Raw genomic sequence first — 56,138 nt, 5'->3', positions numbered from 1 at the left:
GCGGCTGTCGCCGTACCCATCGGACTGCTGGTCGGTCATACGGGCAGGGGACGGATCTTCATCGTTTCCGGGGTGGGCATCCTGCGTGCGCTGCCCACGCTCGGCGTCCTCATCCTGTTCGTACTGCTGGCCGGCCTCGGCCTGATGCCGCCGATCTGGGCGTTGGTGCTCCTCGCGGTGCCTCCCATCCTTGCAGGGGTCTACGCCGGTATTTCGTCGGTGAATCCTGCGGTGGTGGACGCCGCCCGCAGCATGGGGATGAGTGAACTCCAGGTGCTGTTCCGGGTCGAGTTGCCCAACGGGTTGCAGGTGATTCTCGGCGGGTTCCGGGCAGCCGTGCTGCAGGTGGTTGCAACGGCCGCCGTCGTCGCGTTCATCAACCTCGGCGGCCTGGGAGTGTTCCTGATCGAAGGGACCCAGTTGCGGGACAACGGCCGCCTCTTCGGCGGCGCAGTGGTGATCGCCGTCGTCGCCATCGCCGTTGACGGCGTGATGGCGCTGCTTCAACGATTTGCTGTGTCGCCGGGGCTGCGGACATCCCGCATTCCGGTGGAGCCATCAAAGACCGGTGGGCAGGAAGCCCATGCCAGTTCACAAGGAGGAACAACATGATCACAACATCCACGCGCAACTTCCGACGCGGCCTGCTCGGGCTGACGGGATTGACTGCGGCGCTTGCCATGACAGCCTGCGGAGTCAATTCGGATCCGCAGGGAGGAACTGAAAGTGAGGGAGCGGAGGGCGCAAGCGGGCCGGTGACCGTTGGTTCGGCGGACTTCCCCGAGAGCCAGATCCTCGCGGAAATCTATGCCGGCGCACTCAACGCCGCGGGCATCGAAGCCGACACCCAGCTCAATATCGGATCGCGTGAAATCTACTTCCAGGCGCTCGTTGACGGGTCCGTAGACGTCATCCCCGACTACAGCGGAAACCTGCTGCTCTTCCTCGACTCCGCGGCCACAGCGGAATCTGCGGAAGATATCGTTACGGCACTGCCCGAGGCGCTGGAGGCGGAAACCCCTGACATGAACCTGGGCATCCTTGAGCCGGCCGAAGCCGAGAACAAGGACGCCATGGTGGTCACCGCCGCCACGGCCGAGGAATACGGCCTGACCTCGATCGAGGACATGGCCGAGGTCTGTGACGAACTGGTCATCGGTGCGCCGAGCACCTTCACGGAACGTGCCTACGGGCTGCCCGGGCTCGAAGAAAACTACGGGTGCGTCCCGAAGTCGTTCGAAGCCATCAACGACGGCGGTGGAGCCGTGACGCTCGAAGCCCTGCTGAATGACACCATTCAGGCTGCTGACATCTACACCACCACGCCGTCCATCGCCGACAACGATCTGGTGGTGCTTGAAGACCCCGCCAACAACTTCATCGCCCAGCAGGTCATCCCGCTGGTGAACCTTGACACCGTCGGCGAGGATGCACAGGCAGTCCTCAACGAGGTCTCCAGCATGCTCACCACGGATGACCTGATTGCCCTGAACCGTGAAGTGAGCGGCGACGAGAAGCGTAATCCCGCGGACGCTGCTGCCGACTGGCTGGAGGAGAAGGGTCTGGCAGGCTAGCACCTCCATCAACCCGGGTCCGCCCAGTTGCCTTGATCACAATGCGGAAGGGCGGGCCCGGGCTATGGCATTCTTTGTTAATGGCCGAAATCAAGCAATCCGACAAGCTGCACAACGTCCTCTACGACATCCGGGGGCCGCTGCTTGAGCACGCCAAGCGGATGGAGGCGGAGGGCCACCGGATCCTCAAGCTGAACATCGGCAACCCCGCGCCGTTCGGATTCGAGGCGCCGGACGCGATCCTCGTGGACATGATCCGCCACCTCCCCAAGGCACAGGGGTACAGCGATTCCCGCGGAATTTTCTCTGCCAGAACCGCAGTGGTGCAGTACTACCAAAGCCGCGGCATCCAGACCATCGATGTTGATGACGTTTACCTCGGCAACGGGGTCAGCGAGCTCATCACCCTGTCGCTGCAGGCGCTTCTCAACAACGGTGAAGAAATCCTCGTGCCCACGCCTGACTATCCGCTATGGACTGCGTCGGTCAGCCTGGCAGGCGGAACCGCCGTCCATTACCTCTGCGACGAAAGCAATTCCTGGTGGCCTGACGTCGAGGACCTCGAGTCGAAGATCACCCCGCAGACCCGGGGCATCGTGCTGATCAACCCGAACAACCCCACGGGCGCGGTTTACCCACGGTCAGTGATCCAGCAGATTGTGGACCTTGCCCGCCGCCATGACCTGATCATTTTCGCTGACGAGATCTACGAGAAGATCCTGTATGACGACGCCGTCCACGTGAATGCTGCGTCAGTCACCGGCGACGATGTGCTTTGCCTGACCTTCAGCGGTCTGTCCAAGGCGTACCGCATCGCAGGCTTCCGCAGCGGCTGGATGGCCATTTCCGGGCCGAAGCACCGCGCCGCGGACTACATCGAGGGCATCAACCTCCTGGCGAACATGCGGTTGTGCGCCAATGTGCCGGCGCAGCACGCCATCCAGACTGCACTCGGTGGGTACCAGAGCATCAATGACCTGATACTTCCGGGCGGTCGGCTCCGCGAGCAGCGTGACAAAGCCTATGAACTGTTGAACGCCATTCCGGGGGTGTCCTGCGAACTCGCAAAGGGCGCACTGTATCTGTTCCCGCGGCTGGACCCCGAGGTCTATCCGATCAAGAATGATGAGCAGTTTGCGCTGGACCTGCTGAAGCAGCAGAAGATCCTGATCTCGCACGGCACCGCGTTCAACTGGGTCAACCCTGACCACTTCCGCATGGTTACGCTGCCGAACGTCAAGGACATTGAAGACGCCATCGGACGTCTGGCGGAGTTCCTCAGCACCTACAAGCCCTGATCCACGCCCCGCGCCTCAATGAGGAGGATTCATGCCCGTTGTTCCTGATTTCAGTGTTTCCCCTACGCAGTCCCTCCTCGCTGGCCCCGATGTGGACCTCCGGCAGATTGATCCGTCGTCCACCCCGGGATTCGAGGGCGGGAAGGAGGCCGGGAAAGCCAGGCTCGCGGCGGGCAAGGAAGTGCTTTCAGAGCTGCAGGAGAAGCTCTTCGCGGAGAGCCGGTTTGGCAGCGACATTTCCGTCCTGCTGATTCTGCAGGCGATGGATACCGCGGGTAAGGGCGGCATTGTGCGGCACGTGGTGGGGGCTGTGGACCCGCAGGGCGTGCAGCATCATGCCTTCAAGGCGCCCACGGAGGAGGAGAAGCGGCACGATTTCCTGTGGCGCGTCCGCCGGGAGCTTCCCGGGCCGGGGATGATCGGCGTTTTTGACCGGTCGCACTATGAGGACGTGCTCATTCACCGGGTGCGCAAGCTTACCGAACCGGAAGTGATTGAAGAACGGTACGGTGCAATCCGGGAGTTTGAGGCGGGGCTCGCAGGTGCCGGGACACGGGTAGTCAAGGTCATGCTGCACCTGAGCAAGGAAGAGCAGAAGAACCGTCTGACCGAACGGCTGGAACGCAAGGACAAACACTGGAAGTACAACCCCGGGGATCTGGCCGAGCGAGCCCTGTGGGACGAGTACCAGCAGGCTTACCAGATCGCCATCGAGCGGACGAGCACTCCGGACGCCCCATGGTTTGTGGTTCCGGCGGACCGTAAGTGGTACGCCCGGATTGCGGTCCAGCAGCTCCTGACGGACGCACTCGCTGCGATGCAGCTGAGCTGGCCCAAAGCGGACTTCGATGTCGAGGCAGAGAAGGAGAGGCTTGCCGCCAGCTGATGCTAGCCCTGGGGCGCATCCTGCGCGTCGGTGTGTGAGCGCGCCGCGGCGAGGCGTTTCCGGGCGCCCTCAAGCCACTGTTCGCAATGGTCGGCCAGGGCTTCGCCGCGTTCCCAGAGCGCAAGCGACTGCTCAAGGCTCACTCCGCCTGCCTCAAGCTGGCTGACCACCTTCACCAGTTGCTCGCGGGCTTCCTCGTAGCTGAGTCCGGATACGTCTCCGGGGGCGGGGGCGGGCTGACTGGTCATAGCTGGTCCTTACTGGAAGATGGTTCGATGCCGGACAGGGAGCGGGCTGAGATTTTTCCTCCCGACACCCTGATGGAGAGCAGTGTCTCCGGCGGCGCCTGGTCAGGGGTTCTCACAACCTCGCGGTTTTCGTTCTGGACTACCGCATATCCCCGGTCGAGGGTGCTTTGGGGGGAGAGCGACCGCACATGAGCGCGAAGGTGGCTGACGCGGTCTGCCTCGCGCGCCACGGCGCTTTCGATCGCCATGGTGCTCCGGTTGCGGAGCCGCACAAGGTCCTCCTCACGGACGCTCACCATTCCGGCCGGCTGGGCCAGAACAGGACGGGACCGCAAGTGCGCCAGGCGCTCTGTTTCCCGGGACATCAGCTGGTCCACGCTGCGGGAGATCTGTGCACGCGCCTGACGGATCCGCTGCAGTTCCTCGCTGACGTCGGGAACCACCCGCTTTGCTGCGTCCGTGGGGGTGGACGCCCGCAGGTCCGCCACGTCGTCGAGCAACGGATGGTCTGCTTCGTGGCCGATAGCACTCACCACGGGGGTGGCGGCCGCGGACACTGCGCGTACGAGGTCCTCACTGCTGAACGCGAGGAGGTCCTCAAGGGACCCGCCGCCGCGGGCAATGATGATCACGTCGACTTCCGGCATCCGGTCCAGTTCCACCAGCGCGGACCGTATCTGTGAAACGGCATTCACGCCCTGAACGGCGACCTGGCGCACCTCGAACTCCACGGCCGGCCACCGGAGGCGCGCGTTTCGGAGGACGTCTTTTTCAGCGTCCGAATCACGGCCGGTGATGAGGCCGATCCGGTGTGGAAGGGCAGGAAGCGGGCGCTTGCGGGAAGCGGCGAAGAGCCCCTCAGCCGTGAGAGCCTGGCGGAGGCGTTCGATTCTCGCGAGCAGGTCCCCGAGACCCACCGGCCGGATATCCCACGCCTGCATTGAGACGCGTCCCGTTTTGACCCAGAAGTCCGCCTTGAGCCGTGCCACTACCCGTGAGCCACGCTCCAGGGGGACGGCCAGCCGATCCATGACTGTTCCCCAGACGGTGAGCGAGAGGGAGATCTCGGCATCGACATCCCGCAGGGTGACGAAGCACATTGATCCGCGTTTGTTGAGCTCAATCACCTGCCCTTCCACCCAGGCAGCCGGAGCCCGCTCGATGTGGGCTTTCAACTTTTCCGACAGGACATGAAGCGGCCAGGGGCGCTCAGCGGAGGTTTCCGCCGCGGTCTCCGGAAGGGTGGAAGGATCCGCAGGAACGGCCGGATCAGCTGCCACCACGGTGCCCAGCGGCGCGCCGTCCTGGTTCATGAGCATCCTCCCGATACAACCTGCAATGAATTTCTGTCCGCTACTTCTGATGTTCCCGCTCCGGCCGGAGTGCGGGCGCGGACCCGCATGGTTAATGTTTATCAGGTGCCCCTGACATCGGCGGCACCGGAGCAGGCGATGTGCAGGACCAGAGCGGCTTCCTTCGGGTCTCTTACCGCCGGAACTCCCAGCGGACGGTTGGCTCTCAGCGGACAGGCCCGTGTAGGGGGACGGGACCGTCTACCCGGCCCGTTAGCATGGAGATATGTCCTCTACAGCTGTTTCGGTAGCCATGCCCACAGTGCCCCGAAAGCGCCGTTCGCCGGACGAGGTGCACGCCGCTGCGCCGGTCGAGGGGCCGCGCAGAGTGCTGCTGGCAGCGCCTCGCGGATACTGCGCAGGAGTCGACCGCGCCGTCATTGCTGTTGAGAAGGCCCTGGCCCACTATGGCCCGCCCGTCTATGTGCGGAAGCAGATTGTTCATAACCTTCATGTGGTCTCCACCCTGGAGGAAAAGGGGGCGATCTTCGTCGAAGAGAATGACGAAGTGCCCGAGGGTGCGCTTGTGGTGTTTTCCGCGCACGGCGTCTCGCCGGCAGTAATCCGTTCCGCCGAGGAACGGAACCTGCGCACCATTGACGCGACCTGCCCGCTGGTAACAAAGGTCCACCGCGAAGCTGTGCGCTTCGCGAGGGATGATTTCGATATTCTGCTGATCGGCCACGACGGACATGAAGAAGTCGAGGGGACAGCAGGCGAGGCGCCTGACCACATCCAGATTGTCAACGGTCCCGAGGATGTGGACTCTGTGACTGTCCGCGATCCTGACAGGGTGATCTGGCTTTCGCAGACCACCCTCAGCGTGGACGAGACCATGGAGACCGTTGCCCTTCTGAAGCAACGATTCCCGACGTTGCAGGATCCTCCGAGCGACGATATCTGTTATGCCACGTCCAACCGGCAGGCTGCGATCAAGAAGATTGCACCGGATGCCGACCTCGTGATTGTGGTGGGTTCTGCAAACTCGTCCAACTCGGTGCGCCTGGTCGAGGTGGCGCTGGAATACGGTGCAAAGGCGTCCCACCGGGTGGATTTTGCCAATGAGGTGGATGAGTCCTGGTTCGAAGGAGTGTCAACCGTCGGCGTCACTTCCGGCGCCTCGGTGCCGGAAAACCTGGTGCAGGATGTCCTTCGCCTGCTGGCGGAGTACGGATACGCCGACGTGGAGGAAGTCGTCACAGCCGAGGAAGACATCATCTTCTCGCTGCCCAAGGAGATCCGTGCTGCGCTGAAGGCCATGGGAGATCCATCGAGCGGGCTCGGCGGACGCGGCCAGCGGCCTACCTCCTGACGTCGCCTGCCTGACGCCCACCTTCCGGTGCCGGCATCGGACGCGGCACCGCCTCCGGGGAGCGGCTCCCTATGCCGATCGATTGACCTGTTCCGTTCGAGGTTCGGTGGTTTCGCCGCTGTCTATCAGTTCCGGAGCGCTCAACAGGCGGGGCGTCGCTTCCACCGCGCCGGTTGCCAGATCGGAATCATTCCCGGCGCCCTCGAACGCGTTGATCCGCCGGGCGGTGGGAAGCACCCGGGACTCCAAAGTCCCCACGAAGGAGTTGTACTTCTCCACCGAACTCTTGAGCGAACTGCCCAGTCGGGTGATATGCGAGCCCATGGTGCCCAGGCGCTCGTAGAGTTCCCGGGACAGGTCATAAAGCTCCTTGGCGTTTTCCGTCAGGACGTCCTGACGCCAGCTGAACGCGACACCCTTGAGGATTGCAAGCAGCGACACCGGGGAGGCGAGCACCACATTCCGGGTGAATGCGTAATCGAGTAGCGCGGGATCCGTCTGGAGCGCACTGGACAACACCGACTCCAGCGGGAGGAAACACACCACCAGGTCCGGCGAATTGTCCGCGCCTTCCCAGTACTTCTTCCGTGCCAGCGCGTCCACATGCGCACGGACAGCCTTGACGTGCTGCGCCAGAAGCTCCCGGCGGCGCGCTTCCTCCGCGCCGCCTTCCTGGTCCTCCCGGGCCGGAACGGCCTGTGCTTCCAGATAGGCGTCGAGTGGGACCTTCGAATCGACGACGATCTGCTTGTTGCCGGGCAGCTGGATCACCATGTCCGGGCGTGCGGTGTTTGTGCCTTCGCGGGAGGCGATGGTGAGGGTGGCCTGTTCGACGAAGTCCACGCGGGGGAGCATGCCCGCGGCTTCGACGATCCGCCTGAGCTGCACCTCACCCCATTGCCCGCGTGCTGTGGTGCTGCGCAGGGCAGAAGCCAGGGAATGCGTCGTGGACAGCAGCTTCGAGTCCGAGAGCTGAGCCTCATGGAGTTGCTGGGCCAGCTGCCCGAACTGGTGCGCGCGCTCCCGCTCGAGCTGCCCGACATGCGCCTGGACCTGCCCGAGCTTGTCGGCAAGCGGTGCGATGGCGCGAAGGACCGACTGGTCCTGCCCCGATTGTTCGAGCAGTTGCCGGTTCTGCGCGTGCAGCAGCCGGTTCTCCGCTTCTGCTGCGGCACGGGCGGACACGGCCGCACCCAGCCGGGTTCCGGCGTCGTCCACTTCATTCCGCAGCCCGGCGAGAACCGGGCGGAGGCGCATGACCGCGATGCCCGCGCCGGTGATCAGGGCCAGGACCGCGGTGAGCACCAAAAGGAGAAGTGTGTATCCGTCCATGAATCAACCATGGCAGGCGGCACTGACAATTCCGCCGAACAACGGCCTACCGCCTGCGCGCGCCCCGGTCAGGAGCCTGCAACGGTAGACTGTTTTCCCGTGGCTCTTACTATTGGCATCGTCGGACTGCCCAACGTCGGCAAATCAACCCTCTTCAACGCTCTCACCAGGAACACTGTCCTGGCAGCGAACTACCCGTTCGCCACGATCGAGCCCAACATCGGTGTTGTGAATCTGCCGGACCCGCGTCTCGGGAAGTTGGCTGAAGTGTTCAGCTCGCAGCGGGTACTGCCCGCCACGGTGTCCTTCGTCGACATCGCGGGCATCGTGAAGGGGGCCTCCGAGGGCGAGGGGCTTGGCAACCAGTTCCTGGCGAACATCCGCGAAGCTGAAGCGATCGCCCAGGTGGTGCGTGTCTTCGATGACCCGGATGTAGTGCACGTTGACGGCGCAGTGAATCCCGTGTCCGACATGGAAACGATCAACACCGAGCTGATCCTGGCCGATCTGCAGACGCTGGAGAAGGCCATTCCGCGCGTGGAGAAGGAAGTGAAGATCAAGAAGCGCGAAGCCGCGCAGCTCTCCGCCATGCAGGCGGCACAGTCGGTTCTCGAACGAGGTGACACGATCTTCTCCTCGGTCGCGAGCGACAAGCTGGAGATGGAGCACCTGCGGGAGCTCAGCCTGCTCACCGCCAAGCCCTTCATCTACGTCTTCAACGCCGATGACTCGGTGCTCGGCAATCCTGAGCGCCAGCAGGAACTGCGGGCTCTCGTGGAGCCGGCAGACTGCATCTTCCTCGACGCCAAACTGGAAGCCGACCTCGTGGAGCTGGACCCCGAGGAAGCGCGGGAGATGCTGGAGATGAACGGCCAGGATGAATCCGGCCTTGACCAGCTTGCCCGCGTCGGTTTCCACACGCTGGGCTTGCAGACGTACCTGACTGCAGGGCCGAAGGAGGCCCGGGCCTGGACCATCCGCAAGGGCGCAACCGCTCCTGAGGCTGCCGGAGTGATCCATTCGGACTTCCAGCGCGGCTTCATCAAGGCGGAAGTTGTGTCCTTCGAGGACCTGGTGGCTGCCGGATCGATGGCTGAAGCGAAGTCCCGCGGCAAGGTCCGCATCGAAGGCAAGGAATACGTCATGGCGGACGGCGACGTAGTGGAGTTCCGCTTCAACGTCTAGACCCGCCTGAGTGGGCCGGCGCGTCGTGGTTCATGGGGAAGTCGTCGCTTCCTGTGCCGGATGGGAAATTTTGGTTGCATCTCGGTAACAACTTCACCACGCTTCCTTTTTGATACCTACCGGTAACAAATAACACCTAAGCTTTCTGCATGTGAGGCACGCCACTTTGAACATCAGAGTGCGTGTCAGTCCTTTGTAAAACCATGAAGGACATCTTCCACAACAGAAACAAGGAGGCGGAATGCGTTTCGGACGTACTTCCAAAGCCGTAGGTGTAGCTGCAATCGCTGCACTTGCACTGACTGCCTGCGCTGAAAGCGGCGGCGGCGAAGATCCCGGCACAGGGGGCGAAGGCGAGGCATCGGGCGGTGCGGTAACCGTAGCCGAGGTCAACCCATTCACTTCGTTCAACTCCGACAGTGCCACCGGCAATGTCGACATCAATGGCAAGGTCAGCTATCTGACCAAGGGCAGCTTCTACTATGTGGACGACGCGCTTGAGGTCGTCCGCAACGAAGAATTCGGCACCTATGAGGTGACTTCCGAGGATCCGCTGACAGTCGCCTACACGGTCAACGAGGGCGTGGCCTGGTCTGATGGCGAGCCCATCGACGCCGGTGACCTCCTCCTCTCCTGGGCTATCCAGTCGGGACACTTCGATGATGAAGATTCCGAAGCGGAGACGGGCACCACCTACTTTGCCTACGCCGGAGACACCAGTGGTCTTGGACTGACCTCCCTGCCGGAAGTCAGCGAAGACGGCCGCACAATGACGCTGGAGTACTCGGAGCCCTACGCGGACTTCGAGATCGCCTTCGACATTCTTGACACGCCGGCGCACGTCGTCGCAACCGGTGGCGGACTGGCGGATGAGGACGCGCTTGTCGAACTGATCCAGACCGCTCCGGAAGGAAATCCGGAGAGCCCTGAGGACCGGCCGGAACTTCAGGCAGTAGCTGAGTACTGGAACACGGCATTCGATTCCACCACGCTCCCATCCGACCCCGCGCTGTACCTCTCCAGCGGGCCCTACATCGTTCAGGACATGGTCCCCGACCAGTCCATGACGCTTGTCCGCAACGAGGACTACGCCTGGGGCCCGGAGCCGGCGCTGGATGAAATCACCATCCGGTACATCGGCGACGCCAACGCACAGGTCCAGGCACTGCAGAACGGCGAGGTTGACATCATTCAGCCTCAGGCCTCCGCTGACACGCTGGCATCGCTTGAGGCAATCGATGGAGTCCAGATCCTCGAGGGCGAGGAACTTTCCTTCGACCACATCGACCTGAACTACTCCGGTGTCTTCGAAGACGAGGACGTGCGGCGTGCATTCATGTACACCATCCCGCGCGATTCCATCGTCGAGTCCGTCATCGGTCCGCTCGATCCGGAAGCGGAGCCCCGCAACTCCCAGATCTTCGACATCGGAACCGAAGGTTACGACGCCGCCATAGAGTCCAACGGCTCTGGGGAATTCGCCGAGCCCGACATCGAGAAGGCCAAGGAGCTGCTCGCCGGGGAAACCCCTGAGGTCCGCATCATGTACAACGCGGACAACCCCAACCGCGTTGACGCCTACACGCTGATCGCAGAGAGCGCCACACAGGCGGGCTTCAAGATCGTCGACGGCGGTCTGCCCGGCAACGAGTGGGGATCCGCGCTCGGCGGCGGAACCTACGACGCCACGATCTTCGGCTGGGTCAGCCCGGGCGTTGGTGTGAGCGGTGTGCCGCAGCTGTACGGCTGTGGATCGGCGTCGAACTTCAACGGATTCTGCGACGAAAAAGCTCAGGCCGCCATGGATGAGCTGATCATCACCACCGATCCCGCTGCACAGCAGGAGCTGATGATCACGGTTGACACCCGTCTCTTCGAGACCGGCTACGGCCTGCCGTTCTTCCAGTCCATCGGCATCAACGCAGCTGATGAGGCAGTCCAGGGCCTGACGTTCAACCCTGGCCTGGTAGGAATCTGGTGGAACTTCTGGGAGTGGTCGGTAGCCTGATAGCTTCCGCACTGCCCACCTTCACTAGCTGATCGAAAGCGCTGGGGCCGCACCATTGGCCCCAGCGCTTTCGGGCGCTCACGGCACCTGCACAGTGATTGGCAATTACCAAATTCTGACGAAACGTAACGTGGATTACACTCAATCCGACATGTCGGGCACAACCCGCTTCCTAAACCCCTGAGGCCAAAAAGACTATGTTGACGTACATTGTCAGGCGGCTGATCGCCGCCGTACTCATTCTTTTTGGCGCTTCGTTCCTCGTGTACATCCTGACTGCATATTCAGGAGATCCACTCGCGGATCTGCGCCAAAGCAACGCACCCAATCGAGAGCAGCTCATCCAGCAGCGCATCGATCTACTCGACCTCGACGTCCCGCCCATCCTGCGGTACTTCTCCTGGCTCTCCGGCGCAATCCGCTGTGTCGTTCCGTTCGCACTCACCTGCGACCTCGGCAACAGCGTGACCGGCATCGAAGTGACACAGCTGCTCGGCCGTGCAATGGGGCAGACCATCATGCTTGTCACAGCCGCCACCATCCTCGCGATTGTCATCGGTATCACCCTCGGCATTGTGACCGCACTTCGCCAGTACAGCGGTCTGGACTACGGGGTGACGTTCATGGCCTTCCTGTTCTTCTCCCTCCCGGTCTTCTGGGTTGCGGTGCTCCTCAAGGAGTTCGGCGCAATCGGCTTCAACAACTTCCTCAGCGATCCAGATATCAGCTTCTTCACCATGATGACGTGTGGGCTGCTCAGCGCTTTCCTCTTCTATCTGAGCACGGCGGGAGCGCTCAAGCACCGGCTCATGTGGGCAGCGATCGGGTTCGCCTTTGCCTTCGCTCTCACCTGGTTCCTCGACTTCACCGGGTGGTTCCTGACCCCCGGGTTCGGACCGATCGTGGTTGCCCTGCTCTCAGTGGGCATCGCGTACGGCGTCACCCTCCTCACGGCCGGCCTGAAGAACCGCAAGGCGCTCTACAGCGCACTGGCCGTCGTCGGTATCGGCATGATCGCCTATTTCGCGGTCCAACCGCTGCTGGATCGCGCCACCCTGCTGATGGTGGTCCTGCTGGGAATTGCCACCGTCCTCATCGGGCTGGCGGTCGGCTACTTCATGGGGGGCTACGACAAGCGCCAGAACATGAACGCTGCCGGTCTCACCGCCTTCCTGATGGGTTTCCTGATTCTGCTGGACCGCTTCATGCAGGCCTGGCCGGCATACTTCAACAACAACCGGGTCAACGGACGGCCCATCGCTACCATCGGAGCATCCACTCCAAACCTGAGCGGAGATTTCTGGGTTCGCGGCCTCGACACCTATACGCACCTGCTGCTCCCCACGATTGCGCTGATGCTGATCTCGCTGGCCGGCTACAGCCGCTACTCGCGCGCCTCGATGCTTGAAATCATGAACCAGGACTACATCCGCACCGCCCGGGCAAAGGGCCTCGGGGAACGCACCGTGGTGATGCGCCATGCCTTCCGCAACGCACTGATTCCCCTGGCCACTCTCGTTGCCTTCGATATCGGTGCACTGATCGGCGGCGCAATCATCACTGAGCAGGTCTTCGCGTTCAGCGGCATGGGACAACTGTTTGTCCAGGCGCTGCAGAGGCAGGATCTCAACCCGGTCATGGGCGTCTTCCTGATTACCGGAATCGTGGCCCTGGTTTTCAACCTGGTGGCCGATCTCGTCTACTCCGTTCTTGACCCGCGCGTAAGGGTGAAAGCATGAGCACTACAGCACAGGAAACAACGCAGACCAAACCTGAGGATTCCAGAGGCCTCAGCCAGGGCCAGATCGTCCGCAAGCGGTTCTTCGGACACACCGCCGCCGTGGCCAGCCTGGTGATCTTCTTCGGCGTGGTCATTCTCGCCTTCACTTCCGTCGGCTACGCAGGCATCCCCGGCTGGTGGAAATGGAACTACATCGAGACACCTCCGCTGGCGAACCCCACCGGCGCGCCCACCTGGAAGCTGCCGTTCGACTTCGGGGATCACCCCTTCGGACAGGACCGGGTGGGACGTGACCTTTTTGCCATGACCATGCGGGGCGCACAGCTCTCCCTGATCGTGATGTTCCTCATCGGCCTCGTCGGCGGCATCATCGGCGTGGTGATCGGCGGCGTGTCCGGGTACTTCCGCGGCTGGGTCGAGGCCGTGCTGATGCGTCTCACCGACATCATCATCATCATTCCCCTGGTCATCATTGCCGCTGTCCTTGGTACTTTCGGCAACTCCATCTCCGGGCCGGGAACCTTCTTCGGCGCAATCTTCGGCGGCAGCGCAGGCGTCATCCTCCTGGGTGTATTCGTCGGATTCATCATCTGGACAGGGCTTGCACGCCTCGTCCGCGGTGAATTCCTCAGCCTCCGGGAGCGGGAGTTCGTCGATGCGGCGCGCGTCGCCGGCGCCTCGAACACAAGGATCATCTTCAAGCACATCGTGCCGAACGCCGTGGGTGTCATCATCGTCAACACCACGCTGGTCATGGCGTCCGCAATTCTCCTGGAGACGGCGCTGTCCTTCCTGGGTCTCGGCGTCCGGGCGCCGGACATTTCGCTGGGCAGCCTCATCAGCGCCAACCAGGCTGCATTCAGCACGCGTCCCTGGCTGTTCTGGTGGCCCGGCCTCTTCATTGTGATCATCTGCCTGTCGATCAACTTCATCGGCGACGGACTGCGCGATGCATTTGATCCTCGACAGAAGAAGTTCAACGCCAAGAAGGCCGCCGAGCCGAGGAAGCCGGCCTGATGACCGGCAGCACCGCCCCGACGCTGACCGGCCGCACCGCCCGGATGCTGACCGGCAGCACCGCCCCGGGGCTGACCGGCAGCGGAGGCATCCGCGGCGCCGGCCGGTTACTGCAGGGCGAAAGTGAGCACGCTCAGCAGGAGCAGGCCGGCAACCACGCCAAGCGGCCGCCAATTGATCCTGCGTTCAACGCGCACGGAATCCGTGGCGTCGACGTCGATCAGACCGTTGTCGATCCGGCGTTCCCATTCGGACCGGACCAGCAGGGCTGCGAGCCCGGAATCGGTGTTGCTCAAGTCGCCCGGACGAACGCTGCCGCCCGCACCATAACTGGTGCCCGGCAGGTTCTGCATGTTCTCCGGCTTACCGGCATGGGTGCCGCGGACACCGGGGGCAGGCGCGGCCCACGCGGTGTAGCTGCCGCCGGGGGTGACCAGCTTCAGCGCGTACTTCGTATCCACCTGGATCAGACCGCCCCAGGGAACATCGATGGTGAGTACAGGATTGCGAAGCTCCACTCCCACCGGGCCGACGACAACCGCCGGGTACCAGAACAGCCACCAGGCAATCGCAGCCACGGCGAGCAGGGGAGCAGCGGTGGCCAGGGCCTGCGGCCCGGACGTGACCACGGATGCCACCAGTCCCACCACCACGATCGCCGCGGCAACCCCCAGGATCCAGCGACCGCTTCGGGGACGGAAAACGGTGAACTGGTCGGGTCCGCTAGGCGTATTCATACCCCCATATTTCCAACATTTGGGCCCGGCGCAGTAATCAGCGGGCAAACAGCCCGTACAGCTGCCGCCGGCGCACGGTCAGACAGTGGAAGGACAGCACTATGACCCACGACATTATTGACGGCAACAGGAGCGACGAACCCAGGGGAGCGGCCCGCGGACCGGTGCTCGAGGTTCGAAACCTCAGCGTGGACTTCGGTGTGGAGAAGGAGTGGGTTCCCGCTGCCATCGACCTGAACTACCACGTCAACGCGGGCGAGGTGCTGGCCATCGTGGGAGAGTCCGGTTCCGGGAAGAGCGCCAGCTCGATGGCCCTTCTCGGTCTGCTGCCCAGCAACAGCCGGGTCACCGGAGAGGTGATCCTCAATGGGAAGTCCATCCTCAACCTGTCGCCCGGCAGGCTGCGTGAGGTCCGCGGCAATGACGTCGCCGTGATCTTCCAGGAACCGATGACGGCACTCAACCCCGTTTATACGGTCGGCTTCCAGATTGTGGAGACTCTCCGGCTGCATAACGCGATCTCTCCGGACGAGGCGCGTGAGCGTGCAATCCGGCTTCTGGAAATGGTGGAGCTTCCAGACCCCGAAAAGGCCTTCCGTTCCTATCCGCACCAGCTTTCCGGGGGGCAGCGGCAGCGTGCCATGATCGCCCAGTCGCTCTCCTGTGACCCCAAACTCCTCATCGCTGACGAGCCAACGACGGCGCTCGACGTGACGGTCCAGGCCGAAATCCTCGACCTGATGCGCAACCTCCGCAACAAGCTGGACAGCGCCATTGTGCTGATCACCCATGACATGGGCGTGGTTGCCGACCTTGCGGACCGGATCGCGGTCATGCGGAAGGGCATCATCGTCGAAACCGGCACAGCTGAGAAAATCTTCAGCCGCCCGGAGCACCCTTACACCCAGGACCTGCTGGCCGCCGTGCCGCATCTGGGCCAGGGCTCCGAGGGCAGGGGCGACGACGTCGACATCACGGCAGCGCTGGCGGCCGCTACCAAATCGGAGCTTGCGGGGGTGGACGCGGTGGAGCTCGAGCGGCGGGAACGCGCCGTGCTTGCCGGTCTGGAAGAGGAGATTCAGGCCGAACGTGAGAGCCGGGGCGAGGCGGTCCTCGAACTGGTGGATGTAGCCATCGAGTATCCGAAGCAGGGCAGGGTTCCGGCATTCCGTGCAGTGGAGAAGGCGACACTGAGCATTCGTCCGGGCGAGGTCATGGGCCTGGTAGGCGAGTCCGGTTCCGGCAAGACCACCATCGGCCGGGCGGCCGTCGGGCTGCTTCCGGTGGCGGAAGGGTCACTGCGGGTGGTCGGCACGGACATCTCCGGCTTCAAGCCCACCTCGCGTGAACTGGGAGCGGTACGGCGCAACGTGGGGATGGTCTTCCAGGACCCGTCCTCGTCGCTGAACCCGCGGTTGCCCATCGGTGAAAGCATCGGCGAACCGATGTACCTCGCCGGAGTTGCGAAGGGCGGTCAGCTCCAGAAGCGGATCGAGACGCTGCTCGACCAGGTGGAACTGCCGCGCTCCTACCGCAACCGCTATCCGCATGAACTCTCCGGAGGTCAGAAGCAGCGCGTCGGCATTGCCCGCGCCCTGTCGCTGAAACCCAAACTCATGGTCGCCGACGAGCCGACGTCTGCCCTGGACGTTTCGGTGCAGGCCAAGGTCCTGGAGCTGTTCCAGAACCTGCAGCAGGAAATGGGATTCGCGTGCCTGTTCGTGACCCACGACCTCGCGGTGGTTGACGTCCTCGCCGACCACATCTGCGTGATGCGCCGCGGCAGGATCGTAGAACAGGGCACCCGGGACCAGATCCTGCGAAACCCGCAGGACCCCTATACCCAGCGGCTGCTCGCGGCCGTGCCGCTGCCGGATCCGGAAAAGCAGCGGGAACGGCGGGAACTCCGGGCGCGCCTGCTCGCCGCGGCGGAGTAGTTCCACTCACAGAACGACGGCGATGCCCCGGCGATCACCACGCAGGCGGGCATCGCCGTCGTTTCCTTGCAAAGACTCCTACGCCGTCGCGCCGTATCAAAGGCCCACGACGGAAGCGCGCGGTCCTTGCTTTCAGGGGTTCGTGACCGGGGTTCGAGGGGGTTCACCGGCCAGGGATCAACGGTCCCGTTAGGCCATCTTTTGCGGAGAGCTTAGACTGGTCATAGTGCGCGCTGTGCTGCCCGCTTCCATTTTTCCTGACACTCACGTGTTTCCCCTAAGAATCGAGTTCTCCCGCATGTCTGTTTCCACGAGCAACACTGCAATCCGCAGTGACCTCCGCAACGTTGCCATCGTGGCGCACGTCGACCATGGCAAGACGACGCTCGTCGACGCGATGCTGCGGCAGACCAACTCCTTCGCCAGCCACGGCGAGGTTGCTGACAGGGTCATGGACTCCGGCGATCTGGAGCGGGAGAAGGGCATCACCATCCTCGCCAAGAACACCACGGTGTTCTACGAGGGCCCCTCGGCCAAGGGCGAGCGCATCACCATCAACGTGATCGACACCCCGGGCCACGCCGACTTCGGCGGCGAGGTGGAGCGCGGCCTGTCCATGGTGGACGGCGTGGTGCTGCTGGTGGATGCTTCGGAAGGTCCTCTCCCGCAGACGCGCTTTGTGCTGCGCAAGGCCCTTGCCGCGAAGCTGCCGGTTGTGCTGCTGGTCAACAAGACCGACCGTCCGGACTCGCGCATCGACGAGGTTGTTTCCGAGTCGATGGACCTGCTCCTCGGCCTGGCCTCGGACCTGTCGGATGAGGTTCCCGACCTGGACCTCGACTCCGTCCTCAACGTTCCCGTGGTGTACGCCGCCGCCCGTGTGGGCGCAGCGTCCCTCGACCAGCCCGCGGACGGCTCAGCGCCGGACAATGACAACCTTGAGCCGCTCTTCAAGACCATCATCGAGCACATCCCGGCGCCGAGCTACGATCCCAACGGCGTCCTCCAGGCACACGTCACCAACCTTGACGCCTCGCCCTTCCTCGGGCGCCTGGCACTGCTGCGCATCTTCAACGGAACACTCCGCAAGGGCCAGCACGTAGCCTGGGCGCGCCAGAACGGTGAGCTCAAGACCGTCAAGATCACTGAACTGCTCGCCACCAAGGCGCTGGACCGGGTGCCGGCAGAGTCTGCAGGCCCCGGTGAGATTGTCGCCGTAGCCGGCATCGAGGACATCACCATCGGCGAGACGCTCACCGATGTCGACAACCCGCAGCCGCTCCCGCTGATCACCGTCGATGACCCCGCCATCTCGGTCACCATCGGCATCAACACCTCACCCCTGGCCGGAAAGGTCAAGGGAGCAAAGGTCACCGCACGTCAGGTGAAGGACCGCCTCGACAAGGAGCTCATCGGTAACGTGTCGCTGCGGGTGCTTCCCACCGCCCGCCCCGATGCCTGGGAGGTTCAGGGCCGCGGCGAGCTGGCACTGGCCATCCTCGTGGAGCAGATGCGCCGTGAAGGCTTCGAACTGACCGTGGGCAAGCCCCAGGTGGTCACGCGGACCGTTGACGGCAAGGTCCACGAGCCGATGGAACACATGACCATCGACGTTCCCGAGGAATACCTCGGCGGCGTTACCCAGCTGATGGCCGCACGCAAGGGCCGCATGACCAACATGGCCAACCACGGCACCGGCTGGGTCCGGATGGAGTTCATTGTCCCGGCCCGCGGCCTCATCGGCTTCCGTACCCGCTTCCTGACCGACACCCGCGGCGCCGGCATCGCGTCCTCCTACTCCGAGGGCTACGAGCCCTGGGCCGGCGACATCGAATACCGGACCAACGGGTCGATGATCGCCGACCGTTCCGGCGTGGTCACCCCGTTCGCCATGATCAACCTGCAGGAGCGCGGCTCGTTCTTCGTGGAGCCCACCTCCGAGGTATATGAAGGCATGATCGTCGGCGAGAACTCGCGGGCGGACGACATGGACGTCAACATCACCAAGGAAAAGAAGCTCACCAACATGCGTGCGGCTTCCTCGGACAGCTTCGAGAACCTCACCCCTCCGCGCAAGCTCACGCTCGAGGAATCCCTCGAGTTTGCCCGCGAGGACGAGTGCGTTGAGGTCACGCCCGAATCAATCCGTATCCGCAAGGTCATCCTGGACGCCAACGAGCGCATGCGCGCCGCGCGTTCACGCGCCCGCGCCTAAGGCGGCAGGGCCCGGTTCCCGGCAGATCCGTGGAGATCCGGAAGCAGAGGAACGACGACGACGGCAGCAACGCCGGCGTCGTCATTCCTTCTTCCGTATCCAGCAGATGGCCCGGCCGGCTTGCCGCGGTGCTCGGCGGAATACTGGCGGCTGGTCTGGGCACCGCTCTCCACGCCCACATCTGGTACCTGGCCGGTATCGGGCTCCCTGCGGGCGCGATCGGCGCCGTGCTGCTGGCGACCTGCATTGCGGTATTCGTGGCGGTGGCGGCTCGCAGCGTGCCGCTCGCGGCGTTGACCGGGGTAGTGGCGTATGTACTGGTGGGACTGACGGCGTCGTTCTCCGCCGGCGGCGTCATCGCGGCGGGCGTGGAGTTGGACGGTGCGGTGCCGCCCGTCGGCGTGGCCGGCTATGTGTGGGTAGTGGGGCTGGCCGTCGGGACGGTCACAGCGGTTGCGGTCTCCTGGTGGGCGTTGCGGCCCCCGCGGAGACGCTGAATTCCAGCCGGCCGGCAGCCGGTTCAGTCAGCGGTGCGGTCCAGGTGGTGGGCCAGCATGATGGACGTCGCCGTCCCGTCCTCGTCCGAGCCGTGCCGGGCATATTCTTCGAAGACAGCGCGGATCTTGCCCATCATCTCAGCTCTGTTGGCATCATTGAGACGCACGCCGAGACGCCAGACGTCGATCTCCGACGGGCTCAACCCCTCGATCTCCTGCAGGAAGGTCTCCACCAGCACCGGAGCGGCGTTCGGCATCCGGCTGCCCCAGGACAGGCCGGTTGCCCGGTACGGGATTTCCTTTGCTCCGCGGTTGCCCGTGCGCGGCTCTTCGGCACGCAGGAACCCCGTTGCCAGCAGGGTTCGCACATGGTGCAGCGCCGTGGCGGGGTTCAGATCCAGCACCTCGGCGATTTCCTTGTTGGTCCGTGCCTTGTGCAGGCAGAGCCGGAGGATCCTGAGCCTGACGGGGGCGCTCAGTGCCCTCCCGCGTGCCTGGACGTCCTCATCTGTTTCCATATTCAAAAGCATACGTCAGCAGGGTGCACTGATTGAACTTAGTCAATCGCGTAGGGCGGCGGTCGGTCACCGATCGGGATTTGCCCGGGGACGGCGCCGTGTGGGCGGCGGCGGAACGGGTTTCGCTGCCGTCACTGCGGACAGTGGAACGACGACGTCACCTTTCCTGCCCGCGACGGTGCAGGACGCAGAGTCCCGCGCCGTCAGGTTCCCGAGGGCATCGGTGAGGCCACCCTCGATGCGGTACCGGACCACCACCCTCGTGCCCAGCGGCAGGGAGGTAAGCAGTTCCGCGGGCGGTCGGGTCATGCGCCAAGCCTGTCATATTACGGAGGGGCCCGGCTGATGCAGTTCCGAACTCCCGTTGCGTTAAGCTGGAACGGCGACGTAATGCCGGGAACGGCACCAGAATCCGAGGGAAGGCGTGGGACGTGACCTACGTAATCGCACAGCCGTGCGTGGATGTGAAAGACAAGGCCTGCATTGAGGAATGCCCGGTCGACTGCATCTATGAAGGTGAACGCTCGCTGTACATCCACCCGGATGAGTGCGTGGACTGTGGAGCCTGCGAGCCGGTCTGCCCGGTCGAGGCAATCTACTACGAGGACGACACTCCTGAGGAGTGGGCCGACTACTACAAGGCCAATGTCGAGTTCTTCGATGACCTTGGGTCGCCGGGCGGAGCCGCGAAGCTCGGAAACACGGGCAAGGACCACCCGTTGATCGCTGCGCTGCCGCCGCAGAACCAACAGGTGTGACAGCAGCGTGACACAGAACCGGGCCTTCGGGCTCAATCTTCCGGACTATCCGTGGGACGCCATGGCGCCCTACGTCCAGGAGGCGCAGCAGCATCCCGGCGGCGCCGTCAACCTGTCGATCGGCACTCCGGTGGATCCCACGCCGGAGCTCGTGCAGCGCGCTCTCCGCGACGCGTCCAACGCGCCGGGGTATCCCACCACCCACGGCACGCCGGAACTGAGGGAAGCGATCAGCGGCTGGTACCGCCGTCGGCGTTCCGTCACACTGGACCCCGCGGACATCCTGCCGACCGTCGGCTCAAAGGAGCTCGTGGCGTGGCTGCCGACCCTCCTCGGGCTGGGAGCGGGCGACGTCGTTGTCCGTCCAACAGTCGCCTACCCCACCTATGACATGGGGGCTCACTTTGCCGGGGCAACACCGGTCGCAGCGGATTCGCTCGCGGAGCTGGACTCCGCGACGCGCGCGCGGGTGCGCCTGGTGTGGGTCAATTCGCCGTCCAACCCCACCGGCGCGGTCCAGGACGTGGCGGCGCTGAAGGCCATTGTCGACGACGCCCGTGCACTGGGTGCCATGGTCGCCTCCGATGAGTGCTACGCCGAGCTGGGGTGGGGGGCCTGGGATCCTGACCGCGGCGGACAGGCTGTTCCCAGCATCCTCGATGAGCGGGTCAGCGGCGGCTCGGCCGATCTGCTGCTGTCCGTCTACTCGCTGAGCAAGCAGTCAAACCTGGCCGGTTACCGCGCGGCGTTCGTGGCCGGCGACAGCGCTGTGCTGCCGAACCTCATCAACTCCCGCAAGCATGCCGGGATGATTGTCCCGTTCCCGGTTCAGGAAGCCATGCGGGCGGCACTCGCTGACGATGCGCATGTCGCCGCCCAGAAGAATCTCTACCGGGCGCGGCGGGATCAGCTGATCCCGGCACTCGAAGCGTTCGGCCTGACCATTCACTCCTCGGATGCAGGCCTCTACCTGTGGGCGAGCGCGGGGGAAGACACCTGGCTCACCGTGAAGCGCTTTGCTGAGCTTGGGATCATCGTCGGTCCGGGCACCTTCTACGGTGACGCCGGGAACGGTTTTGTCCGGGTCGCGCTGACCGGTTCCGACGAGCGGGTTGCTGCGGCGGCTGCCCGGCTCATGGGCTGAGATCGTGTTGCTATTGCACAACAACGGGCCTATCAATTAGTGCTGGAGGCGTCTGTGCCGGTAGCGTTTTAGCTGACTACGCTGATCCAGCCAATCACGCATGCTTTTCCATAAGCTCCACAAGGAGAGTCAATGACTGAGCACAACGGCGCCTCACTCCAGTATGACGGAGGAAGCCTGAGCCTCCCGCTGATCCAAGCGGCAGAGGGCAACCATGGATACGATGTCTCGAAGCTTCTGAAGCAGACAGGTGCCGTTACCTTCGACCCCGGTTTCATGAACACCGCGGCCACCACCTCAGCGATCACCTACATCGACGGCGACGAGGGGATCCTGCGCTACCGCGGCTACCCGATCGACCAGCTCGCGCAGCACTCAAGCTTCCTCGAAGTTTCCTACCTGCTGATCTACGGTGAACTGCCGACGCCCACGGAGCTGGACGCCTTCGACCAGCGCATCCGCCGCCACACCCTGCTGCACGAGGAGCTCAAGGGCTTCTTCGGCGGTTTCCCGCGGGACGCGCACCCCATGCCGGTGCTCTCCTCCGCCGTCTCCGCTCTGTCGACGTTCTATCAGGACTCGCTGGACCCGTTCGACGACGAGCAGGTGGAGCTGTCCACCTTCCGGCTGATGGCCAAGCTTCCCGTCATTGCCGCCTACGCGCACAAGAAGTCGATCGGCCAGCCGATGTTGTACCCGGACAACTCCATGAACCTCGTGGAGAACTTCATGCGCCTGTCCTTCGGCCTCCCGGCCGAGCCCTATGACCTGGATCCCACCATGGTCAAGGCCCTTGACCTGCTGCTGATCCTCCACGCGGACCACGAGCAGAACTGTTCCACCTCCACGGTCCGGCTGGTGGGCAGTTCCAACGCGAACATGTTCGCGTCGATCTCGGCCGGCATCAACGCACTCTTCGGACCGCTGCACGGCGGCGCCAACGAGGCAGTGCTGAACATGCTGCGGCAGATCCAGGCGAGGGGCATGCAGCCCGAGGACTTCATGGAGAAGGTCAAGAACAAGGAAGACGGCGTGAAGCTCATGGGCTTCGGGCACCGCGTCTACAAGAACTATGACCCGCGCGCGAAGATCGTCAAGGCTACCGCCCACGAGATCCTGAGCAAGCTCGGCGGCAACGATGAACTCCTCGAGATCGCCATGCGCCTCGAGGAGAAGGCCCTCGCCGATGACTACTTCATCGAGCGGAAGCTCTACCCGAACGTGGACTTCTACACCGGCCTGATCTACAAGGCCATGGGTTTCCCGGAAAAGATGTTCACCGTGCTGTTCGCCATCGGCCGCCTTCCGGGCTGGATCGCCCAGTGGCGCGAAATGATGCAGGATCCGCAGACCAAGATCGGCCGTCCGCGCCAGCTCTACACGGGTGCCGGGGAGCGTCACTACCCCGCACGGTAGGGACAGGGAACACAGAACCAATACGACGACGGCCGGTCACCTTCGCTGGGAAGGTGACCGGCCGTCGTCGTACACGGTGTCCTGAAATGCAGGATCAGGAAGCGTAGCCTTCGGGGTTGTTCTTCTGCCAGCGCCAGTGGTCTTCACACATCTCATCCAGTGTCCGGTGGGCCGACCAGCCGAGGTCAGCAAGCGCGGACGAGGGATCGGCGTAACTGACGGCGGCGTCGCCCGGGCGCCGCGGCGCGAACTCGTAGGGAATCTCGTGGCCGGCGGCTTTCGAGAACGCCGCCAGGACCTCCAGTACCGACGAGCCGTGTCCGGTTCCGAGGTTCCAGCGGTGGACCCCGGAGTGGGTGGTGAGGTAGTTCAGGGCGGCAACGTGGCCGTCCGCGAGGTCAACCACATGGATGTAGTCCCGGATTCCAGTGCCGTCGGGAGTGGGGTAGTCGTTGCCGAAGACCATGACCTTTTCCCGCCTGCCCACCGCAACCTGCGCCACAAAGGGGAGCAGGTTGTTCGGCACGCCGGTGGGGTCCTCGCCGATGCGGCCCGACTTGTGCGCGCCCACCGGGTTGAAGTAGCGCAGCAGGGCGATGTTCCACCGGCCGTCCGAGGCACCGACGTCGCTCAGGATGTCCTCGATCTGTTCCTTGGTGCGCCCGTAGGGGTTGGTGGCGTCCAGCGGCATCTTCTCGATGAGGGGGACCTCCTCGGAGGCGCCGTACACTGTGGCTGAGGAGCTGAACACCAGCGTGCGCACGTTGTGCCGGTCCATGGTCCGCAGAAGGTTGAGGGTGCCGCCGACGTTGTTGTGGTAGTAAAACAGCGGCTTCTCCACCGACTCACCGACAGCCTTTAATCCGGCGAAGTGAATCACCGCGTCAACCGCTTCAGTCTCGAACACGGCATCGAGGGCAGGTTCGTCCAGCAGGTCAACCTTGCGGAAGGTGAGCTCGCGTCCAGCCAGTTCCTCCACCCGCCTCAGGGCGGTTTCACTTGAGTTGTAGAGATTGTCCACCACGACGACGTCGTGCCCCGCCTCCAGGAGCGCCAGTGTGGTGTGCGAGCCGATGTAACCGCTTCCGCCGGTAACGAGAATCTTCATGCGATCAAGCCTACCGACCGAGTGCCCCGGGCCGGGCGAGTAAGGCGGAGGAAGTCGGTATGCACCCGTGGGAAGTCGGCGGGCCGGCACCTCTGGAGGCGACCGGCCTATCGGTCTACCCTTGGAGGACACGCGCACACAGCCGGTCGGGTATTGCCGACGGAGAGGCCAGGGCCACACATGCACGTCAACGGAGCGACCTCCTGGAGGGTGGGAGCGGCTTCCTCGCTGGCGATGTGTTTTGCGCTGTACCTGCGGGACTGCGCCGGGCTTGGTGTGATCGGCCGTCCGGCGGTATCCCCGGTGAAACCGTCGCCGCATTGCGTTGACCCGCGGCAGACGGTCCACTCCGTCGGCGGGATCACAGCGCTGAGGGTCGAGTGGGAGGCCTGGTGGTACGAGCTTGTTGCCGCACATGGGGACGGCTCGGCGCTGCCTACGCCGCCGGAATTCCCGGAACTGGATGCCATGCCGGCCCTGCAGCGGCTCACCCATGCACACTACGGAACCGCGCTGGCCTGGAGCCAGGAACGCGATGCAGCCTGGCGGCAGCGGGAGCTTCGGCGGATGCGCAACGGCGGTCGGCGACGCTTCAACGAGCTGGTTCAGGAGCGCGAGCTCGAGCTCGGCCGGCCCGCGAGGAACTTCTCCCTCGCCGTCGTCGAGTTGCCGTTGAGCGAGACCCGGGCCTGGTATGTGGAACCGGACATGCTCATCATGAGTGAAGACCTGTACGACGACGAGGCCCTCTTCCGGAGCTACGTGCAGCCGGTGGTGGAAATCATCGCGTAGGCACCGTCAGGCTGGAACCACGGCTACCGTGATCAGGACCTCGCCGGTCTCCGTTTCCGCGGTGGTCCAACCGCCGTCGGACCGGTTCCACTGCAGTCCGGCATGGGACACCGCGCTGATGCCGAGCGCATCGGCATGGGCAACCGCAAACTGGGCGGCCGCCCACCCCTGGGAGCCGGACGCTCCTGCCACCAGACCCTGATCTGCGGGTGCGGTGGGCAGGCCGGGGAAAACGGCGGCGAGGCGGTCCGCCACGGCGGCCGGGTCCCCGGACTGCTCCGGTTTGCGCAGCACGCAGTTCAGCGAGGCGGGGGACTGGCCCGTCAGCGCGGACGCGAACGCCCGAGCTTCGGGTTCATGGTCCGCGTAGGCGTCCGGGTAGGCGCTGCGCTGCACCAGCTGTGCGGCCTCGGTGATGGGCAGGCTCTGGTAGCCCGGGACGGTGACCAGTGCGTCGTAGAAAGCGCCTGCGGCGTAGACAGGATCCAGAACCTGCTCCTGCGTACCCCAACCCTGGGAGGGGCGCTGCTGGAACAATCCACGCGAGTCCGGGCCTGCCTGGTCACCGTAGTTGAGGTTGCGCAGGCCGGACTCCTGCACAGCGGTGGCGAGGGCAATGGAGGCGGCGCGCGGGGGCAGACCGCGGCTGACGGCGACCCCCGCAATGGTGGACGCATTCATTGCCTGCTCGGGAGCCAACTCGTACGTGTCGGTACCGACGACGGCACTGCACCGTTCGCGCACCAGCACCTCGGAGGAATTCAGCTGGGTGACGGCAAGGTAGGCCCCGCCGCCGACCACAGCCACGAGGCCCGTGAGAACGCCCGCTGTGCGGAGCCGGCGACGGCGTCGGGCCTGCGACTTGGTCTGCGGCATACCGGTTGCCTAGTTGGCGTGCAAGGCCGCGTTCAACGCGATTCCCTGACCCGACCGCTGACGTGCTTCGACGACGCCGGTGGTGGAGTTGCGGATGAAGAGGACGCCTGATTGCCCGGAGAGCTCGGCGGCCTTGACGACCGAACCGTCCGGAAGTGTCACCTTGGTTCCGGCGGTGATGTACAGGCCCGCCTCCACGACGCAGTCATCGCCGAGGGAGATGCCGATGCCGGCCTGGGCGCTCAACAGGCAGCGCTCACCGATGCTGATACGTTCCTTGCCGCCGCCGGAGAGAGTGCCCATGATGGACGATCCGCCGCCGATGTCCGACCCGTTGCCCACGACGACACCGGCGGAAATGCGTCCCTCGACCATTGAATGCCCGAGCGTCCCGGCGTTGAAGTTCACAAAGCCCTCGTGCATGACGGTGGTGCCCTCCGCCAGGTGGGCGCCCAGGCGGACGCGGTCGGCGTCCGCGATCCGGACGCCGGAGGGCATTACGTAGTCAACCATGCGCGGGAACTTGTCCACGCCGTACACCACGACGGCGCCGCGGGAGCGCAGGCGAAGGCGGGTGGTCTCGAATCCGTTGACGGTGCAGGGCCCGAAGTTGGTCCACACCACGTTGGCGAGTAGACCGAAGATGCCGTCGAGATTGATGGTGTTCGGCTGCACCAGCCGGTGGGAGAGCAGATGGAGCCGCAGGTAGGCGTCCGCCGCGTCAGTGGGGGCTTCATCGAGGCGTGAGGAAGTGGTCATCACCTCCTGGGTGACGCTGCGCAGCGCATCCGGAGCGGCGAGGGCCGCGAGCTCGGTGACCAGCGTTTCCGACCCGGAATCACCGGCAGCTTCGCCTAGAACCGGCTGGGGATACCAGACGTCGAGCACCGTGCCGTCCTCGGCCAGGGTGGCAAGGCCAACGCCGGAAGCCGTCCGGGGGTCAGTTGCGGGTGAGGTCAGGGGAGCGGAAGCGGTTTCAGTCATGGCCTCCATTCTACCGAGTGGCACCCGCCGGCTTCCCACCCCTCGCTTCGCTCGGCGCGGGGCCCTCGGCCACTACGCGCTTCCGGCCTCCCACCCCTCGCTTCGCTCGGCGCGGGGCCCTCGGCCACTACGCTGGAACCCATGACTGACTCCGTGTTGACCCGCCTTGATCCCCGAGCCGACGTCGCGAAGCTCACCGCCGACCTCATCGACATCGACAGTGTCTCGGGCAATGAGCGGGTTCTTGCTGATGCGGTGGAGGACCTCCTCCGCTCGTGTTCGCATCTCGAGGTGATCCGGGACGGAGACTCGCTCGTCGCACGGACCTCGCTGGGACGGGCCGAGCGGGTGATCCTCGCGGGGCACCTCGATACGGTCCCGCTTCCGCGCGTACCGGGTTCCCGCGGCACTGTCCCCAGTTTATGGGACGGCGAGGTTCTCTACGGCCGGGGGGCCACGGACATGAAGGGCGGCGTCGCGGTGCAGCTGGCACTGGCCGCCGCGTTGACGGAGCCCACCCGGGACATCACCTACGTCTTCTACGACCACGAGGAAGTCGAGGCGGCGCTCAGCGGTCTCGGCCGGCTCGTCGAGAAATATCCCGCCTGGCTCGTGGGCGACTTCGCCGTGCTGCTCGAACCGACTGACGGGACCGTTGAAGGCGGCTGCAACGGCACCGCCCGGTTCAACGTCACGACGACGGGCCGGGCAGCACACTCAGCCCGCGCCTGGATGGGCGAGAATGCGATCCACAAGGCGGCGGAGGTGCTGGTGCGTTTGAGGGAGCACGAGCCCGCAACCGTGTCCGTCGACGGTCTCGACTTCCGGGAAAGCCTTAACGCCGTCCTGATCAGTGGCGGCACCGCCGGAAACGTCATTCCGGACCGCGCCGTGGTTGAGGTGAACTACCGGTTTGCCCCGGACAAAACGCCGGAGGAAGCGGAGGAGTACGTCCGGCAGCTCCTCCATGGTTTCGACGTGGAGCGGACCGACGCCGCTGCCGGGGCCCGTCCCGGGCTGGACCATCCCGCCGCTGCTGCTTTTGTCCAGGCGGTGGGCGCCGAACCGAAACCCAAATACGGCTGGACCGACGTCGCACGATTCAGTGCGCTGGGAGTGCCTGCCGTGAATTTCGGTCCGGGTGACGCCCTGCTGGCCCACTCAGATGACGAGCACGTGCACGCCGAAGCGATCCGCGCCTGCCTCAAGGCGTTAAACGACTGGCTCGCCTGAAGCCGGTAGGCCAAGGCGAGCCAGTTGGCAGCTTTCAGCCCTAGCCGGCAGGAACTGCAGCGGCGACCTTCTGCTCGGGATCCTTCCGGGCGGGCCCGGCCGTCCGGAAGCTGAGGAGCTTCGACAACCGGTTCGCCAGTGACGAGAGCGCGAAGTTGATGATGATGAAGATGACCGCAGCGATCAACAGTGCCTGCAGCAGGTTCCCTTCACCAACGCCCAGACGGCGGGCGTTCTGCAGCAGTTCGGTGTAGGTGATGATGTAGCCGAGGGCAGAGTCCTTGAGGATCACCACGAACTGGCTGACCAGCGCGGGGAGCATGGCGGTAAGCGCCTGCGGAACCTCGATGCTTCTCAGCGACTGGCCCCGGGTCATCCCGATGGCCATACCCGCTTCCCGCTGCCCCTTGGGAAGACCCTCCACGCCGGAACGCACCAGCTCCGCGATAACGGACCCGTTGTACAGGGTCAACGCCGTGACCACAGCGATGAACGGGATGTCCTGCGGGCGCATGATGCTCGCGGCGCCGATGGCCAGCCACAGGAAGATCATCATCAGCAGCACCGGAACGGCGCGGAAGAACTCGACGATGACGCCGGCGAGCCAGCGGATCGGCAGGAAGTGGGAGAGGCGCCCGATACCGAGGAGGAGGCCGAGTACCACAGAGGTGACGATTGCCACGCCGGCCGCCCGGAGCGTATCCCAGAGGCCTGGAAGAAGGAAGAACTGCCAGGTCCGGGTCTCAAGGAAGGGCGTCCACTTGGCAGCCGTCAACTGGCCTTGCCCGGCGAGGGCGGTAATCAGCCAGGCAAGCAGCCCGACTATGAACAGAACGCCGACAATATTGCCGATCAGGATGTTGCGCTTCGCTTTGGGGCCCGGCGCGTCGAAGAGTACCTGCTGTGCGCTCATCGGGACACCGCCAGTTTCTTTGAGGCCCAGGTTGTCAGCAGCCCGATCGGTATAACGATGAGCACAAAACCAAAAGCGAAGGTGAAGAAGATTGGAATCACCATGTCGGAGCGGAACTCGATCATGGTTTTCATCAGGCCGGCCGACTCAGCAACCGACCCTGCCGCAGCGACGGTCGAATTCTTGGTCAGCGCGATGAGCACATTGCCGAGCGGGGCGATGGCACCGCGGAATGCCTGTGGCAGGATCACGAGGCGTGCGGCAGGGAGGAACGAGAGTCCGATGGCGCGGGCCGCCTCGGCCTGGCCCAGCGGAACGGTGTTCACACCGCTTCGGATTGCCTCGCACACAAACGCAGCGTGGTAGAGACTGAGCCCGAGGATGGCAAGCCGGAAGAAGTTCAGGTTGAAATCCGAGGAAAGGCTGACGCTCAGCTGGCCGAACAGGGCAAGCACACCGAACGCGATGATGATCGTCAGCGGTGTGTTGCGGAAGATATTGACGTAGGTCGCGCCGAACCACTGCAGGCTTGCGATGGGGGAGATCCTGAACAGGGCAAGCAGCGTTCCGAGCAGCAGAGACCAGATGGCAGCCCAGAAGGTCAACTGGATGTTTACCCAGAAGGCGGCTGCGACGTCGTATTGCTCGAAGAGCGACAGGAAACTGTCCACGGCAACCTTTCTTGTATGTGCTTCGAACGGCCGTATGGGGGCTGCAAGGCAGCCCCCATACGGTTTCTGATCAGGTTAGGCGCAGTCGTCCGGCGTCGGCGGGTTGAGTTCCGCGTTCGGCTCGTAGTCGACGCCTTCCAGGTTGTTCGCGAGGGCTTCTTCCCACGCGCCTTCCTCGATCATCTTTTCGATGGCTGCATTGATGTCGGAGCAGAGCTCGCTGCCCTTGGTGAGGCCGACGCCGTACTTCTCCTCGGAGAACGGGTTGCCGACGACCTTGAACTGGCCCTGGTTCGCTTCCTGCGCGGCGAGGCCGGCGAGGATGATGTCATCGGTGGTGACGGCGTCGATCTGGCCGCCGCTCATCAGGCTGACGCACTCCGCGTAGCCGGGCTGCTCGATCAGGTTGACGCCTTCCGCATATTCGTCCTTCACGCGCTGGGCAGAAGTGGAGCCGGTGACGGAGCACAGGTTCCGGCCGTCGAGGTCCTCAGGTCCGGTGATGTCGCTGTCCACGGGGACCAGCAGATCCTGACCGGCGATGAAGTACGGACCGGCGAAGTCCACCGTCTCCTTGCGGGTGTCGGTGATCGAGTAGGTAGCGAAGATCATGTCCACCTGCTCGTTGGAGAGCAGGTTTTCGCGGTTCGCCGAGGGTGCCTCAACCCATTCGATCTGGTCTTCGCTGTAGCCCAGTTCTCCGGCTACGTACCTGGCGACGTCAACATCGAAGCCCGAGTAGGAGCCGCCCTCGTCAAAGCCGAGGCCCGGCTGGTCGAACTTGATGCCGATGCGGACGGACTCGGCACCTGCCTCGCCGCCGCCTTCTTCAGCGCCTTCTTCGCCGCCTCCGCCGCCGCAGGCGGACAGGGCCAGCGCCGCCGCAGCTGCCATTGCCAGTGCGCCGTATCGTGTAGTTCGCATGATTTCTCCTCGCGTTATTTCCTGATGGGAATTCGTCGATAGTTAGTGGGCAAGGATCTTGCCGAGGAAGTCCTTGGCTCGATCGCTCTTCGGGTTGGTGAAGAACTCTTCGGGGGTCGCCTGTTCGACGATCTGACCGTCCGCCATGAAGATCACCCGGTCGGCGGCTTTGCGGGCGAAGCCCATTTCGTGGGTGACAACGATCATGGTCATGCCCTCCTTGGCAAGGGACACCATGGCATCGAGGACTTCGTTGATCATTTCCGGGTCAAGCGCGGAGGTGGGTTCGTCGAAGAGCATCACCTTCGGCTGCATGGCCAGTGCCCGGGCAATGGCCACGCGCTGCTGCTGGCCACCGGAAAGCTGCGCCGGGAGCTTCTGCGCCTGGTTGTCCACGCCCACGCGCTTGAGCAGGGACATCGCCAGCTCCTTCGCCGCGGTGGGCTTCATGCCTTTGACCTTCACGGGGCCGAGGGTCACGTTTTCAAGGATGGATTTATGGGCAAACAGATTGAAGGACTGGAACACCATTCCGACGTCGGCACGCAGCTTTGCGAGTGCCTTCCCCTCGGCGGGCAGTTCCTTGCCGTCAATCCTGATTTCCCCGTTGTCGATGGTTTCGAGGCGGTTGATTGCACGGCAGAGGGTGGATTTGCCGGAGCCTGAGGGCCCGATGACCACCACGACCTCGCCGCGGGCGACCTCAAGGTTGATGTCCTTGAGTACATGCAGCTCGCCGAAGTGTTTGTTCACGTTCTTCAGCGACACGAGCGGCTGGGTTGGCGGGTGGGAAGCGGACGCGGTCGTGCTCGACTGTGGGTCACGAGTCATAGGTAGAAATGTAGCGAAAGATTCCCCAGCGGCGATACATCGACCGGCGGAAAGTGGAAATCGTGATTCAAGAGCAACCAAAGCCGAAGCCCGCTTCCGGCGGTTAGCCTTGGGGTATGAGTCCCAACAACGGCAAGAATGACCATCAGCCCGAAAATCGCGCTGCACCGGCGCGGCGCCGCGGGCAGGTTGAGCTCAGGGGGGAGCAGGCAAAGACCGTGCAGTCCGACCAGTACCTCCTCGATTCAATGGAGGAGACTCCCTTCACCAAGACGGACCCCTGGCGTGTCCTTCGCATCCAGAGCGAATTCGTGGAGGGTTTCGGCACGCTGTCCGAGCTTGGCCCGGCGATCAGCGTCTTCGGTTCGGCCCGGACCCCCCGGGACTCCCCGTATTACGCCATGGGAGAGGAAGTGGGCCGGCTTCTGGTGGAAGCGGGGTACGCGGTGATCACGGGCGGCGGGCCGGGAGCCATGGAAGCGGCGAACAAAGGCGCGTGTCAGGCGGGAGGGGTCTCCGTCGGGCTGGGAATCGAGTTGCCGTTCGAGCAGGGAATGAACGAGTGGGTGGACCTCGGCATCAATTTCCGCTATTTCTTTGCCCGCAAAACCATGTTCGTGAAATACGCGCAGGGATTCATAGTGCTCCCGGGAGGATTCGGCACGCTGGACGAACTGTTCGAGGCGATGACCCTCGTCCAGACCCAGAAGGTGACGTCCTTCCCCATCGTGCTGATCGGCAGCGAGTTCTGGGGGCCGCTGTGGCATTGGGTGAGGGAAACGCTGCTCGCCAACGGAATGATCTCGGAGAAGGACCTCTCCCTGGTCCACCTCGTCGATGAACCGTCCGACGCCGTCCGGGCGGTTCTGGCTGACACCGCAGGCCACACCGGTCCCTAGACCATGACGACCTTCCTGGTTCTCGTAGCGATCATGGCCGTCGGAGCCACTGCCTTCCTCGCCGTCGGGCGGAGCCGGCAGGACGTCGAAAGCGGGCAGCGGGGGGAACCCGCGGATGTTCCCGGACTGGTTGAACCGACGCCCACGCTGCCTCCGGTTCTGCTTCCGGAGCGGCCGGACGCTGCCGATGTACGGCGCGTCCGCTTCTCGCTGGGCCTGCGCGGCTACCGCATGGACCAGGTCGATGAGGTCCTGGACCGACTGGCCGCAGCGCTCGCGGAAAGGGACGCCCTCATCGAAGGGCTGCAAAACCAGCTCCAGGCCTGGGACGGGGATCAGGCCCGGGACAGGGATCAGGCCGGGGACAGGGAACAGCGCGGGGACACCCGGTGAGCGCGGTCAGCGGCAGCGATGGCCGGTTGAGATGCGGCTGGGCAGTCACCAGCGCAGATTACGAGGTCTACCACGACCAGGAGTGGGGTCGCCCGGTCACCGGTGAAACTGCACTCTTTGAGCGGATCAGCCTTGAGGCGTTCCAGTCAGGGCTGAGCTGGATCACCATCCTGCGCAAGCGGGAGGCGTTCCGCTCAGCCTTCGCGGGTTTCGATCCGCGGTCAGTGGCGGCTTTCAACGACGACGACGTCGTGCGCCTCCTGGGCGACGCCGCCATTGTCCGCAACAGGGCCAAAATCCTGGCCACGATCGCCAATGCCCGTGCACTTCTCTCGCTACCTCCAGGAACAACGCTGGAAGGGATTCTTGAGGCGCACCGGCCGGCACCGCGGGACCCGCCGGAGTCTCTGGCGGATGTGCCCGCCGTCGTTCCCGAGTCAACCGCGCTCGCAAAGGATCTGCGCTCGCACGGGTTCCGGTTTGTCGGGCCCACCACCGCCTACGCGATGCAGCAGGCAACCGGCTATGTAAATGACCACCTTGTCTCGTGCTGGGTGAGGGCCCGCACGTTGTCCGGATGAGCCGGCTATGGGCCTGCCGCTGTTGTCCGGCGGCAGGGACTACCCGCCCAGGGGGTGTGATGGGCGCCGCACCCGCGATTAGCTCGCCGCGCACTTCTACGGGATAATGGAGGAGGACGAGCGTACGGGGGACAATCCGCCGTGCAATGTTGATCGCGGCCATCGTCCTGCCGCGCACCGTGGAAGGAAACTACTTAGATGGCTGCGATGAAACCCCGTACCGGTGATGGACCTATGGAGGTCACCAAAGAGGGACGCAGCCTCATCATGCGGGTTCCGATTGACGGCGGCGGACGCCTGGTGGTCGAGCTGAATGCCGAGGAGGCAGGCAAGCTCAAGGATTGCCTGCTGACCGTTACGGACTAGCTGACCTCAGGACCAGGGCACCGTCAGGACCCGCGGGGCCCGGTCCGGTCAGCTGAACATCTTCACAGCCATCAGCAGGCCGTTGCCCGCCGGCATCAGGGTGGTGACCAGCTGATCGTTGCCCCGCAGGGTCTTGCCGACCTGCCGGAGGGTGTTGGTGGACGCATCGCGGACCGCCGGGTCGGCCACCTTCCCGCCGTCCAGGGCGTCGTTGACCAGAAGGAGCCCTCCGCGCTTCAGGAGCCGGACGGCCTGATCGGCGTACAGTGCAAGGTTGGTCTTGTCAGCGTCGAGGAAGACGAGGTCATAGGCCGCATCCGTAAGCCGGGGAAGTACATCGGCGGCGCGGCCGGAGATCGTGCGGGTGCGGTTGGCCGGTATCCCCGCCTCCGCATAGGACTCCCGTGCAGCCCGGAGATGATCCACATCCGAGTCGATTGTGGTCAGCACGGAGTTTGGGCCCATGCCACGCAGCAGGCATACTCCGGAGACGCCGGCCCCGGCGCCGACCTCGACGACCGTCACTGCTTTTGACGCGGCGGCGAGCACGGTGAGGGCCGCGGCGATGCCGGTGCTGACGGGCGCAACTCCCAGCTCATACGAACGGTCACGTGCACGGAGCAGGACGTCATCTTCAACGGGCAAACCTTCCGTATAGGACCAGTTTGCCTGCTTCTGCGCGCTCATGATGTTCCATTCTCTCCAGCAGCGGGGTAATGCCTGCCGCCCGGGCCGGGTTGCCGGGCTTTGCCTCCCAGCCTACTGCCGTCGGCGGACCGGTCCCGGTAGCGCCGCTGCCCCGTGCCGCGCGGCCACCCCGCTCCTGCCAAATTTTCAGCGTGCTCACAGCTAGCTCGGGCACCATGGATGTGCAAGGCATCCAACAGAGGCGAAGCCCCGAATACCTGATGCGCAGGTCCGGCTAAACATCGGGACCGGCACCGCAACCATTTCATTCGAGGGCGAGAGGAGAAGGTCGATGTCTACTTCGCGCACGGTGGCACCTACGGGGAGCGTCACCACCGGAGAGCACGATCAGGAGGTGCCCGCCTGGGCGCCGCCGTCATGGGAGGAAGTGGTCAGGGACCATTCGCCCAAGGTCTACAGGCTTGCCTACCGGCTGACCGGCAACAAGTACGACGCCGAGGACCTCACCCAGGAGGTGTTTGTCCGGGTGTTCAGGTCCCTGGCGAATTTCAAGCCGGGTACGCTGGACGGCTGGCTCCACCGCATCACCACCAATCTCTTCCTGGACCAGGCGCGCCGCAAGAACCGCATCCGCTTCGATGGACTCGCCGATGATGCGGAGAGCCGTTTGCCGAGCACCCATCCAAGCCCTGAGCGGAGCTTCGAGTTCAACAACCTGGATCTCGACGTGCAGGCCGCCCTGGAGGAGTTGCCGCCGGACTTCCGCGCTGCAGTTGTTCTCTGCGATCTTGAAGGGCTGCCCTATGACGAGGTGGCGCGCGCGCTGGGAGTGAAGCTCGGCACCGTGCGCTCGCGCATCCACCGTGGCCGCACCCTTCTCCGTGAGAAACTCGCCCACCGGGACCCCCGCCAGCCCGCTCCTGTCCCATCCCGCCTCAGCCTGCCTCGGATCGCAGGTGCCCGCTAGGTCCATGCGCCATCCAACCCGTTCTCTGACCGATTACGTGGCAGACGAGCTGACCCCCGCTCGGCGGCGTGCGGTGGAAAAGCACCTGCTCGGCTGTGCCCGCTGCAGACAGGTTGTGCAGCAGGAACAGGCAATCCGGCGTCGGTTGCAGAGCACCGCAACCCCGGGGCCGTCCGAAGATCTCTGCGAGCGCATCCTGCGCCGGTCCGCATCAGCGCCGGGCGAACAGCGGGGGCCGGCAGTCGGGGGCGCCTTCGCCGCTGCCGGAGATCACGGCGGAAGCGTGCCGCTGTACCGGAACCGCGCACTGATCGCTGCGGGCAGCGGCCTGGCGGTTGTCGCCGTAGCCACCCTGAGCGCCGCCTATGCCCTCGGGTCGGAAGCCGATCCACCGGACCCGGTCGCGACGGGAAGCTACGCATCCGTCACCGAAAGCTTCCAGACCGTTGCGTCGGACACGTCCGCCGGGCTCAGTTCGGGCCAGATTGAGCAACTGCGCGACGACGGTTGGTTCTGCCCCGAGCTGCAGACGCTTGGCTTCCAGCTCGAACACGCCGAGGCGCTGGAGATTGACGGGCGTCCCACCCTCCAACTGGACCTCTCCGACGGCAGTCATTCCCTCACCATCTATGAGCAGCGGGGTACCACTGCGGGTACCGTCTCCGCTCCGATCAATGCGGCCACCGGTAATTCGGTGCACGAAGACGGGTTTGAGGAGATCGGTGGAACGGACCAGACGGTCTGGCTGCATCCGGGACGGTCCTGGCAACTGGTGATCAGCTCCGGCTCCGCCACCTATACGGTGGTTTCGACCCTGCCCGTAGCGGATATGCCGCGCGCGGTCAGCCAGCTCATGTTCAACGAACACTCCCAGCTCGCCTATTCACGTCACGACGACGTGCCGGCTGACCCCTTGAGCCGCATCCTGCGGGGCCTTGGAAAGCTGGCGCAGCCGGCGCCCTGACGCAAATAGATTCGGTGTGGCGCGGCGGGTAGGCTTCGAGAGTGTTTGGAATCAATGGATACGAGTTCCTCCTGTTGGCGATTATTGCCGTCATTGTCCTTGGTCCCGAACGCCTGCCCGAGTACGCCTCACAGCTGGCCCAACTGGTCAAGGGCCTGCGCCGCATGGCCACCGGAGCCCGTGAGCAGCTGCGCGAAGAGGTCGGCAGCGAGTTCGACGACGTCGATTGGCGAAAGCTCGATCCGCGCCAGTATGATCCGCGGCGGATCATCAAGGAAGCACTCCTTGATGACATCGAGGACGCCATCAAGCCGGTCAGCGAGAACGGATCCAGCCCCCAGCCCCGGCCGGCAGCATCCTCCGGGCAACCCGGCCGTCCGGACGCCGGATCGAACGCCCCCACCGACAACGACTCCCGGCCGCCCACCGGCAGTGCCGGGCGCCTGAGCGCCGGTCAGGCCGCCCCCTACGACAGTGAGGCAACCTGAGGGCTGCTGAGGGGTCCCTGAGAGACAGCGCTGCGGGATCCGCCGGCGTGCCAACACCAGTGCTGGCCTACCGCCGGTCAGCGCTGTTTCGGACTTACCGTCAGCAGCCGTTCATTGAGTCCGCGTGGCCTGCGGGCCAGCATCGAGGCGATGCGGGTCAGCTCGTCAGCGGCAGGTGAGCCAGGGCGCAGAACCACGGGTTCTCCGGCATCGCCGCCTTCCCTGAGCGCGGGTTCCAGTGCGATGCTGCCCAGCAGCTCCACGTCATAGCCCACGGTCGAGCTGAGCCTGCGGGCAAGCTCGGCACCGCCGCCGCTGCCGAAGACCTCCATGCGCTCCCCTCCGGGCAGCTCCAGCCAGGACATGTTCTCGATGACTCCGGCGACTTTCTGCCCGGTCTGCACTGCCATGGATCCGGCTCGTTCGGCGACGTCCGCTGCAGCTGCCTGCGGTGTGGTGACGATCAGCAGTTCCGCACCGGGCAGCAGCTGTGAGACCGAAATCGCGATGTCCCCGGTTCCGGGCGGCAGGTCGAGGAACAGGACGTCCAGATCGCCGAAATAGACATCCTGCAGGAACTGTTCCAGCGCGCGGTGCAGCATCGGACCGCGCCAGGCAACCGGCTGGTTCCCGGTCACGAACATACCGATCGAAATTGCCTTGACCCCATGCGCAACCGGGGGCAGGATCATCTCGTCAACCCGGGTGGGTGCCTGGCTGATCCCCATCAGGGCCGGTATCGAAAAACCATAGACGTCCGCATCCACAATCCCGACCCGCAGACCCTGCGCGGCCATGGCTGCGGCAAGGTTCACGGTGACACTCGACTTGCCCACTCCGCCCTTGCCGCTCGCAACCGCGAGCACCCGGGTGAGCGAACCCGGCTCGTTGAACGGTATCCCGCGCCGGTCCCCGGCACCCCGCAGTCGCTCCTTCAGGGCGTCCCGCTGTTCCTGGGTCATGACCCCGAGTGCCACGCGGACGCTGTTCACTCCCGGGAGCCCGGTGACCGCAGCCTCGACGTCGCGGCTGATGGTGTCGCGCAGGGGACATCCGGCGATGGTGAGGAGCACGTGCACGACGACGGAGCCGTCGTCGTGCACGGAGACCGACTCCACCATGCCCAGTTCAGTGATCGGACGGCGCAGTTCCGGGTCAATGACCGTACCAAGCGCGGACCGGACGGCGGCTTCGACCGTCACTGCTTGTCCCGGCGCGGGGGCACCTGCGGAAGGGAGGTCGTGGTGTCGGGCACGCGGCGTCTGGGCTTGCGCTGGCCGGATGTCTCCTGCCCGTCTGCGGACTCAAGCAGTTCCTCCATGACGGAGCGCAGCTCGGACCGGACAAAGTCCCGGGTGGTGACCTCGCGCAGGGCGATGCGCAGCTCGGCGATCTCGCGCGTGAGGTATTCGGTGTCGGAGAGGTTCCGTTCGGCCCGCTGGCGGTCCTCCTGCAGTGACACGCGGTCGCGGTCATCCTGACGGTTCTGGGCCAGCAGCAGAAGTGGGGCCGCATAGGAGGCCTGCAGGGACAGCATGAGGGTCAGGAGGGTGAACCCGATCGCCGCACTGTCGAACCTCCATGCCTCAGGCGCCCAGCTGTTCCACGCAAGCCACACGGCAACGAACACCGTCATGTAGAAGAGGAACTGCGGGGTGCCCATGAACCTGGCGAAATTCTCGGTGGCGCTGCCGAAGGCGTCCGGGTTGGGGCGGAGCCTGGGCAGCCACCGGCCGCGGCTTTCACGCGGCGTGTCCAGGCCACTGGTGGTTACGGTTCTGGTTCTCTCAACCATTTATGCCTCCACGGGTTATATGGGGCGTGATGTCCTGGGCACGCCAGTCCTCCGGGAGCAGGTGGTCCAGAACGTCGTCAACGGTCACCGCCCCCACCAATCGGCCGTCGCCATTGACGATCGGCAGTGAATTCAGGTTGTAGGTGGCTAGGATCCGGGATACCTCACTGATGGTCGCCTGATCGCTGACCGGCTCCAGATCCGTGTCCACGATATTGCCCAGTTGCTCGGGAGGCGGAAAACGTAGCAGCTGCTGGATATGTACCACGCCGAGGTACCGGCCGGTGGGGGTCTCCAGCGGTGGCCGGCAGACGAAGATGGACGATGCGAGCGCCGGGGTCAATTCTTCCCGGCGTACGTGCGCCAGCGCCTCGGCGACCGTTGCTTCCGGAGGCAGGATCACAGGAACCGGCGTCATGAGTGATCCGGCGGTGTCTTCCTCATACTGCAGCAGCCGGCGGACGTCCTTCGCGTCGTCCGGTTCCATGAGCTGGAGGAGCTCTTCCTTCTGGTCTTCCGGTAGCTCATTGAGGAGGTCGGCGGCGTCGTCCGGGTCCATCTCCTCCAGCACATCGGCTGCCCGCTCCCGGTCCAGTGAGGAGAGGATCTGCACCTGGTCGTCGTCGGGCAGTTCCTGGAGGATGTCGGCAAGCCGCTGGTCCTGAAGCTCGCTGGCCACCTCGATCCGGCGCTTGTCGCTCATCTCGTGGAGTGCGTCCGCGAAGTCGGCTGCTTTCAGGTCATCGTGCTGTGCCACGAAGGACGTTGCGGCCTGGGGTTCATCGGCGTCGCCGTGATACGCGTCCATCCAGTCGATGATCAGGCGCTCGCCGCGGCGAAGGCCCCGCAGCCGCGACTGTGGGCCGCCGCGACGGACGAAGATCTGCGACACGTGCCAGTCGCCGGAGCGGTCCTTCTCCATGGCCACATCCTCGATGGTGGCCTCCCCGCTCCCGTCGCGAAGCGTGATCCGGCGGTCGAAGACCTCGGCAACGACGAGCTGCTCGGCGCCGCGCTGGTCGAACCGCCGGAGGTTGACCAACCCGGTACAGATGATCTGCCCGGCGTCGATGGACGTCACGCGCGTCATCGGCACGAAGACCCGCTTCTTGCCGGGAACCTCAACCACCAGACCGACAACCTGGGGGAGAACCGACGGTCCCCGGTCGAGGATGACGGCGTCACGGAGCCGCCCGAGACGGTCACCGAGAGGGTCGAAGACGTCCAGGCCCAGAAGACGTGCCACAAAAACGCGCGTTGGGTTGCTGCTCACATGCCTAGGCTACTGCGCCTGCGCTACTGCGGCTGTATTGCGTGACGGCCCGCACGGCATGGCCACCCCAAAGTTCACCCCGAGCGATACGGTGCCACGGCGGGGCTGATCTAGGCAACAATGAAAGTATGTCAAACGTTCTTGGACGAACCGCCTCACGTGATGAAGGCCGCACACTGCCGAAGGGCGAGACCGTCGGCAGGTACGGCTCCTACCTTGATGCCCAGAAAGCCGTCGACTACCTCGCCGACAGCAAGTTTCCCGTGCAGCAGGTGTCGATCATCGGCAACGACCTCAAGACCGTGGAACGGGTAACCGGACGCCTCAGCTACCCGAGGGTGGCTCTTGCCAGCGCCGCGACCGGCGCCTGGTTCGGTCTTTTTGTTGGTTTCATCCTGACGCTCTTCGGCGGTGACTCGACCTACCTTCCCATCCTCTCCTCAATGGCGCTCGGAGCAGTGTTCTGGGTGCTGTTCGGTGTGATCGCCTACGCGTTCCAGCGCGGGAAGCGTGATTTCACGTCCACCAGCCAGGTGGTCGCAACCAGCTACGACGTCATTGTTGATCCGTCCGTTGCCGGAGAAGCCCGCCGGGTGCTGCAGCAGCTGCCGATGAATTCGAACCCGCAAACCAACGCCCCCGTGCAGCCCTGGGGGACGCCATCGGCACCGAACCAACCGCCGCGGCAGGGCCAGCCGCCGCAGCGTCCGGAAAGCTGGGGGCAGCCGCCTGTCCAGGCGCCGCACGCCAATCCTGACCCACAGCAGGCTGGCGCTGCCCCGCAGGCTGGGGATGAACAGCGGGCTGCAAACCAGCGTTCCACCCGCGGTCAGTTCCCTGATCTTCCGGACGGGCGTCCGCAGTACGGGATCCGCATCGAACCGCAGCCCGCCGCGGAAGACGCACCTGATGAGGCCCGCCGCGGTGAGGAATCCCGCCAGGATTAGCGGGGCCACCAACCGGCCGGCCAGAATCAGCGAGGGCAGCTGACCAACGCAAAGGCGGACAGCCATCGAAGGCTGTCCGCCTTTGCGTTGTGGTTTTCCAGGTCCGGCCCTGCAGTCCGGACCTTCAGCCCGCTATTCGCCGGTCGGGCTGTAGATGCCTGCCATCCACGCCTCGACGTCGTCGGGATCGCGCGGGAGAGCTGAGCTGAGGTTGACTGGACCGTCTGCCGTCATGAGGATGTCATCCTCGATCCGTACCCCGATACCCCGGTACTCCTCCGGAACGGAGAGGTCTTCCTCCTTGAAGTACAGTCCGGGCTCAATGGTGAAGACCATACCTTCCGCCAGAATGCCGTCCAGGTAGAGTTCGCGCCGGGCCTGCGCGCAGTCATGGACGTCCATCCCGAGGTGGTGGCTAGTGCCGTGCGGCATCCAACGCCGGTGATGCTGCCCTGCGGGAGAGAGCGCCTCCTCGAGCGGTACCGGCAGCAGCCCCCAGGCATCCAGGCGCTCAGCCAGGACGGCCACCGCGGCGGAGTGCACGTCGCGGAACCTGGCGCCCACCCTCGCGGCAGCGAAACCGGCGTCCGCGGCGTCGAGGACCGCCTGATAGATCTTCCGCTGGATGTCGGAGTACTTGCCGCTGACCGGCAGGGTACGGGTGATGTCGGCGGTGTAAAGGGTGTCGGCTTCAACACCCGCGTCCAGCAGCAGCAGGTCATCGGCGTTCACCTGGCCGTTGTTACGGATCCAGTGGAGGACGGTGGCATTGTTGCCCGAGGCGGCGATGGTGTCGTAGCCGAGGTCATTGCCCTCCTCACGTGCACGGGCAAAGAACGCCCCTTCCACCACGCGCTCGCCGCGGGGGTGGGAGATTGCGCGGGGCAGTTCACTGACAACCTCGTGGAAGCCGTTCACGGTAGCCTCGACCGCCCGGCGCATCTGCGTGATTTCCCACTCGTCCTTGATCAGCCGGAGTTCGGACAGCGCTTCCGCAAGCTTCGCGTCGAGCTCATCGGAGGCCTCAAGGTCGACGCCGGTGTTGATGCGGGACGTATCCACGAGGGCATCCGCATTCAGGTCGACCTCCCGGAGGAGCCGGATTCGGATGCCTCCGATCTCCACCGCGCCGGCATCCTTGGTGATGGCCGCTTCCAGGTCCGCAAGGTCCGCCGTCTCCAGCGACAACAGGGCGCGCACCTCGGCGCGGGACAGCCGCGGACCGATCCAGAACTCGCCGTAGCGTGCGTTCGCGTAGAACTCGGCGCTGTCCCGGCCGGCCAGTTCACGGAAGTACAGGGTGGCAGTGTGGTTGCCGCCGTCGTCGCCGGCTCCCTCCGCAGTGGGCTCCAGGACAAGGACGGCGTCGGGCTCGTGGTCCAGGCCGAGGCCGGTGAGGTGGGCGAAGCCGGAATGGGGGCGGAAACGGTAGTCGGTGTCATTGGAGCGGACCTTCAGGGGCCCGGCGGGAATGACCAGCCGTTCCCCGGGGAACTGCCGGGAAATTTTCAGGCGGCGCTGGGCTGCATAGGGCGCCACCTCTGCTTCCGCCGGCAGCTCTGTTCCTTTCGGTGCCCAGTGCGCGCCCATGAAGGCCTTGAAGGCATCCGAATCAGGCCGCTGCGACCGGTTCTCGTTGCGGCTGGAAAGCGGCTGGTCCTCCGGCGTGACGGGCGTGGCGTCGTTGCCGGCCCCGGCCTCTGCGGCGGTGACTGCTGATGGGGTGTTCTCTGCTGTACTCACCCGCCCATCGTCTCACCGGCCTGCGGAGTGAGCCAAACATCCCGGACCGGGGGTCAGGCCGGTTCCGGCGCCACGCGCAGGGCCGGTAGTGCTGCTCCGGCCGGGCTTTTTGTAAGGTGGCCCGGGGGACACGAGACGCCGACCACCGAAGGACCCATGCCGGAAAACGTTGTGAGGGAACGAAACAAGCCGCTGGACGGGCTGAGGGCCATCGCCGTCATCGCCGTGGTTTCCTACCATCTTGCGCCCGGTGCGCTGCCCGGCGGGTTTCTCGGCGTCGACCTCTTCTTTGTCCTGAGCGGCTTCCTGATCACCAGCCTGGCGGCGGAGGAACTGCACCGCTCGGGCAGGCTCGATCTCGGCGCGTTCTGGCAGCGGCGCCTCAGGCGGATCGTGCCCGCGCTGATTCCGGTTGTGCTGGTGAGCTTCACCCTGGTGCTCCTGTTCCCCACCGAAGCGGACCGGACCCTCAAGACCCAGGCCGCCGGCGCAGCGACCTTCAGCACCAACTGGGTGCAGGTCGTCTCCGGAGGGTCCTACTTCGCCGAATCCGAGCCGCCGCTGCTCCTGCACCTGTGGTCCCTGGCCGTGGAGGAGCAGTTCTACCTCCTCTGGCCGCTGCTGCTTCTGGCCCTGTGGAAACTCGGGCGCGGGAGGGCCGGATCCGCTGTCCCGCTGCCCTTCGCGTTCCTGGTCCTCGCCGCCGCGCTGCTGAGCGGCGGACTCATGGCCCTCCAATTCTCGCCGGGAGCTGATCCGAGCCGCCTGTACTTCGGTACCGATACGCATGGTTTCGGACTGCTCCTAGGCGCCTGGCTGGCGCTCGCCGGAGCCCGGACGGGCCCGCTGGTGAGTGAAGCGGCGAACCGCGTTGCGCTGCCCGTCGGCCTGACGGCGCTGGGAATGTTCTTCGGCGTCCTGCCCGACGACGGCGCTGCTGCCTACCAGGGCGGAATGTTCGCCTTCAGCGCGGTGGCAGTATTGGTCGTGGCGCTCCTGCGCCATTCCTCGGGTGCTGCGGCCGAGCTGCTTTCGAGCCGCACGCTGCAGTGGCTCGGCAGGCGCAGCTACGGTATTTACCTTTGGCACTGGCCGTGGACCGTCCTCGTGGCCGGGTGGCTGCCGCCCGGCGCTGACCACTGGGCTGCTGCCGCCGTCGTGCCCCTCACGCTGGGCTGCGCGGCGGTCAGCTGGCGATACGTGGAGAGGCCGGTTCTGGCCCGGGGCCTGCGGCGGTCCGGGACGGGGTACCTGGGCTCGTGGCGCGCGCGGCAGATCCGGCCGGCGCTGGTCGGCGGCACCGCGGCGCTGGCCTCAATGACCGTCCTCGCGGGTGCGGCCGTTGCACTGTCGCCTGAGAAAACGCAGCTTGAGGAACAACTCGCCGCGGGCCGGAACGCCGCGCGGGAGGCCGCTGCCGCCGCTGCGCGTACGCCCGCTCCGGAGCCGGCACCGGCCCCGTCCACTCCCGCGGAAGGACAGGACGAGCCCGCGCAGAGCGCTCTCGACGGGAAAGCAGTCACGGCCATCGGGGACTCGGTGATGCTCGCAGCCGCACCCCAACTGGTGGAGTCGCTGCCCGGAATCGATGTGCAGGCGGAGGTTGGCCGCCAGATGACGGACGCGCCCGGTTTCGCGGCGGAACTCGAACGGCAGGGCCGGCTGCGGCAGGTTGTGGTGATCGGGCTCGGGACAAACGGGGAGTTTGATCCGGCAGTCCTCGACGAGCTCCTTGAGGCAATCGGCCCGGATCGCCGCCTCGTCCTCATCACTGCGCACGGTGAGCGCCCCTGGATTCCGTCGGTCAATGATGCGTTACGGGCCTTCGCCGAAAACCGGGACAACGTGGAACTGCGCGACTGGGACGCCGCCTCCCGGCAGGCCACCGACTTTGCCCCCGACGGGATCCATCCCGGACCACAGGGTGGAGCCGTCTACGCGGACCTGATGCGAAGCGGAGAGTGAAATACGGGCTTACAGTTGTTTGGTGAGAATCGACCTGCATGCCCACTCCACCGTGTCCGACGGTACTGAAAGCCCCGCGCACGTCATGCGCGCGGCTGCAGCTGCCGGGCTGGACGTCGTCGCCCTCACCGACCACGACTCGACCGCGGGGTGGGCAGAGGCAGCGCAGGAGGCGCGCGCGCTGGGCCTGACGCTGGTACCCGGAATGGAAGTGTCCTGCCGCACGGACACCGGCATCAGCGTGCACGTGCTGTCCTACCTCCACGATCCCTCCCACCCGGGACTGCTCGCGGAGGTGGAACGCTCCCGGGATGCCCGGCTGACCCGGGCCGAACGGATGGTGGAGAAGCTCTCGGCGGACTACCCGATCTCCTGGTCTCATGTGCTGGAGCACGTTGCCGAGGGTGCCACCATCGGGCGGCCGCATATTGCCGACACCCTGGTCGCGCTGAAGGTCGTTGCCACCCGGAGCGAGGCCTTCGGCAGCATGTTGAGCGCCCGCTCCCGGTACTGGGTGGGGCACTATGCGCCGCACCCGGCAGACGCTGTTGCCCTGGTCCGGGAGGCCGGCGGCGTCCCCGTGTTTGCGCATCCTGTGGCGTCCTCGCGGGGCCGCATCGTCGACAGCGACGTGACAGCGGAAATGATTGACGCCGGCCTGCTCGGCCTGGAGATCGACCATCGCGACAATCCCGAGGAAGGGCGCGCAGAACTGCGGCGGATTGCCGCCCGGAACAACCTGCTGGTCACCGGTTCCAGCGACTACCACGGGACCGGAAAACCGAACCGGCTGGGGGAGAACCTCACCCAGCCGGAAGTGTTCGAGCGGCTCGAGGAGCTGGCCACCAGGAGCAGCGTTATCCGGTAGCGAGTCCCTGGTGGTTTCGTCGGTGACAGTTACCCGATGGCGGCGGAGGGATTGGTCCAGCCGGATTCGGCGTCGGCAGCGCCCGGTTCCGCCGTGCTCCCGAGCCAGGGCGCGAGCCGCCGGCTCATGACCTCAATGGACTGCGGGTTGCTGTCAATGCAGACGAAGCGCCGCTCCAGCTTTCCTGCGACTGCGCCGAGGGTTCCGGACCCGGCAAAAAAGTCCAGCACCCAGTCGCCGGGGCGGCTGCTCGCTGCAACCGCGCGGCGTACCAGGCCCTCGGGCTTCTGGGTGGGATAGCCGGTCTTTTCCTTGCCCGTCGGCGAGACGATGGTGTGCCACCAGACGTCCGTGGGGAGTTTGCCGAGGGCGGCCTTCTCGGGCGTGACGAGGCCGGGCGCCATGTAGGGCTCCCGGTCCACTTCGGCGCTGTCGAAGTGGTACCCGTCCGGGTTCTTCACGTACACGAGGATGTTGTCGTGTTTCGCCGGCCAGCGGCGGCGGGCGCGGGCCCCGTAGTCGTAGGCCCAGATAATCTCGTTGAGGAAGCACTCCCGCCCGAAGAGGACGTCCAGCATCACTTTCGCGTAGTGCACTTCGCGGTAGTCGAGGTGTACGTAGAGCGTGCCGTCGTCCGCCAGTAACCGCCACGCCTCAGCCAGGCGCGGCACGAGAAAGTCCCAGTAGTCCTCGAACGCATCGTCGTAGCTGGCCAGCAGGCCCTTGACCGTGGAGTAGCTCAGCCCCTTGAATCCCACCCGGTCACCCGCTCCGGGCGCACTGCGCACCATCGAGGTCTGCTGCCGGCGCTGCGCACGCCCGGTGTTGAACGGCGGGTCCACATAGATCATGGTGAAGGAATCGCCGGGCAGCCCGGAAAGGTATTCCAGATTGTCCGCTTCCACCACGAGGTTGGGTCCATCCGGCCGCCAGACCGGGTGGACCGCTGAGTTCCCCACGCGGTGCTTAGCTCTCTGCGGCCGGCTTGGAGATGACCTCGCCGTTGCGGCGGCGGGTCCGCGACCTGTTGCGCTGCGGGCGGTCAGTGCGCTCGGTCTGCTTGGCGCTGCTGTCGGCTGCGGTGCGGTCCTCTCCGGAGGACCCGCGGGTACGACGACGGCCTCCCGCCTTTTCATCGGAACCGGTCCGGCGTTCCTCGGAACCGGTCCGGCGGCCCTGCCCGGCGGACCGGCTACGGTCACCCGAGCGGTTCTTCTTGCCGGTCTCGCCGAGGTCCTCAAGCTTCTCCGCATTGATCCCGGCAAGCGTGCGCTGATTGCGGGGCAGGCGTCCCTTGGTGCCTTCGGGGATGTCGAGGTCGGTGTAGAGGTGGGGCGAGGACGAGTAGGTTTCCACCGGCTCGGCCTGGTCCAGCCCGAGCGCCTTGTTGATCAGGCCCCAGCGGGGGACATCGTCCCAGTCCACGAATGTGACGGCGGTGCCCTTCTTCCCTGCGCGGCCGGTACGGCCGACGCGGTGCAGGTAGGCCTTCTCATCTTCCGGGCACTGGAAGTTGATGACGTGGGTGATGTCCTCAACGTCGATGCCGCGCGCCGCCACCTCGGTTGCCACGAGGACGTCGATCTTGTCGCCGCGGAAGGCGCGCAGCGCCTGCTCCCGGGCTCCCTGGCCGAGGTCGCCGTGAATGGCGCCGGCTGCGAAGCCGCGGTCCACCAGTTCCTCGGAGAGCTTGGCCGCTGTGCGCTTGGTCTTGGTGAAGATGATGGTGCGTCCGCGTCCGCGGGCCTGGAGGATCCGGGCCACCACTTCATCCTTGTCCAGGTTATGCGCGCGGTAGATGACCTGGCGGATGTCCTTCTTGGTGGCGCCGTCGTCCTCGGGATCAGCGGCGCGGATGTGGGTCGGGTGGGACATGTAGCGGCGCGCCATGGCGACCACGGGGCCCGGCATGGTGGCGGAGAACAGGAGGGTCTGCCGGACGGCCGGGGTGGCCGACATGAGCGTCTCGACGTCGGGGAGGAACCCGAGATCCAGCATTTCGTCCGCCTCATCCAGCACTACGATGCGGACGTTTTTCAACGACAGGATCTTCTGGCGGTACAGGTCGATCAGGCGGCCGGGAGTACCCACCACCACTTCGGTCCCACGCTTGAGCGCCTCGATCTGCGGCTCGTAGGCGCGTCCGCCGTAGATGGTCACAATCCGGGCGTTGCGCTTCTTTGCGGCCTTTGTCAGGTCATCGGCAACCTGGACGGCCAGTTCACGGGTGGGGACAACGATGAGGGCCTGTGGAGCACCTGGAGCAGGCAGCTTCTCATATCCCTCATCCGAGGGGCCGACCACGCGCTGCAGGGCGGGAACGCCGAAACCGAGGGTCTTGCCGGTTCCCGTCTTGGCCTGGCCGATGATGTCATGGCCTCCGAGCGCAATGGAGAGGGTCATTGCCTGGATGGGGAAGGGGTGCACAATGCCCGCGTCCGCGAGGGACTCGACAATGTCGGCGCGGACGTTGAAGTCGGCGAACGTCTCGGGGGCTTCCTGATGCGGTTCTTCAGTGGTGACGAGGGTGTCTTCTACGAAGATTTCGTCGTCGCTGTTGTCTGCATGCAGGTGGTGATTGTCTGTGGTCACTATTTACTACCGTTTCGATTAGGCACTGCCGCCGCCGGGCTCAACGCCGGACCGCGAGGGTCCGCTCGGAGCAGGACGAAGCAGGGCGTCCAGTGGAAGCCGATCGCGGGCTATCAACTGCGGCTCGGGAGCGGAACGTTCCGCATCGAGCTGGGAAAAACTCAAGATCGCGTAGGTATTGCGGGTCGAGTGAACGACAAAAGTTCATCAAGAACGACCGGGCATCCATTACTACGCCACCAAGTCTACCCTGCCGCGGTTTGACTTTCCGACGACGGCGCCGCAGCCGCAACCTTGCCGACCAGTTCGAAACGCAGTTCCCGCCGGGCGATATCAGCGGTCACGAGCCGCACACGCACTTCGTCACCGGCGGTCATGACGCCGTCGCACCGCGCCTCGACCGCCGGGTCGGCGAGCTGGACAACCCCGTGCGGGACACCATTGCCGTTGCGCCCGTTCCCGTTTCCGCTTCCGTTGGAATTGGTTGTGCCGCTTTTGCTGCCGTTGCCGGAGACGGCCGCCGAACGCGTGGTGGCTGGAGAACCAGGAGCCGAGGGCGCGGTTTCCGGATGACCCGCGGCCGCTGGAGAGTCCGGGGCCGGAGTGCCCGTCCCGGGTGCCCGGCTGGCTCCGGATGCCGCAGGGACGTCCGGGGTAGGCCTGGAGCCGGTAATGACGACGGCATTGAATTCCTCGCCGACCTGGTTGCTCAGGAGCGCCGCCTCCACGGCTGCAACCGCACCGCTCTCGAGCCGGGAGGCCAGCTGGTTGGAGGCGGACATGAGCGAGTTCAGTTGCGGCAGCGCATCGCGCACCCAGGTAGGCACCTCGTCGCCGGCGCACAGGGCTTCGCAGGTCACCAGCACAAACCTGTCAACGAGCCGGCGCAGTGGTGCAGTGGTGTGTGCGTAGGGCGCTGCGATGGCTGCCTGCTCGACCGCGTCCGGCAGGTCGCCGTCGAACGCGGTGTAGCCGGCGCCCCGGAACAGCGAGGCTGCGGCGTGCATGAGGGAAAGCTGGCGGGGATCCGAGGTGTCCAGGCTGCGCAGGAATTCACCGTACGGTACTCCGGCCGGCCAGGAACGGCCCAGCGCGCGGGCCTGGTGTCGGAAACGGGCGAGCGAAGCTTCGTCCGGAGCCGGCATGGTACGGAGAATCCCGACGCCGCCCCCAAGCATGATCTCTGCGGCCGCCATGCCGGTCATGAGTGAGAGCTGTGCGTTCCAGTCCTCAGCGGCAAGCGGGGGACGCGTCACGATGAAGTACCGTTCGCCGTCGTGCGCTATTTCCTGCTCCGGCAGGTTGAGGCTGGCGCCGCCGCGCTCCTTTTCCAGGGCGATGCGCTTGGTTCCGATTTCCCTCAGCAGAATGAGGTTTTCCGCGGCGCCGCCGGAATCGAGGTCTTCCTGCACCTGTTCGTAGGTGAGCTGGGCGCGGCTCTTCACGGCTGCCCGCCGGAGGTTGACGGACTGCACCTGCGCGTCCTCGTCCAGCTCGAACTCCCAGACGAAGGCCGGCCGCTCACGCCCGGGCAGCAGGCTGGCCGCGTCCTCGGCAATGACCTCGGGATGAAGGGAAATCCGGCCGTCCGGCGCATACATGGTCTGACCGCGCAGGCGCGCCTCAACGTCTATGGCACCGGCGGGGGCAACAAACGTCGGAACATCAGCGATCGCGTACCAGACCCGGTAGCCCGAGCCTGCGCGCTCCAGATGGAAGGCCTGGTCCAGGTCCGTTGATCCGGGGGGATCGACGGTGATGAAGCCGAGCCCGGTGAGATCGCGCTCCGGCATGGTGGAGGCAGCGACCGCAGACTGAGCCTCTGCGAGTACCTCCGGCGGGAATTCCGTGCGCAGGTCGAGCTCCTGCCGGAGATTCTCCAGCGCGGCTGTGAGCTGAACCTGGGAATCCCGGTTGCTCAGATCCAGATGCGAATACGGCACATTGCCCACCGTAATACACCCGGCGGCCCGCCGTCCCTAACACGCTGCACGCAATCCGCACGCGGGTACCCTTGTCTCCATGACTGCCTTGCACCCGAAATCCCAGGCGAACGCTGCGTCGGCAACCCCTTCCGGCACCGGTACGGGGGCGTTCAACCAGTTTGTCATCGACCTGTTCGGCGTCATGGCCTACGGTGAGCTGTCTGCGTTCGAGCGGTTGTCCTCCGACGCGCGGTTCTCTCCAACGCTGCAGGACCGTGCAGCCCTGGGGCGGCTCGCCGTCACGGAGTTCGAGCACTTCGAGATGGTCAGCGCACACCTCGCCGGACTGGGCGTCGATGTGGAGGAAGCCATGCGTCCCTTCCAGGCGTCAATCGACTCATTCCACGAGCGGACCCGCCCGGCTGACTGGTACGAGTCCCTCATGAAGGCCTACGTCATAGACGCGATTTCCGGGGACTTCTACACCGCACTGGCCGAGCACCTCGACGATGCCACCCGGGAGCTGATTGCGCGCATCCAGTCAACAGCCGAGCAGGGCGGCCTGCTGCAGGCTCGGTTGAAGGCGGCACTGTCCGACGATCCGCGGCTCGCCTCGCGGCTGGCACTCTGGGGCCGGCGCCTGGTGGGGGAGGCGCTGACCCAGGCGCAGCGGGTGGGGATCGAGCGTGAATTCCTTGGCGGTCTGCTGTTCGAGGGGAATGCCGCAGAGCAGGAGCGGGGTACCGCCCAGTTGTTCGCGCAGCTCACCCGTAACCATTCCCGGCGGATGAGTTCGCTGGGTCTGACTGCCTGACGGGTTGATGGTTGACGCTTGACCGCTTGACGGGTTTGGCGCTCGGCGGCTTGACCGCTTGACCGCTTGACCGGGTGGGCGCTCGGCTGCTTGACCGCTTGACGGGTTTGGCGCTCGGCGGCTTGACCGCTCGGGCTGCCTGACTGCTTATCTGTTTGACCGTCGATCGCATGGCTGCTGACGTTGACCCGGTTCCCGGCCCAGGCCCCGCTTGGGTGTGTGGATAAGTTGTGGGTGACTGCTCCTCCACATTGCCGGGTTTTGGGCGGTATTAGTACGTGTCTTCGATAATATTTTGGTATGGCCGTCGCATTGCTCGAACACCACGGGGAAGATGATTCTCTCCTGCGTGGAATGCGTTCGGATTTGCTGGCTTTCGCCCACCACTTCGAAACGGGTTACCTCCTCCTGGGGCAGGATGAGGTTGTTGCGGCTCTTGTCGGGGTGGAGGAGATCTCCCGGGTGGTGGATCACCTTCAGACCCTGGTTGCCCGGGCCACCGAAGACCACTCACTTGCCGCCACGGACGCCCAGGAAGCCCATAAGGGTACGGCAGAGTACCTGCGGGCGAAGCTCGGGGTCAGCCGTTCCGAGGCGAACCGCCGGTTACGGCTGGGCCAGGACGTGCTTCCCGAGGTTCCGGGGCCGGGTGCACCGGTCCAGGCTCCGCTGCCTGCCCTGGCCGCTGCAACCCGTGCCGGAGCGCTCAGCACCCGGGCGGCGATGCTGATCAGGGACGCCGCTCACCGTGTCCGGGCTGTCGCGACCGGCCACCAGGTGGAGGCCATGGAGGAACACCTGGTCCGCCAGGCCGTGGAATCCGATGAGGACGTCCTGCGGGTCCTAGCCCGGCGTTGGGAAAGCGTGATCGACCAGGACGGCGTGGAACCGACGGAGAAGGTCCTCCGGGCCAGGCAGGGCGTCTTCCTGCGCGGTAGGCGTCATGGTCTGCACTTCCTGGAGATCGGCGCCACCGATGAACAGTTTGAGTACCTCCTGACCGTCATGAACACGGCCACCAACCCCCGAGTGAACGGCACCACCCCACCCGGAACGCAGACCAATGGCCCAACCAGTGCGCAGGAGTTACTCGAGGGGCTGGTGTCCGGGTGCCGGATCGCCCTTGCCGGTGACGGTCTGCCGGCCACCGGGGGTCACCGCCCGCAGGTGATGGTCACCATCAACTACCGGGATCTCCTGAGCGATCTGGGGCGCGACGGCCATGCGGTCTTCGCCGAACAGCTGAGCGCCCGGAGCATCCGTAAACTGGCGTGCGAGGCGGACATCCTGCCGCTGGTGCTCGGCGGAAAGGGTCAGGTCCTGGACATCGGACGCGCCCAACGCCTCTTCCCGCCGCACCTTCGGCGGGCACTGGTTGCCCGCGACAAGGGCTGCGCCTTCCCGGACTGCACGGTGCCCGCCACCTGGTGCGAAGCCCACCACATCGTCCCGTGGGCAGCGGGCGGAACCACCAGCATCAGCCACGGCGTGCTGCTCTGCTCCCGGCATCACCACCTGATCCACGAGGGCAACTGGTCGGTCGAATCGGTTCAGGGAATCCCATGGTTCCGGCCACCGGCGTACATCGACCCCCACCGGAACCCCAAACGCAACCGGTACCGGCAAGTGGAAGAAGCCGTCCACCACCAACTCGCACACACCGGACCCAGCACCGCGCCACCATGACCGGAAGACGCCTGGGCAGGAGGAGCGTCGGCCAACATGGGCAAAATCGGGAGCAAAACGGCGAGCATGAGAGCTATGCCGGAAGTGCCTCCCGGATCTTCGCCGCGGCCGCCTGCGGATCATCGGCCTCGGTAATGGCGCGTACCACGACAACGCGTTTGGCGCCGGCCGCAACCACCTCTTCGACGTTCTGCAAGTCGATCCCGCCAATAGCAAACCACGGCTTGAGCGACTGGCCGCGCTGCGCGTGCACTTCTTCGAGCTGCGCTGCGTTCCGCACCAGGTCCAACCCGACGGCGGTGCGGCCCGGTTTGGTCGGCGTGGCCCAGACGGGGCCGGTGCAGAAATATCCAACGTCGTCATTCGAGGCGGCCGCGGCCACCTGCTCCGGTGAATGCGTTGAAAGGCCGATCACTCCGCCCTCATGGAGGAAGGGGCGGGCAAACTCGGGTGGTAGATCGCGCTGCCCGACGTGCAGCACGGGAGCACCGCTGACCGCCGCGATGTCGGCGCGGTCATTGACAGCCCAGAGCTTCCCGCGGGAAACGGCCGACGCGCGCAGCACCTGGAGCAGTTCGAGCTCCTGTGCTGCCTCAAGAGACTTGTCCCTCAACTGGATGATGTCCACCCCGCCAGCAAAGGCGGCGTCGACAAATTCGCCGAAGTCCTGCTGGCGCTGTCGTGAATCCGTGCACAGGTAGAGGCGGGCAGAGTGAAGTTGCATACCCTCTACAATAAGTGGGTACTGCGGGAGCCAAACCGCGTCCGGGACATATTCGGACGCGTGCCGGCTGAGAGGGCGTTCGGCGCCGACCGCGTTGTGAGAACAACGAACCTGATCCGGATCATGCCGGCGTAGGGAAGGACCCTGGTGGAAACAGACGTGGACGTCGCCGTCGTCGGCGGAGGAATTATCGGGCTCGGGATTGCGTGGGAAGCGATCCGCAGGGGACACACCGTGACGGTGATCGATCCGGATCCAGCCGCAGGTGCCACCCACGCGGCAGCCGGCATGATCGCGCCGGCGAGCGAGCTCCACTACCGCGAGGAGCACCTGCTTCGGCTCACCCTCGATTCAGCCGCCCGGTACCCTGAATTCCTCGCGTCCCTGACCTGGACGGGCATCGATCCCGGGTTCCGGCGGACCGGAACAATAGTGCTCGGCTTTGACGGCGCCGACCGGCAGGCTCTCGCCGATCTTCAGGCGGTACAGGCGCGCAACTCCCTCGTAGTGGAGCAGGTGTCCCTGCGCGAAGCGCGCCGATCGGAGCCGATGATCGGACCCGCTGCGACTGCCGCATTCCGCGCGCCGGAGGACCATCAGGTGGACCCCCGCAAACTGGCCGCGGCACTGCTCGCTGCCGTGACATCCCGCGGAACGCTGGTCCGTGCCGCGGCGACCGGCGTCGAACGGGACGGCAGCCATGTGACCGGTGTTCGTCTGGCTGACGGGAGCGTGCTTCGCGCCGGCTCCACGACTATTGCGAATGGACTCGCTGCGGCCGGGCTTGCCGGTCTGCCCTGCCGGCTTCCACTGCGGCCCGTCTACGGCGATATCCTCCGTCTTCGGGTGCCCGAGGCGCTACAGCCACTGCTGACGCACACCGTACGCGGACTGGTGCGGGGACATCCCGTCTACATGGTTCCCCGGACCGACGGCACCGTGGTGCTTGGCGCAACCATGCGCGAGGACGGCAGCAATGCAGTGTCCGCAGGCGGGGTCTACCAGCTGCTCCGCGACGCGCAGCAGCTCATCCCGGCTGTCTCCGAGCTGGAACTTGTCGAAGTACTGTGCCGTGCGCGTCCCGGCACTCCGGACAACGCGCCGCTGCTCGGTCAGGTTGAGGGTTGCGACAGGCTCCTGATCGCCACCGGTTTCTTCCGCCACGGCGTGCTCCTGACGCCCACGGCCGCCGCAGTGTGTGTGGATCTACTGGAGGGGAAGCCCGGGCCGCCAGGCCTGGAGCGGTACACACCGAACAGATTCGAGGAGGGATGAACATGAACAGAACAGCCATCACGGTGAACGGCACACCGTCAGACACCGCTGCCGCAGACCTGCTGCAGCTGATCGCGGAGATCACGGGAAGGGCGCTGCAGCCCACCGGACAACCGGCCGACGGGGCACGCCTCGGCGTGGCCGTGGCAGTGAACTCGACAGTGGTTCCGCGCAGCCAGTGGTCGGGCCGGAGACTATCCGACGGGGACGACGTTGAACTCGTCACCGCCGTCCAGGGAGGATGACCATGAGCTCGGATCCAATCGAAAGTGTTGACCCTCTGATCATCGACGGGGTTCTGCTGGGCTCCCGACTGATCATGGGAACCGGGGGAGCGCCCAGCCTGGACGGGCTCGGCGAGGCGCTCGCCGCCTCCGGCACCGAGCTGACCACCGTCGCAATGCGCCGCTACACGCCACAGACGGGCGCGTCACTCTTTCAGCTCCTGCACTCCCAGGACATGCGGATCCTGCCGAACACGGCAGGTTGCTTTACCGCCCGTGAAGCTGTCCTCACGGCCGAGCTGGGACGTGAGGCGCTGGAAACCAACTGGGTCAAGCTTGAGGTGATCGCTGACGAGCAGACTCTGCTGCCTGACGCCGTTGAACTGGTGGAGGCGACCCAATCCCTGGTGGCCCGCGGATTCACTGTCTTTGCGTATACCAACGACGATCCCGTGCTGGCCCTCCGGCTCGAGCAGTTGGGCGCCGCCGCGGTGATGCCGCTGGGCGCACCGATCGGTACGGGACTGGGCATCCTGAACCCGCATAACATAGAACTCATTGTGTCCCGTGCGGGCGTGCCCATCGTTCTTGATGCCGGGATCGGCACGGCGTCGGATGCTGCGCTCGCCATGGAACTCGGGTGCGACGCCGTGCTGCTGGCCACCGCCGTTACCCGCGCCCAGGATCCGGTGGCGATGGCGACTGCCTTCCGGCACGCTGTTGTCGCCGGCCGTCTGGCGTCACGGGCAGGCAGGATCCCGAAGCGGGAGCACGCCCTCGCGTCGTCCTCCTTCGCAGGCCGGGCTGACCTGTAACCGGGACTGAGGGAGCGCGGGCTCACCTGCACAGTACGGGCGCGGGCTCACCTGCACCGTGCGGGCGCGGGCCCACCTGCCCATGCGAAGGCGTCAGCGCCGCTTCAGGATTGACGTCATGGCTTCGGCATCCGCGTGTTCGCGGTGCCGCCCAAACCACCAGGCGGCTGCCACCGTGACTACGGTCGAGACCAGCATCGGCAGAAGCCAGGCCAGCCAGAACAGGTCCGGGTGATAGCCCAGCCCGGCAAACTGCAGGATGATCCACAGGATCAGCGCTGAGGTGAGGCAGATGCCGGGCAGGAGCAGCACCCCGTACCGGTGGTGTCGCCGGTCAGCGAACCAGACAAAGAAGCCCACCGACAGAGCGACGCCGGTGACGACTATCAGCGAGACCACGGGTACACCTGCTTTGTCAGAGAGCGCCGAAACCGATGCGGCGGGTTTCACTCTCGCCGATTTCCACGTAGCCCAGAACGGCGGAGGGAACAATGACCTGGCGTCCCTTGCTGTCTGTCAGGCGCAGCTCGGCGCCACCGTTCATGGCCTTGCTGACGACGTCCGCTACCGCTTCAGCGGTTTCGTTCGACTCCAGGACAATCTCGCGGGTGACGTTCTGTACGCCGATCTTGATCTCCACAGCGGGCCTTTCATGTGACGGATAGGGAAGGTGCGACGG

Annotated in this window: 56 protein-coding genes (1 of these 56 cut by a window edge); 32 read left to right on the top strand and 24 right to left on the bottom strand. The window is 65.2% G+C overall.

The genetic code is table 11. From position 1 onward, the window contains the following. The 4 genes from BLS52_RS00755 to BLS52_RS00740 form a co-directional block, all read left to right on the top strand. Positions 1–612, top strand: the 3' portion of a protein-coding gene (locus BLS52_RS00755) for an ABC transporter permease (protein ID WP_245702638.1). It extends 138 nt beyond the left edge of the window; 612 of the gene's 750 nt are visible here — the last part of the coding sequence; the start codon falls outside the window, past its left edge; its stop codon occupies positions 610–612. Next, positions 609–1,574 carry an ABC transporter substrate-binding protein gene (locus BLS52_RS00750; protein ID WP_090584153.1) on the top strand — a complete coding sequence of 322 codons (966 nt, stop codon included), beginning with the start codon at positions 609–611 and terminating at the stop codon, positions 1,572–1,574. Before BLS52_RS00755 ends, BLS52_RS00750 begins: the two co-directional genes overlap by 4 nt. Before the next feature lie 80 nt (positions 1,575–1,654). Further along, positions 1,655–2,872: a pyridoxal phosphate-dependent aminotransferase gene (locus BLS52_RS00745; RefSeq protein WP_090584152.1), complete on the top strand. Its 1,218-nt coding sequence runs from the start codon at positions 1,655–1,657 to the stop codon at positions 2,870–2,872. A gap of 31 nt (positions 2,873–2,903) precedes the next feature. After that, the gene (locus BLS52_RS00740) at positions 2,904–3,758 is read left to right on the top strand and encodes a polyphosphate kinase 2 family protein (protein ID WP_090584151.1); all 855 of its coding nucleotides are present in this window, start codon (positions 2,904–2,906) and stop codon (positions 3,756–3,758) included. A gap of 2 nt (positions 3,759–3,760) precedes the next feature. On the opposite strand, the gene BLS52_RS00735 is transcribed toward BLS52_RS00740, so the two are convergent. Together BLS52_RS00735 and xseA are read right to left on the bottom strand one after the other, a co-directional pair. Continuing rightward, positions 3,761–4,006 (bottom strand): exodeoxyribonuclease VII small subunit, encoded by a 246-nt coding sequence (locus tag BLS52_RS00735; protein ID WP_090584150.1) that lies wholly within the window; start codon positions 4,004–4,006, stop codon positions 3,761–3,763. Then, positions 4,003–5,319 carry an exodeoxyribonuclease VII large subunit gene (gene xseA / locus BLS52_RS00730; protein ID WP_090584149.1) on the bottom strand — a complete coding sequence of 439 codons (1,317 nt, stop codon included), beginning with the start codon at positions 5,317–5,319 and terminating at the stop codon, positions 4,003–4,005. The genes BLS52_RS00735 and xseA overlap by 4 nt, the downstream gene beginning before the upstream one ends. Before the next feature lie 265 nt (positions 5,320–5,584). Between xseA and BLS52_RS00725 the strand changes: the two genes are divergently transcribed. Next, complete coding sequence (locus BLS52_RS00725; RefSeq protein WP_090584148.1) at positions 5,585–6,670, top strand: 4-hydroxy-3-methylbut-2-enyl diphosphate reductase; 1,086 nt, start codon at positions 5,585–5,587, stop codon at positions 6,668–6,670. A gap of 69 nt (positions 6,671–6,739) precedes the next feature. Here the strand turns inward: BLS52_RS00725 and BLS52_RS00720 are convergent, their stop codons facing one another. Then, positions 6,740–8,002: a DNA recombination protein RmuC gene (locus BLS52_RS00720; protein ID WP_026545993.1), complete on the bottom strand. Its 1,263-nt coding sequence runs from the start codon at positions 8,000–8,002 to the stop codon at positions 6,740–6,742. Positions 8,003–8,101: 99 nt separating this feature from the next. Between BLS52_RS00720 and ychF the strand changes: the two genes are divergently transcribed. The 4 genes from ychF to BLS52_RS00700 all read left to right on the top strand — a co-directional run bounded on the left by ychF (position 8,102) and on the right by BLS52_RS00700 (position 13,953). Further along, positions 8,102–9,187, top strand: a complete 1,086-nt coding sequence (ychF, locus tag BLS52_RS00715; protein ID WP_090584147.1) for a redox-regulated ATPase YchF — start codon at positions 8,102–8,104, stop codon at positions 9,185–9,187. Positions 9,188–9,428: 241 nt separating this feature from the next. Then, positions 9,429–11,195, top strand: coding sequence for an ABC transporter family substrate-binding protein (locus BLS52_RS00710; protein ID WP_090584146.1), 1,767 nt, complete (start codon positions 9,429–9,431; stop codon positions 11,193–11,195). 197 nt (positions 11,196–11,392) lie between these two features. After that, positions 11,393–12,934, top strand: a complete 1,542-nt coding sequence (locus tag BLS52_RS00705; RefSeq protein WP_090584145.1) for an ABC transporter permease — start codon at positions 11,393–11,395, stop codon at positions 12,932–12,934. Then, entirely contained in the window at positions 12,931–13,953 is a 1,023-nt protein-coding gene (locus BLS52_RS00700; protein WP_090584144.1) for an ABC transporter permease, read from the top strand. The genes BLS52_RS00705 and BLS52_RS00700 overlap by 4 nt, the downstream gene beginning before the upstream one ends. A 107-nt stretch (positions 13,954–14,060) precedes the next feature. On the opposite strand, the gene BLS52_RS00695 is transcribed toward BLS52_RS00700, so the two are convergent. Next, positions 14,061–14,690, bottom strand: a complete 630-nt coding sequence (locus BLS52_RS00695; RefSeq protein ID WP_026545998.1) for a PH domain-containing protein — start codon at positions 14,688–14,690, stop codon at positions 14,061–14,063. Positions 14,691–14,791: 101 nt separating this feature from the next. Between BLS52_RS00695 and BLS52_RS00690 the strand changes: the two genes are divergently transcribed. The 3 genes from BLS52_RS00690 (at position 14,792) to BLS52_RS00680 (ending at position 19,339) form a co-directional block, all read left to right on the top strand. After that, positions 14,792–16,627: an ABC transporter ATP-binding protein gene (locus BLS52_RS00690; RefSeq protein ID WP_026545999.1), complete on the top strand. Its 1,836-nt coding sequence runs from the start codon at positions 14,792–14,794 to the stop codon at positions 16,625–16,627. Between the two features lie 298 nt (positions 16,628–16,925). Next, a complete protein-coding gene (typA, locus tag BLS52_RS00685) occupies positions 16,926–18,842 on the top strand; it encodes a translational GTPase TypA (protein WP_026546000.1) in 1,917 nt (638 codons plus the stop codon). Positions 18,843–18,871: 29 nt separating this feature from the next. After that, positions 18,872–19,339: a hypothetical protein gene (locus tag BLS52_RS00680; protein ID WP_090584143.1), complete on the top strand. Its 468-nt coding sequence runs from the start codon at positions 18,872–18,874 to the stop codon at positions 19,337–19,339. A gap of 23 nt (positions 19,340–19,362) precedes the next feature. On the opposite strand, the gene BLS52_RS00675 is transcribed toward BLS52_RS00680, so the two are convergent. Together BLS52_RS00675 and BLS52_RS00670 are read right to left on the bottom strand one after the other, a co-directional pair. Then, on the bottom strand, positions 19,363–19,857 hold the full coding sequence (locus tag BLS52_RS00675; RefSeq protein ID WP_026546002.1) for an ArsR/SmtB family transcription factor: 495 nt from the start codon (positions 19,855–19,857) through the stop codon (positions 19,363–19,365). 66 nt (positions 19,858–19,923) lie between these two features. Then, on the bottom strand, positions 19,924–20,166 hold the full coding sequence (locus BLS52_RS00670) for a putative acetyltransferase (RefSeq protein ID WP_090584142.1): 243 nt from the start codon (positions 20,164–20,166) through the stop codon (positions 19,924–19,926). 122 nt (positions 20,167–20,288) lie between these two features. On the opposite strand from BLS52_RS00670, the gene fdxA reads away from it, so the two are divergent. The 3 genes from fdxA to BLS52_RS00655 all read left to right on the top strand — a co-directional run bounded on the left by fdxA (position 20,289) and on the right by BLS52_RS00655 (position 23,175). Continuing rightward, positions 20,289–20,615 carry a ferredoxin gene (gene fdxA, locus BLS52_RS00665; protein ID WP_026546004.1) on the top strand — a complete coding sequence of 109 codons (327 nt, stop codon included), beginning with the start codon at positions 20,289–20,291 and terminating at the stop codon, positions 20,613–20,615. Between the two features lie 7 nt (positions 20,616–20,622). Next, positions 20,623–21,759 carry a succinyldiaminopimelate transaminase gene (dapC, locus tag BLS52_RS00660; RefSeq protein ID WP_281241665.1) on the top strand — a complete coding sequence of 379 codons (1,137 nt, stop codon included), beginning with the start codon at positions 20,623–20,625 and terminating at the stop codon, positions 21,757–21,759. A 132-nt stretch (positions 21,760–21,891) separates the two neighbouring features. Then, on the top strand, positions 21,892–23,175 hold the full coding sequence (locus BLS52_RS00655; protein ID WP_090584141.1) for a citrate synthase: 1,284 nt from the start codon (positions 21,892–21,894) through the stop codon (positions 23,173–23,175). A gap of 94 nt (positions 23,176–23,269) precedes the next feature. Here the strand turns inward: BLS52_RS00655 and galE are convergent, their stop codons facing one another. Continuing rightward, positions 23,270–24,283, bottom strand: a complete 1,014-nt coding sequence (galE, locus tag BLS52_RS00650; RefSeq protein ID WP_026546007.1) for a UDP-glucose 4-epimerase GalE — start codon at positions 24,281–24,283, stop codon at positions 23,270–23,272. A 180-nt stretch (positions 24,284–24,463) separates the two neighbouring features. Here galE and BLS52_RS00645 point away from each other — a divergent pair, with 180 nt between their 5' ends. Beyond that, entirely contained in the window at positions 24,464–25,075 is a 612-nt protein-coding gene (locus BLS52_RS00645) for a hypothetical protein (protein WP_090584140.1), read from the top strand. Between the two features lie 6 nt (positions 25,076–25,081). On the opposite strand, the gene BLS52_RS00640 is transcribed toward BLS52_RS00645, so the two are convergent. Both BLS52_RS00640 and dapD read right to left on the bottom strand, forming a co-directional pair. Continuing rightward, positions 25,082–25,951 carry a hypothetical protein gene (locus BLS52_RS00640; RefSeq protein WP_090584139.1) on the bottom strand — a complete coding sequence of 290 codons (870 nt, stop codon included), beginning with the start codon at positions 25,949–25,951 and terminating at the stop codon, positions 25,082–25,084. A 9-nt stretch (positions 25,952–25,960) separates the two neighbouring features. Further along, positions 25,961–26,935: a 2,3,4,5-tetrahydropyridine-2,6-dicarboxylate N-succinyltransferase gene (dapD, locus tag BLS52_RS00635; RefSeq protein ID WP_090584138.1), complete on the bottom strand. Its 975-nt coding sequence runs from the start codon at positions 26,933–26,935 to the stop codon at positions 25,961–25,963. 141 nt (positions 26,936–27,076) lie between these two features. Between dapD and dapE the strand changes: the two genes are divergently transcribed. After that, a complete protein-coding gene (gene dapE / locus BLS52_RS00630) occupies positions 27,077–28,168 on the top strand; it encodes a succinyl-diaminopimelate desuccinylase (RefSeq protein WP_090584137.1) in 1,092 nt (363 codons plus the stop codon). A 40-nt stretch (positions 28,169–28,208) separates the two neighbouring features. Here dapE and BLS52_RS00625 read toward each other — a convergent pair whose 3' ends face one another. From BLS52_RS00625 to BLS52_RS00610, 4 genes are all read right to left on the bottom strand, one after another. Then, complete coding sequence (locus BLS52_RS00625; RefSeq protein ID WP_090584136.1) at positions 28,209–29,081, bottom strand: amino acid ABC transporter permease; 873 nt, start codon at positions 29,079–29,081, stop codon at positions 28,209–28,211. Further along, positions 29,078–29,752: an amino acid ABC transporter permease gene (locus tag BLS52_RS00620; protein WP_026546012.1), complete on the bottom strand. Its 675-nt coding sequence runs from the start codon at positions 29,750–29,752 to the stop codon at positions 29,078–29,080. The genes BLS52_RS00625 and BLS52_RS00620 overlap by 4 nt, the downstream gene beginning before the upstream one ends. A gap of 75 nt (positions 29,753–29,827) precedes the next feature. Next, complete coding sequence (locus BLS52_RS00615) at positions 29,828–30,676, bottom strand: glutamate ABC transporter substrate-binding protein (RefSeq protein WP_090584135.1); 849 nt, start codon at positions 30,674–30,676, stop codon at positions 29,828–29,830. A gap of 42 nt (positions 30,677–30,718) precedes the next feature. Beyond that, positions 30,719–31,507, bottom strand: a complete 789-nt coding sequence (locus BLS52_RS00610; protein WP_090584134.1) for an amino acid ABC transporter ATP-binding protein — start codon at positions 31,505–31,507, stop codon at positions 30,719–30,721. Positions 31,508–31,623: 116 nt separating this feature from the next. Here BLS52_RS00610 and BLS52_RS00605 point away from each other — a divergent pair, with 116 nt between their 5' ends. From BLS52_RS00605 to BLS52_RS00590, 4 genes are all read left to right on the top strand, one after another. Continuing rightward, positions 31,624–32,406 carry an LOG family protein gene (locus tag BLS52_RS00605; protein ID WP_090584133.1) on the top strand — a complete coding sequence of 261 codons (783 nt, stop codon included), beginning with the start codon at positions 31,624–31,626 and terminating at the stop codon, positions 32,404–32,406. Between the two features lie 3 nt (positions 32,407–32,409). After that, complete coding sequence (locus BLS52_RS00600; protein WP_090584132.1) at positions 32,410–32,799, top strand: DivIVA domain-containing protein; 390 nt, start codon at positions 32,410–32,412, stop codon at positions 32,797–32,799. Then, positions 32,796–33,380, top strand: coding sequence for a DNA-3-methyladenine glycosylase I (locus tag BLS52_RS00595; RefSeq protein ID WP_090584131.1), 585 nt, complete (start codon positions 32,796–32,798; stop codon positions 33,378–33,380). Before BLS52_RS00600 ends, BLS52_RS00595 begins: the two co-directional genes overlap by 4 nt. A 198-nt stretch (positions 33,381–33,578) precedes the next feature. Next, on the top strand, positions 33,579–33,746 hold the full coding sequence (locus BLS52_RS00590; RefSeq protein WP_084033880.1) for a DUF3117 domain-containing protein: 168 nt from the start codon (positions 33,579–33,581) through the stop codon (positions 33,744–33,746). 48 nt (positions 33,747–33,794) lie between these two features. Here BLS52_RS00590 and BLS52_RS00585 read toward each other — a convergent pair whose 3' ends face one another. After that, entirely contained in the window at positions 33,795–34,433 is a 639-nt protein-coding gene (locus BLS52_RS00585) for an O-methyltransferase (protein WP_090584130.1), read from the bottom strand. 292 nt (positions 34,434–34,725) lie between these two features. Between BLS52_RS00585 and sigE the strand changes: the two genes are divergently transcribed. From sigE to BLS52_RS00570, 3 genes are read left to right on the top strand one after another with little or no spacing between them, the layout of a single operon-like run. Next, the gene (sigE, locus tag BLS52_RS00580; RefSeq protein WP_026546018.1) at positions 34,726–35,361 is read left to right on the top strand and encodes an RNA polymerase sigma factor SigE; all 636 of its coding nucleotides are present in this window, start codon (positions 34,726–34,728) and stop codon (positions 35,359–35,361) included. A 4-nt stretch (positions 35,362–35,365) separates the two neighbouring features. Next, positions 35,366–36,325, top strand: a complete 960-nt coding sequence (locus tag BLS52_RS00575) for an anti-sigma factor (RefSeq protein WP_090584129.1) — start codon at positions 35,366–35,368, stop codon at positions 36,323–36,325. Positions 36,326–36,366: 41 nt separating this feature from the next. Then, positions 36,367–36,813 (top strand): Sec-independent protein translocase subunit TatB, encoded by a 447-nt coding sequence (locus tag BLS52_RS00570; protein ID WP_090584128.1) that lies wholly within the window; start codon positions 36,367–36,369, stop codon positions 36,811–36,813. A gap of 77 nt (positions 36,814–36,890) precedes the next feature. Here BLS52_RS00570 and BLS52_RS00565 read toward each other — a convergent pair whose 3' ends face one another. From BLS52_RS00565 to BLS52_RS00555, 3 genes are read right to left on the bottom strand one after another with little or no spacing between them, the layout of a single operon-like run. Next, the gene (locus tag BLS52_RS00565) at positions 36,891–38,015 is read right to left on the bottom strand and encodes an Mrp/NBP35 family ATP-binding protein (RefSeq protein WP_026546021.1); all 1,125 of its coding nucleotides are present in this window, start codon (positions 38,013–38,015) and stop codon (positions 36,891–36,893) included. Further along, entirely contained in the window at positions 38,012–38,608 is a 597-nt protein-coding gene (locus tag BLS52_RS00560; RefSeq protein ID WP_026546022.1) for a DUF1003 domain-containing protein, read from the bottom strand. Before BLS52_RS00560 ends, BLS52_RS00565 begins: the two co-directional genes overlap by 4 nt. After that, on the bottom strand, positions 38,601–39,881 hold the full coding sequence (locus BLS52_RS00555; protein ID WP_026546023.1) for a magnesium transporter MgtE N-terminal domain-containing protein: 1,281 nt from the start codon (positions 39,879–39,881) through the stop codon (positions 38,601–38,603). The genes BLS52_RS00560 and BLS52_RS00555 overlap by 8 nt, the downstream gene beginning before the upstream one ends. Before the next feature lie 128 nt (positions 39,882–40,009). On the opposite strand from BLS52_RS00555, the gene BLS52_RS00550 reads away from it, so the two are divergent. Beyond that, positions 40,010–40,828 (top strand): YflT domain-containing protein, encoded by an 819-nt coding sequence (locus tag BLS52_RS00550; RefSeq protein ID WP_175460049.1) that lies wholly within the window; start codon positions 40,010–40,012, stop codon positions 40,826–40,828. A gap of 132 nt (positions 40,829–40,960) precedes the next feature. Here BLS52_RS00550 and BLS52_RS00545 read toward each other — a convergent pair whose 3' ends face one another. Then, positions 40,961–42,571, bottom strand: coding sequence for an aminopeptidase P family protein (locus BLS52_RS00545; protein ID WP_090584127.1), 1,611 nt, complete (start codon positions 42,569–42,571; stop codon positions 40,961–40,963). A 156-nt stretch (positions 42,572–42,727) separates the two neighbouring features. Between BLS52_RS00545 and BLS52_RS00540 the strand changes: the two genes are divergently transcribed. Both BLS52_RS00540 and BLS52_RS00535 read left to right on the top strand, forming a co-directional pair. Further along, entirely contained in the window at positions 42,728–44,536 is a 1,809-nt protein-coding gene (locus BLS52_RS00540) for an acyltransferase family protein (RefSeq protein ID WP_090584126.1), read from the top strand. A gap of 22 nt (positions 44,537–44,558) precedes the next feature. Beyond that, complete coding sequence (locus tag BLS52_RS00535; RefSeq protein ID WP_090584125.1) at positions 44,559–45,404, top strand: PHP domain-containing protein; 846 nt, start codon at positions 44,559–44,561, stop codon at positions 45,402–45,404. A 29-nt stretch (positions 45,405–45,433) separates the two neighbouring features. On the opposite strand, the gene BLS52_RS00530 is transcribed toward BLS52_RS00535, so the two are convergent. The 3 genes from BLS52_RS00530 to BLS52_RS00520 form a co-directional block, all read right to left on the bottom strand. Continuing rightward, the gene (locus tag BLS52_RS00530; protein WP_090584124.1) at positions 45,434–46,363 is read right to left on the bottom strand and encodes a DNA-methyltransferase; all 930 of its coding nucleotides are present in this window, start codon (positions 46,361–46,363) and stop codon (positions 45,434–45,436) included. A 7-nt stretch (positions 46,364–46,370) separates the two neighbouring features. Beyond that, complete coding sequence (locus BLS52_RS00525) at positions 46,371–47,996, bottom strand: DEAD/DEAH box helicase (RefSeq protein WP_026546027.1); 1,626 nt, start codon at positions 47,994–47,996, stop codon at positions 46,371–46,373. Between the two features lie 245 nt (positions 47,997–48,241). Then, positions 48,242–49,939: an RNB domain-containing ribonuclease gene (locus BLS52_RS00520; RefSeq protein WP_051470864.1), complete on the bottom strand. Its 1,698-nt coding sequence runs from the start codon at positions 49,937–49,939 to the stop codon at positions 48,242–48,244. A 184-nt stretch (positions 49,940–50,123) separates the two neighbouring features. Between BLS52_RS00520 and BLS52_RS00515 the strand changes: the two genes are divergently transcribed. Together BLS52_RS00515 and BLS52_RS00510 are read left to right on the top strand one after the other, a co-directional pair. Further along, complete coding sequence (locus BLS52_RS00515) at positions 50,124–50,735, top strand: ferritin-like fold-containing protein (protein WP_245702668.1); 612 nt, start codon at positions 50,124–50,126, stop codon at positions 50,733–50,735. A 300-nt stretch (positions 50,736–51,035) separates the two neighbouring features. Further along, a complete protein-coding gene (locus BLS52_RS00510; protein ID WP_245702637.1) occupies positions 51,036–52,421 on the top strand; it encodes an HNH endonuclease signature motif containing protein in 1,386 nt (461 codons plus the stop codon). Positions 52,422–52,494: 73 nt separating this feature from the next. Here BLS52_RS00510 and thiE read toward each other — a convergent pair whose 3' ends face one another. Then, positions 52,495–53,145, bottom strand: a complete 651-nt coding sequence (thiE, locus tag BLS52_RS00505) for a thiamine phosphate synthase (protein ID WP_026544187.1) — start codon at positions 53,143–53,145, stop codon at positions 52,495–52,497. 147 nt (positions 53,146–53,292) lie between these two features. On the opposite strand from thiE, the gene thiO reads away from it, so the two are divergent. From thiO to BLS52_RS00490, 3 genes are read left to right on the top strand one after another with little or no spacing between them, the layout of a single operon-like run. Further along, the gene (thiO, locus tag BLS52_RS00500) at positions 53,293–54,420 is read left to right on the top strand and encodes a glycine oxidase ThiO (protein WP_051470442.1); all 1,128 of its coding nucleotides are present in this window, start codon (positions 53,293–53,295) and stop codon (positions 54,418–54,420) included. Between the two features lie 2 nt (positions 54,421–54,422). Continuing rightward, on the top strand, positions 54,423–54,665 hold the full coding sequence (gene thiS / locus BLS52_RS00495) for a sulfur carrier protein ThiS (protein ID WP_026544186.1): 243 nt from the start codon (positions 54,423–54,425) through the stop codon (positions 54,663–54,665). Positions 54,666–54,667: 2 nt separating this feature from the next. Further along, positions 54,668–55,459, top strand: a complete 792-nt coding sequence (locus BLS52_RS00490) for a thiazole synthase (protein WP_245702636.1) — start codon at positions 54,668–54,670, stop codon at positions 55,457–55,459. A 93-nt stretch (positions 55,460–55,552) separates the two neighbouring features. Here BLS52_RS00490 and BLS52_RS00485 read toward each other — a convergent pair whose 3' ends face one another. Beyond that, a complete protein-coding gene (locus BLS52_RS00485; RefSeq protein WP_026544184.1) occupies positions 55,553–55,858 on the bottom strand; it encodes a hypothetical protein in 306 nt (101 codons plus the stop codon). Between the two features lie 16 nt (positions 55,859–55,874). Further along, complete coding sequence (locus BLS52_RS00480) at positions 55,875–56,099, bottom strand: DUF3107 domain-containing protein (protein ID WP_026544183.1); 225 nt, start codon at positions 56,097–56,099, stop codon at positions 55,875–55,877. Positions 56,100–56,138: the final 39 nt, after the last annotated feature.

It is taken from the genome of Arthrobacter subterraneus (assembly GCF_900099735.1).
Taxonomy (GTDB): Bacteria; Actinomycetota; Actinomycetes; order Actinomycetales; family Micrococcaceae; genus Arthrobacter_D; species Arthrobacter_D subterraneus.
Note: the sequence above shows the minus strand (reverse complement) of the source record. Positions and strands in the feature narration are given on the sequence as shown.

Bases quoted from the DNA above. Each gene is read 5' to 3' on its own strand.
- BLS52_RS00750 (WP_090584153.1), top strand. From the start codon at position 609: ATGATCACAACATCCACGCGCAACTTCCGACGCGGCCTGCTCGGGCTG.
- BLS52_RS00745 (WP_090584152.1), top strand. From the start codon at position 1,655: ATGGCCGAAATCAAGCAATCCGACAAGCTGCACAACGTCCTCTACGAC.
- BLS52_RS00740 (WP_090584151.1), top strand. From the start codon at position 2,904: ATGCCCGTTGTTCCTGATTTCAGTGTTTCCCCTACGCAGTCCCTCCTC.
- BLS52_RS00735 (WP_090584150.1), bottom strand. From the start codon at position 4,006: ATGACCAGTCAGCCCGCCCCCGCCCCCGGAGACGTATCCGGACTCAGC.
- xseA (WP_090584149.1), bottom strand. From the start codon at position 5,319: ATGAACCAGGACGGCGCGCCGCTGGGCACCGTGGTGGCAGCTGATCCG.
- BLS52_RS00725 (WP_090584148.1), top strand. From the start codon at position 5,585: ATGTCCTCTACAGCTGTTTCGGTAGCCATGCCCACAGTGCCCCGAAAG.
- BLS52_RS00720 (WP_026545993.1), bottom strand. From the start codon at position 8,002: ATGGACGGATACACACTTCTCCTTTTGGTGCTCACCGCGGTCCTGGCC.
- BLS52_RS00710 (WP_090584146.1), top strand. From the start codon at position 9,429: ATGCGTTTCGGACGTACTTCCAAAGCCGTAGGTGTAGCTGCAATCGCT.
- BLS52_RS00705 (WP_090584145.1), top strand. From the start codon at position 11,393: ATGTTGACGTACATTGTCAGGCGGCTGATCGCCGCCGTACTCATTCTT.
- BLS52_RS00700 (WP_090584144.1), top strand. From the start codon at position 12,931: ATGAGCACTACAGCACAGGAAACAACGCAGACCAAACCTGAGGATTCC.
- BLS52_RS00695 (WP_026545998.1), bottom strand. From the start codon at position 14,690: ATGAATACGCCTAGCGGACCCGACCAGTTCACCGTTTTCCGTCCCCGA.
- BLS52_RS00690 (WP_026545999.1), top strand. From the start codon at position 14,792: ATGACCCACGACATTATTGACGGCAACAGGAGCGACGAACCCAGGGGA.
- typA (WP_026546000.1), top strand. From the start codon at position 16,926: ATGTCTGTTTCCACGAGCAACACTGCAATCCGCAGTGACCTCCGCAAC.
- BLS52_RS00675 (WP_026546002.1), bottom strand. From the start codon at position 19,857: ATGGAAACAGATGAGGACGTCCAGGCACGCGGGAGGGCACTGAGCGCC.
- BLS52_RS00670 (WP_090584142.1), bottom strand. From the start codon at position 20,166: ATGACCCGACCGCCCGCGGAACTGCTTACCTCCCTGCCGCTGGGCACG.
- BLS52_RS00655 (WP_090584141.1), top strand. From the start codon at position 21,892: ATGACTGAGCACAACGGCGCCTCACTCCAGTATGACGGAGGAAGCCTG.
- galE (WP_026546007.1), bottom strand. From the start codon at position 24,283: ATGAAGATTCTCGTTACCGGCGGAAGCGGTTACATCGGCTCGCACACC.
- BLS52_RS00645 (WP_090584140.1), top strand. From the start codon at position 24,464: ATGCACGTCAACGGAGCGACCTCCTGGAGGGTGGGAGCGGCTTCCTCG.
- BLS52_RS00640 (WP_090584139.1), bottom strand. From the start codon at position 25,951: ATGCCGCAGACCAAGTCGCAGGCCCGACGCCGTCGCCGGCTCCGCACA.
- dapD (WP_090584138.1), bottom strand. From the start codon at position 26,935: ATGACTGAAACCGCTTCCGCTCCCCTGACCTCACCCGCAACTGACCCC.
- dapE (WP_090584137.1), top strand. From the start codon at position 27,077: ATGACTGACTCCGTGTTGACCCGCCTTGATCCCCGAGCCGACGTCGCG.
- BLS52_RS00625 (WP_090584136.1), bottom strand. From the start codon at position 29,081: ATGAGCGCACAGCAGGTACTCTTCGACGCGCCGGGCCCCAAAGCGAAG.
- BLS52_RS00615 (WP_090584135.1), bottom strand. From the start codon at position 30,676: ATGCGAACTACACGATACGGCGCACTGGCAATGGCAGCTGCGGCGGCG.
- BLS52_RS00610 (WP_090584134.1), bottom strand. From the start codon at position 31,507: ATGACTCGTGACCCACAGTCGAGCACGACCGCGTCCGCTTCCCACCCG.
- BLS52_RS00605 (WP_090584133.1), top strand. From the start codon at position 31,624: ATGAGTCCCAACAACGGCAAGAATGACCATCAGCCCGAAAATCGCGCT.
- BLS52_RS00600 (WP_090584132.1), top strand. From the start codon at position 32,410: ATGACGACCTTCCTGGTTCTCGTAGCGATCATGGCCGTCGGAGCCACT.
- BLS52_RS00590 (WP_084033880.1), top strand. From the start codon at position 33,579: ATGGCTGCGATGAAACCCCGTACCGGTGATGGACCTATGGAGGTCACC.
- BLS52_RS00585 (WP_090584130.1), bottom strand. From the start codon at position 34,433: ATGAGCGCGCAGAAGCAGGCAAACTGGTCCTATACGGAAGGTTTGCCC.
- sigE (WP_026546018.1), top strand. From the start codon at position 34,726: ATGTCTACTTCGCGCACGGTGGCACCTACGGGGAGCGTCACCACCGGA.
- BLS52_RS00575 (WP_090584129.1), top strand. From the start codon at position 35,366: ATGCGCCATCCAACCCGTTCTCTGACCGATTACGTGGCAGACGAGCTG.
- BLS52_RS00560 (WP_026546022.1), bottom strand. From the start codon at position 38,608: ATGGTTGAGAGAACCAGAACCGTAACCACCAGTGGCCTGGACACGCCG.
- BLS52_RS00550 (WP_175460049.1), top strand. From the start codon at position 40,010: ATGTCAAACGTTCTTGGACGAACCGCCTCACGTGATGAAGGCCGCACA.
- BLS52_RS00540 (WP_090584126.1), top strand. From the start codon at position 42,728: ATGCCGGAAAACGTTGTGAGGGAACGAAACAAGCCGCTGGACGGGCTG.
- BLS52_RS00515 (WP_245702668.1), top strand. From the start codon at position 50,124: ATGGCCTACGGTGAGCTGTCTGCGTTCGAGCGGTTGTCCTCCGACGCG.
- BLS52_RS00510 (WP_245702637.1), top strand. From the start codon at position 51,036: ATGGCCGTCGCATTGCTCGAACACCACGGGGAAGATGATTCTCTCCTG.
- thiE (WP_026544187.1), bottom strand. From the start codon at position 53,145: ATGCAACTTCACTCTGCCCGCCTCTACCTGTGCACGGATTCACGACAG.
- thiS (WP_026544186.1), top strand. From the start codon at position 54,423: ATGAACAGAACAGCCATCACGGTGAACGGCACACCGTCAGACACCGCT.
- BLS52_RS00490 (WP_245702636.1), top strand. From the start codon at position 54,668: ATGAGCTCGGATCCAATCGAAAGTGTTGACCCTCTGATCATCGACGGG.